Annotated in this window: 60 protein-coding genes (1 of these 60 only partly in view); 32 read left to right on the top strand and 28 right to left on the bottom strand. The window is 74.3% G+C overall.

Annotation, left to right across the window (positions count from 1 at the left end):
- Window positions 1-197 precede the first annotated feature (197 nt).
- Both ACZ58X_RS32935 and ACZ58X_RS32930 read left to right on the top strand, forming a co-directional pair.
- Window positions 198-740, top strand: a complete 543-nt coding sequence (locus ACZ58X_RS32935; protein WP_470337246.1) for a GNAT family N-acetyltransferase — start codon at window positions 198-200, stop codon at window positions 738-740.
- 195 nt (window positions 741-935) lie between these two features.
- Entirely contained in the window at window positions 936-1,664 is a 729-nt protein-coding gene (locus ACZ58X_RS32930; protein WP_470337245.1) for a hypothetical protein, read from the top strand.
- Window positions 1,665-1,718: 54 nt separating this feature from the next.
- Here the strand turns inward: ACZ58X_RS32930 and ACZ58X_RS32925 are convergent, their stop codons facing one another.
- Entirely contained in the window at window positions 1,719-1,910 is a 192-nt protein-coding gene (locus tag ACZ58X_RS32925) for a hypothetical protein (protein ID WP_470337244.1), read from the bottom strand.
- 430 nt (window positions 1,911-2,340) lie between these two features.
- Here ACZ58X_RS32925 and ACZ58X_RS32920 point away from each other — a divergent pair, with 430 nt between their 5' ends.
- Window positions 2,341-6,342, top strand: coding sequence for a Pls/PosA family non-ribosomal peptide synthetase (locus tag ACZ58X_RS32920; RefSeq protein ID WP_470337243.1), 4,002 nt, complete (start codon window positions 2,341-2,343; stop codon window positions 6,340-6,342).
- A 141-nt stretch (window positions 6,343-6,483) separates the two neighbouring features.
- Here ACZ58X_RS32920 and ACZ58X_RS32915 read toward each other — a convergent pair whose 3' ends face one another.
- On the bottom strand, window positions 6,484-7,221 hold the full coding sequence (locus ACZ58X_RS32915) for an SDR family oxidoreductase (protein WP_470337242.1): 738 nt from the start codon (window positions 7,219-7,221) through the stop codon (window positions 6,484-6,486).
- 163 nt (window positions 7,222-7,384) lie between these two features.
- Between ACZ58X_RS32915 and ACZ58X_RS32910 the strand changes: the two genes are divergently transcribed.
- From ACZ58X_RS32910 to ACZ58X_RS32900, 3 genes are all read left to right on the top strand, one after another.
- The gene (locus tag ACZ58X_RS32910; RefSeq protein ID WP_470337241.1) at window positions 7,385-7,957 is read left to right on the top strand and encodes a TetR/AcrR family transcriptional regulator; all 573 of its coding nucleotides are present in this window, start codon (window positions 7,385-7,387) and stop codon (window positions 7,955-7,957) included.
- A 300-nt stretch (window positions 7,958-8,257) separates the two neighbouring features.
- Window positions 8,258-8,887: a hypothetical protein gene (locus ACZ58X_RS32905; protein ID WP_470337240.1), complete on the top strand. Its 630-nt coding sequence runs from the start codon at window positions 8,258-8,260 to the stop codon at window positions 8,885-8,887.
- Window positions 8,884-9,246: a hypothetical protein gene (locus ACZ58X_RS32900; protein WP_470337239.1), complete on the top strand. Its 363-nt coding sequence runs from the start codon at window positions 8,884-8,886 to the stop codon at window positions 9,244-9,246. The genes ACZ58X_RS32905 and ACZ58X_RS32900 overlap by 4 nt, the downstream gene beginning before the upstream one ends.
- 35 nt (window positions 9,247-9,281) lie before the next feature.
- On the opposite strand, the gene ACZ58X_RS32895 is transcribed toward ACZ58X_RS32900, so the two are convergent.
- On the bottom strand, window positions 9,282-9,917 hold the full coding sequence (locus ACZ58X_RS32895; protein ID WP_470337238.1) for a flavin reductase family protein: 636 nt from the start codon (window positions 9,915-9,917) through the stop codon (window positions 9,282-9,284).
- Window positions 9,918-10,080: 163 nt separating this feature from the next.
- Window positions 10,081-10,713, bottom strand: a complete 633-nt coding sequence (locus ACZ58X_RS32890; RefSeq protein WP_470337237.1) for a carbonic anhydrase — start codon at window positions 10,711-10,713, stop codon at window positions 10,081-10,083.
- Window positions 10,714-10,813: 100 nt separating this feature from the next.
- Here ACZ58X_RS32890 and ACZ58X_RS32885 point away from each other — a divergent pair, with 100 nt between their 5' ends.
- The 3 genes from ACZ58X_RS32885 to ACZ58X_RS32875 all read left to right on the top strand — a co-directional run bounded on the left by ACZ58X_RS32885 (window position 10,814) and on the right by ACZ58X_RS32875 (window position 12,277).
- Window positions 10,814-11,359 carry a hypothetical protein gene (locus ACZ58X_RS32885; protein ID WP_470337236.1) on the top strand — a complete coding sequence of 182 codons (546 nt, stop codon included), beginning with the start codon at window positions 10,814-10,816 and terminating at the stop codon, window positions 11,357-11,359.
- A gap of 87 nt (window positions 11,360-11,446) precedes the next feature.
- Window positions 11,447-11,797, top strand: a complete 351-nt coding sequence (locus ACZ58X_RS32880) for a helix-turn-helix transcriptional regulator (RefSeq protein WP_470337248.1) — start codon at window positions 11,447-11,449, stop codon at window positions 11,795-11,797.
- Between the two features lie 63 nt (window positions 11,798-11,860).
- Window positions 11,861-12,277 (top strand): VOC family protein, encoded by a 417-nt coding sequence (locus ACZ58X_RS32875; RefSeq protein WP_470337235.1) that lies wholly within the window; start codon window positions 11,861-11,863, stop codon window positions 12,275-12,277.
- A 19-nt stretch (window positions 12,278-12,296) separates the two neighbouring features.
- Here ACZ58X_RS32875 and ACZ58X_RS32870 read toward each other — a convergent pair whose 3' ends face one another.
- The 6 genes from ACZ58X_RS32870 to ACZ58X_RS32845 form a co-directional block, all read right to left on the bottom strand.
- Window positions 12,297-12,494 (bottom strand): hypothetical protein, encoded by a 198-nt coding sequence (locus ACZ58X_RS32870; protein WP_470337234.1) that lies wholly within the window; start codon window positions 12,492-12,494, stop codon window positions 12,297-12,299.
- Window positions 12,491-13,111, bottom strand: coding sequence for a MerR family transcriptional regulator (locus ACZ58X_RS32865; RefSeq protein ID WP_470337233.1), 621 nt, complete (start codon window positions 13,109-13,111; stop codon window positions 12,491-12,493). The genes ACZ58X_RS32870 and ACZ58X_RS32865 overlap by 4 nt, the downstream gene beginning before the upstream one ends.
- A 53-nt stretch (window positions 13,112-13,164) precedes the next feature.
- Entirely contained in the window at window positions 13,165-14,382 is a 1,218-nt protein-coding gene (locus tag ACZ58X_RS32860) for an FAD-dependent monooxygenase (RefSeq protein WP_470337232.1), read from the bottom strand.
- 275 nt (window positions 14,383-14,657) lie between these two features.
- Complete coding sequence (locus ACZ58X_RS32855; RefSeq protein WP_470337231.1) at window positions 14,658-15,515, bottom strand: BPL-N domain-containing protein; 858 nt, start codon at window positions 15,513-15,515, stop codon at window positions 14,658-14,660.
- A gap of 176 nt (window positions 15,516-15,691) precedes the next feature.
- The gene (locus tag ACZ58X_RS32850; RefSeq protein ID WP_470337230.1) at window positions 15,692-16,918 is read right to left on the bottom strand and encodes an MFS transporter; all 1,227 of its coding nucleotides are present in this window, start codon (window positions 16,916-16,918) and stop codon (window positions 15,692-15,694) included.
- Window positions 16,919-17,069: 151 nt separating this feature from the next.
- Window positions 17,070-17,855, bottom strand: coding sequence for an NAD(P)-dependent oxidoreductase (locus tag ACZ58X_RS32845; RefSeq protein WP_470337229.1), 786 nt, complete (start codon window positions 17,853-17,855; stop codon window positions 17,070-17,072).
- Window positions 17,856-17,920: 65 nt separating this feature from the next.
- Here ACZ58X_RS32845 and ACZ58X_RS32840 point away from each other — a divergent pair, with 65 nt between their 5' ends.
- Window positions 17,921-18,832 (top strand): LysR family transcriptional regulator, encoded by a 912-nt coding sequence (locus tag ACZ58X_RS32840; protein WP_470337228.1) that lies wholly within the window; start codon window positions 17,921-17,923, stop codon window positions 18,830-18,832.
- A 119-nt stretch (window positions 18,833-18,951) separates the two neighbouring features.
- Window positions 18,952-19,512, top strand: a complete 561-nt coding sequence (locus tag ACZ58X_RS32835) for a DinB family protein (RefSeq protein WP_470337227.1) — start codon at window positions 18,952-18,954, stop codon at window positions 19,510-19,512.
- A 33-nt stretch (window positions 19,513-19,545) separates the two neighbouring features.
- Here the strand turns inward: ACZ58X_RS32835 and ACZ58X_RS32830 are convergent, their stop codons facing one another.
- Window positions 19,546-20,193 (bottom strand): hypothetical protein, encoded by a 648-nt coding sequence (locus ACZ58X_RS32830; RefSeq protein ID WP_470337226.1) that lies wholly within the window; start codon window positions 20,191-20,193, stop codon window positions 19,546-19,548.
- Window positions 20,194-20,292: 99 nt separating this feature from the next.
- Between ACZ58X_RS32830 and ACZ58X_RS32825 the strand changes: the two genes are divergently transcribed.
- Both ACZ58X_RS32825 and ACZ58X_RS32820 read left to right on the top strand, forming a co-directional pair.
- Complete coding sequence (locus ACZ58X_RS32825) at window positions 20,293-20,796, top strand: cupin domain-containing protein (protein WP_470337225.1); 504 nt, start codon at window positions 20,293-20,295, stop codon at window positions 20,794-20,796.
- 93 nt (window positions 20,797-20,889) lie between these two features.
- Window positions 20,890-20,967 carry a hypothetical protein gene (locus ACZ58X_RS32820; protein WP_464336931.1) on the top strand — a complete coding sequence of 26 codons (78 nt, stop codon included), beginning with the start codon at window positions 20,890-20,892 and terminating at the stop codon, window positions 20,965-20,967.
- A 131-nt stretch (window positions 20,968-21,098) separates the two neighbouring features.
- Here the strand turns inward: ACZ58X_RS32820 and ACZ58X_RS32815 are convergent, their stop codons facing one another.
- The 4 genes from ACZ58X_RS32815 to ACZ58X_RS32800 all read right to left on the bottom strand — a co-directional run bounded on the left by ACZ58X_RS32815 (window position 21,099) and on the right by ACZ58X_RS32800 (window position 24,174).
- Window positions 21,099-22,430 (bottom strand): RNA polymerase sigma factor, encoded by a 1,332-nt coding sequence (locus tag ACZ58X_RS32815; RefSeq protein ID WP_470337224.1) that lies wholly within the window; start codon window positions 22,428-22,430, stop codon window positions 21,099-21,101.
- Window positions 22,430-22,849 (bottom strand): YciI family protein, encoded by a 420-nt coding sequence (locus ACZ58X_RS32810; RefSeq protein WP_470337223.1) that lies wholly within the window; start codon window positions 22,847-22,849, stop codon window positions 22,430-22,432. Before ACZ58X_RS32810 ends, ACZ58X_RS32815 begins: the two co-directional genes overlap by 1 nt.
- Window positions 22,850-23,091: 242 nt before the next feature.
- Complete coding sequence (locus tag ACZ58X_RS32805; RefSeq protein ID WP_470337222.1) at window positions 23,092-23,298, bottom strand: DUF397 domain-containing protein; 207 nt, start codon at window positions 23,296-23,298, stop codon at window positions 23,092-23,094.
- Between the two features lie 24 nt (window positions 23,299-23,322).
- Window positions 23,323-24,174 carry a helix-turn-helix domain-containing protein gene (locus ACZ58X_RS32800; protein WP_470337221.1) on the bottom strand — a complete coding sequence of 284 codons (852 nt, stop codon included), beginning with the start codon at window positions 24,172-24,174 and terminating at the stop codon, window positions 23,323-23,325.
- A gap of 202 nt (window positions 24,175-24,376) precedes the next feature.
- Here ACZ58X_RS32800 and ACZ58X_RS32795 point away from each other — a divergent pair, with 202 nt between their 5' ends.
- On the top strand, window positions 24,377-24,817 hold the full coding sequence (locus ACZ58X_RS32795; RefSeq protein WP_470337220.1) for an ATP-binding protein: 441 nt from the start codon (window positions 24,377-24,379) through the stop codon (window positions 24,815-24,817).
- 24 nt (window positions 24,818-24,841) lie between these two features.
- Here the strand turns inward: ACZ58X_RS32795 and ACZ58X_RS32790 are convergent, their stop codons facing one another.
- Window positions 24,842-25,189 (bottom strand): transcriptional regulator, encoded by a 348-nt coding sequence (locus ACZ58X_RS32790; RefSeq protein ID WP_360232177.1) that lies wholly within the window; start codon window positions 25,187-25,189, stop codon window positions 24,842-24,844.
- Window positions 25,186-25,650 carry a hypothetical protein gene (locus tag ACZ58X_RS32785; protein WP_470337219.1) on the bottom strand — a complete coding sequence of 155 codons (465 nt, stop codon included), beginning with the start codon at window positions 25,648-25,650 and terminating at the stop codon, window positions 25,186-25,188. The genes ACZ58X_RS32790 and ACZ58X_RS32785 overlap by 4 nt, the downstream gene beginning before the upstream one ends.
- Before the next feature lie 117 nt (window positions 25,651-25,767).
- Here ACZ58X_RS32785 and ACZ58X_RS32780 point away from each other — a divergent pair, with 117 nt between their 5' ends.
- From ACZ58X_RS32780 to ACZ58X_RS32770, 3 genes are read left to right on the top strand one after another with little or no spacing between them, the layout of a single operon-like run.
- The gene (locus tag ACZ58X_RS32780; protein WP_470337218.1) at window positions 25,768-26,703 is read left to right on the top strand and encodes an ABC transporter ATP-binding protein; all 936 of its coding nucleotides are present in this window, start codon (window positions 25,768-25,770) and stop codon (window positions 26,701-26,703) included.
- Entirely contained in the window at window positions 26,700-27,548 is an 849-nt protein-coding gene (locus tag ACZ58X_RS32775; RefSeq protein WP_470337217.1) for an ABC transporter permease, read from the top strand. Before ACZ58X_RS32780 ends, ACZ58X_RS32775 begins: the two co-directional genes overlap by 4 nt.
- 56 nt (window positions 27,549-27,604) lie before the next feature.
- The gene (locus ACZ58X_RS32770; RefSeq protein WP_470337216.1) at window positions 27,605-27,916 is read left to right on the top strand and encodes a hypothetical protein; all 312 of its coding nucleotides are present in this window, start codon (window positions 27,605-27,607) and stop codon (window positions 27,914-27,916) included.
- A gap of 21 nt (window positions 27,917-27,937) precedes the next feature.
- On the opposite strand, the gene ACZ58X_RS32765 is transcribed toward ACZ58X_RS32770, so the two are convergent.
- On the bottom strand, window positions 27,938-28,765 hold the full coding sequence (locus ACZ58X_RS32765) for a hypothetical protein (protein ID WP_470337215.1): 828 nt from the start codon (window positions 28,763-28,765) through the stop codon (window positions 27,938-27,940).
- Between the two features lie 490 nt (window positions 28,766-29,255).
- On the opposite strand from ACZ58X_RS32765, the gene ACZ58X_RS32760 reads away from it, so the two are divergent.
- On the top strand, window positions 29,256-30,110 hold the full coding sequence (locus ACZ58X_RS32760; protein WP_470337214.1) for a DUF4253 domain-containing protein: 855 nt from the start codon (window positions 29,256-29,258) through the stop codon (window positions 30,108-30,110).
- A gap of 111 nt (window positions 30,111-30,221) precedes the next feature.
- Entirely contained in the window at window positions 30,222-30,722 is a 501-nt protein-coding gene (locus ACZ58X_RS32755; protein ID WP_470337213.1) for a hypothetical protein, read from the top strand.
- Between the two features lie 22 nt (window positions 30,723-30,744).
- On the opposite strand, the gene ACZ58X_RS32750 is transcribed toward ACZ58X_RS32755, so the two are convergent.
- The 3 genes from ACZ58X_RS32750 to ACZ58X_RS32740 form a co-directional block, all read right to left on the bottom strand.
- Entirely contained in the window at window positions 30,745-32,070 is a 1,326-nt protein-coding gene (locus ACZ58X_RS32750) for an MAB_1171c family putative transporter (RefSeq protein ID WP_470337212.1), read from the bottom strand.
- Window positions 32,067-32,648 carry a ParH-like protein gene (locus tag ACZ58X_RS32745; protein ID WP_470337211.1) on the bottom strand — a complete coding sequence of 194 codons (582 nt, stop codon included), beginning with the start codon at window positions 32,646-32,648 and terminating at the stop codon, window positions 32,067-32,069. Before ACZ58X_RS32745 ends, ACZ58X_RS32750 begins: the two co-directional genes overlap by 4 nt.
- Before the next feature lie 196 nt (window positions 32,649-32,844).
- Window positions 32,845-33,462: an XRE family transcriptional regulator gene (locus ACZ58X_RS32740; protein WP_470337210.1), complete on the bottom strand. Its 618-nt coding sequence runs from the start codon at window positions 33,460-33,462 to the stop codon at window positions 32,845-32,847.
- A 720-nt stretch (window positions 33,463-34,182) separates the two neighbouring features.
- Between ACZ58X_RS32740 and ACZ58X_RS32735 the strand changes: the two genes are divergently transcribed.
- From ACZ58X_RS32735 to ACZ58X_RS32725, 3 genes are all read left to right on the top strand, one after another.
- Entirely contained in the window at window positions 34,183-34,563 is a 381-nt protein-coding gene (locus ACZ58X_RS32735; protein ID WP_470337209.1) for a hypothetical protein, read from the top strand.
- A gap of 42 nt (window positions 34,564-34,605) precedes the next feature.
- On the top strand, window positions 34,606-35,598 hold the full coding sequence (locus ACZ58X_RS32730) for an aldo/keto reductase (protein ID WP_470337208.1): 993 nt from the start codon (window positions 34,606-34,608) through the stop codon (window positions 35,596-35,598).
- A gap of 219 nt (window positions 35,599-35,817) precedes the next feature.
- The gene (locus ACZ58X_RS32725) at window positions 35,818-36,681 is read left to right on the top strand and encodes an alpha/beta fold hydrolase (RefSeq protein WP_470337207.1); all 864 of its coding nucleotides are present in this window, start codon (window positions 35,818-35,820) and stop codon (window positions 36,679-36,681) included.
- A 176-nt stretch (window positions 36,682-36,857) separates the two neighbouring features.
- Here ACZ58X_RS32725 and ACZ58X_RS32720 read toward each other — a convergent pair whose 3' ends face one another.
- Window positions 36,858-37,709 (bottom strand): helix-turn-helix transcriptional regulator, encoded by an 852-nt coding sequence (locus tag ACZ58X_RS32720; protein WP_470337206.1) that lies wholly within the window; start codon window positions 37,707-37,709, stop codon window positions 36,858-36,860.
- A gap of 153 nt (window positions 37,710-37,862) precedes the next feature.
- Between ACZ58X_RS32720 and ACZ58X_RS32715 the strand changes: the two genes are divergently transcribed.
- The gene (locus tag ACZ58X_RS32715) at window positions 37,863-38,642 is read left to right on the top strand and encodes an NAD(P)H-dependent oxidoreductase (RefSeq protein ID WP_470337205.1); all 780 of its coding nucleotides are present in this window, start codon (window positions 37,863-37,865) and stop codon (window positions 38,640-38,642) included.
- Between the two features lie 417 nt (window positions 38,643-39,059).
- Here ACZ58X_RS32715 and ACZ58X_RS32710 read toward each other — a convergent pair whose 3' ends face one another.
- On the bottom strand, window positions 39,060-39,266 hold the full coding sequence (locus tag ACZ58X_RS32710; protein WP_470337204.1) for a DUF397 domain-containing protein: 207 nt from the start codon (window positions 39,264-39,266) through the stop codon (window positions 39,060-39,062).
- A complete protein-coding gene (locus ACZ58X_RS32705; RefSeq protein WP_470337203.1) occupies window positions 39,256-40,095 on the bottom strand; it encodes a helix-turn-helix domain-containing protein in 840 nt (279 codons plus the stop codon). Before ACZ58X_RS32705 ends, ACZ58X_RS32710 begins: the two co-directional genes overlap by 11 nt.
- Before the next feature lie 119 nt (window positions 40,096-40,214).
- Between ACZ58X_RS32705 and ACZ58X_RS32700 the strand changes: the two genes are divergently transcribed.
- From ACZ58X_RS32700 to ACZ58X_RS32680, 5 genes are all read left to right on the top strand, one after another.
- Window positions 40,215-40,412 (top strand): hypothetical protein, encoded by a 198-nt coding sequence (locus tag ACZ58X_RS32700; RefSeq protein ID WP_470337202.1) that lies wholly within the window; start codon window positions 40,215-40,217, stop codon window positions 40,410-40,412.
- Complete coding sequence (locus ACZ58X_RS32695) at window positions 40,412-40,651, top strand: hypothetical protein (protein ID WP_470337201.1); 240 nt, start codon at window positions 40,412-40,414, stop codon at window positions 40,649-40,651. Before ACZ58X_RS32700 ends, ACZ58X_RS32695 begins: the two co-directional genes overlap by 1 nt.
- Window positions 40,652-40,725: 74 nt before the next feature.
- Window positions 40,726-41,193, top strand: a complete 468-nt coding sequence (locus ACZ58X_RS32690) for an NUDIX domain-containing protein (protein WP_470337200.1) — start codon at window positions 40,726-40,728, stop codon at window positions 41,191-41,193.
- Between the two features lie 48 nt (window positions 41,194-41,241).
- Window positions 41,242-42,039: a DUF4253 domain-containing protein gene (locus ACZ58X_RS32685; RefSeq protein ID WP_470337199.1), complete on the top strand. Its 798-nt coding sequence runs from the start codon at window positions 41,242-41,244 to the stop codon at window positions 42,037-42,039.
- Window positions 42,040-42,365: 326 nt separating this feature from the next.
- Window positions 42,366-42,920, top strand: a complete 555-nt coding sequence (locus ACZ58X_RS32680; RefSeq protein ID WP_470337198.1) for an SMI1/KNR4 family protein — start codon at window positions 42,366-42,368, stop codon at window positions 42,918-42,920.
- A 124-nt stretch (window positions 42,921-43,044) separates the two neighbouring features.
- Here the strand turns inward: ACZ58X_RS32680 and ACZ58X_RS32675 are convergent, their stop codons facing one another.
- The gene (locus ACZ58X_RS32675; protein WP_470337197.1) at window positions 43,045-43,242 is read right to left on the bottom strand and encodes a hypothetical protein; all 198 of its coding nucleotides are present in this window, start codon (window positions 43,240-43,242) and stop codon (window positions 43,045-43,047) included.
- A 3-nt stretch (window positions 43,243-43,245) separates the two neighbouring features.
- Here ACZ58X_RS32675 and ACZ58X_RS32670 point away from each other — a divergent pair, with 3 nt between their 5' ends.
- The 3 genes from ACZ58X_RS32670 (at window position 43,246) to ACZ58X_RS32660 (ending at window position 45,332) form a co-directional block, all read left to right on the top strand.
- Entirely contained in the window at window positions 43,246-43,446 is a 201-nt protein-coding gene (locus ACZ58X_RS32670; RefSeq protein ID WP_470337196.1) for a hypothetical protein, read from the top strand.
- 239 nt (window positions 43,447-43,685) lie between these two features.
- Window positions 43,686-44,762: a DNA/RNA non-specific endonuclease gene (locus tag ACZ58X_RS32665; RefSeq protein ID WP_470337195.1), complete on the top strand. Its 1,077-nt coding sequence runs from the start codon at window positions 43,686-43,688 to the stop codon at window positions 44,760-44,762.
- Window positions 44,763-44,804: 42 nt separating this feature from the next.
- Window positions 44,805-45,332, top strand: coding sequence for an SMI1/KNR4 family protein (locus tag ACZ58X_RS32660; RefSeq protein WP_470337194.1), 528 nt, complete (start codon window positions 44,805-44,807; stop codon window positions 45,330-45,332).
- A gap of 894 nt (window positions 45,333-46,226) precedes the next feature.
- Here ACZ58X_RS32660 and ACZ58X_RS32655 read toward each other — a convergent pair.
- A complete protein-coding gene (locus tag ACZ58X_RS32655; protein ID WP_470337193.1) occupies window positions 46,227-46,817 on the bottom strand; it encodes a hypothetical protein in 591 nt (196 codons plus the stop codon).
- 301 nt (window positions 46,818-47,118) lie between these two features.
- Here ACZ58X_RS32655 and ACZ58X_RS32650 point away from each other — a divergent pair, with 301 nt between their 5' ends.
- Window positions 47,119-47,625, top strand: coding sequence for an SMI1/KNR4 family protein (locus tag ACZ58X_RS32650; RefSeq protein ID WP_470337192.1), 507 nt, complete (start codon window positions 47,119-47,121; stop codon window positions 47,623-47,625).
- A 23-nt stretch (window positions 47,626-47,648) separates the two neighbouring features.
- On the opposite strand, the gene ACZ58X_RS32645 is transcribed toward ACZ58X_RS32650, so the two are convergent.
- Together ACZ58X_RS32645 and ACZ58X_RS32640 are read right to left on the bottom strand one after the other, a co-directional pair.
- A complete protein-coding gene (locus ACZ58X_RS32645) occupies window positions 47,649-48,725 on the bottom strand; it encodes a helix-turn-helix transcriptional regulator (RefSeq protein WP_470337191.1) in 1,077 nt (358 codons plus the stop codon).
- A 156-nt stretch (window positions 48,726-48,881) separates the two neighbouring features.
- Window positions 48,882-49,255, bottom strand: the 3' end of a protein-coding gene (locus tag ACZ58X_RS32640) for an RICIN domain-containing protein (protein WP_470337190.1). 577 nt of this gene lie beyond the right edge of the window; the window shows 374 of its 951 coding nt (coding positions 578-951); its start codon lies off the right edge, out of view; its stop codon occupies window positions 48,882-48,884.

Raw genomic sequence — 49,255 nt, 5'->3', positions numbered from 1 at the left:
CCCCCCCCCCCCCCCCCCCCCCCCCCCCCCCCCCCCCCCCCCCCCCCCCCCCCCCCCCCCCCCCCCCCCCCCCCCCCCCCCCCCCCCCCCCCCACGACCGGCCCCCGTCCCCGACCGGCCCCCTGTCCCCAACCGGCCCCCGGCGCCCGGCCGGTGGCCCCGGCTCAGGCTCCGGCAGGCCCTTGTAGGGTGCGCGGATGGAAGCCCTGGACCTGGGAACCGCGGCCTGGCCGCCCGCGCCGATCCGCACCGAGCGCCTCGTGCTGCGCGGGAGCCGGGAGCGCGACCGCGCGGCGTTCGTCGACCTGCTCTCCTCGCCCGAGGCGCACACCTACCTCGGCGGGGCCCGGCCGCGCGAGGAGGTCGAGCGCGAGCTGCCCGGGGCGCCCGAGGACCGGCCCGGGACCTTCGTCGCCGAACTCGACGGGGCGATGATCGGCCTGGTCCTGCTCCGGAGGGCGACCGGACACCGCCGCCCGGCCGCCGCCGGCAGGCTCGACCTCGGCTACCTCTTCCTGCCCCGGGCCTGGGGATCCGGCTACGCCGCCGAGGCGTGCGCGGCGGCACTGGCCTGGCTCGCCGGCGCGCTGCCCGGCGAGCCGGTGGTGCTGACCACCCAGAGCGCCAACACCGCCTCGATGCGGCTCGCGGCGAAACTGGGCTTCACCGAGGTGGAGCGCTTCGAGGCCTGGGATGCCGAGCAGTGGCTCGGCATCCGCCCCCCGACGCCCACCGCCTGAGGTCCCAACGCCCTTTCAGTGCAGGCCTGTTGCACCCCTGCCCGCCCTGGCTGCGCTGGCCGGCCCGGCGGGGCGGGTGCCGCTTCGGGACGCGGCTGTTGCCGTTCGCGGACGCCCCCGGCCCGCCGGGGCGGCAGGATGTGGGCGAACGTTGCGGGGGCGGGCGACTGGCGGGCGACTGGCGGGGGTGGCGGGATGGAGCGTACGGCGCGGCGCGTGGGCGCGGTGGTGGCGACGGCGGTGCTGGCGCTGGGGGCAGCGGCCTGTACGGGGCAGGACGGCGGCACGCCGCAACCGACGGCGAAACCCACGCCGCAACCCACGGCAACGGCGTCGGCGACGCCCACTGCGGCGGTGCGCCGGGTGGTGCTGCCGGAGCCGGCCCCGGCGTCGGCGCAGTGGGTCCTGGACGAGTTGGCCAGGATGCACAAGGACACGCCGGACTGCCCCGTCCCGACGCCGGGGAACACGGTGGTGCTCGACCGGAGCGAGGGCTCCCAGGACTGGGCGGACGTGGTGTGGCTGGAGGACGACTCCCGCCTGTGCCTGGCCTCGACCACCCGGGTCGACGGCCTCCTGAACACCGATGTCGCCGGTGGCCCGCCCGGGGCCTTCACGGCCCGCAGGCGGCCGCAGACGATCGGCGACTACCGGCGGCTGTCCTTCTTCGTGGTCTTCCCCGTGGACGCGAAGCAGGTCGTGCTGCGGGGCGATGTCCGGCACCGGTTCGGGCCGCTGCACCAGCGGGTGATCGACCTCGGAGGGGGGAAGGCGGTCACCGTCGTCCAGTACGGCTTCGCCGCGCAGGTCCCCGGTGCCCCGGCGCCCGGGGAGCAGGGGACGGAGCCGCCGTACGCGGACGACCTGCCCCAGCTGTGCCCGACCGTCATCGAGCCGTGCCGCTTCGCGGACGTCGACGGCTGAGCGGGCCGTGGTCCCCTGTTCGGTCCAGCAGCAGGTGCTCGGTCCAGCAGGTGTTCAGTCCAGCAGGGCCGCCACCGCCGGCACCCGCCGGTCGCGGCAGCCCGGGCAGGCGCGTGCCGCGCCCGCCGGTCGGCCGCCGCCGAGGTAGCAGGAGAAGCGGGCGGCGTGCAGGTTGGACCCGTACACCGCGTACCAGAGGAGCCGGTCCCGGCCATCGGCGTCGGATCCGCCGGTTCCGGCGCACACCGAATTCACAGGAAACATCCGCACGGAACAGGGTGGCGGCAGCCTCCCACACAACGATGAGAATGACGTGCACAGGTCGAGAATCCGACCGAAACCCCCCGATTCGGTAGCCGACCCCTCACTACCTGTACCGTTCCGGTCGCCATGGTGTTCATCACTCTTCCCTCCGTCGTCACGCCCCTCCGGTTTCCGCCGATTAGCCTTCACCATCGAAAACGCTCGAAACACCCGAAATGACATTCGATTCGTATCGATGCCTGAGGAAACGGCATCGATGATGAGAATTTCCTTTGACCGCACCTTCGCTGCATCCAGCCGACTCCCAGTGGAGTCATGGTGAGTGGGCGCGTCCCACCAGGTGATGACCAGGTCACCGCACGTCGCAGGCACTGCGCGCCCCATCAGGAATACGGAGCCGAGGAACCACCCCATGGACGCACGGCATGACACGGCCGGCCCAGTCACGCTGCACCGCCCCCACCCGGGGCAGGCGGCGGGCTGGCCGGTGGCCCAGCCCGCCCACCCCCGAAGCCTCCTCGACGTCATCGCCGCCACGGCCGACGCGCACCCGCACGCGCCCGCCCTGGACACCGGCGACGCCGTCCTCGACTACAGAACCCTGATGCAGGAGGTCGACGCCCTCGCCGGCGTCCTGGCCGGCCACGGCATCGGCACCGGCGACCGGGTGGGCGTGCGCATCCCCTCCGGCACCGCCGACCTGTACGTCGCCATCCTCGCCGTGCTGCGCTGCGGCGCCGCCTACGTCCCGGTGGACGCCGACGACCCCGACGAGCGCGCCGAGATGATCTGGCAGGACGCCCGGGTCTGCGCCGTCGTCGGCGCCGAACGCCGCCTGTTCGCCGGCCCCACCGCCCGCCCCTCGGGCCGCCCCGCCTGGCCCACCCCCGCCGACGACGCCTGGATCATCTTCACCTCCGGCACCACCGGCCGCCCCAAGGGCGTGGCCGTCACCCACCGCAGCGCCGCCGCCTTCGTCGACGCCGAGGCCCGGATCTTCCTGCGCCCCCGGCCGCTGGGCCCCGGCGACCGCGTCCTCGCGGGCCTGTCGGTGGCCTTCGACGCCTCCTGCGAGGAGATGTGGCTGGCCTGGCGCCACGGCGCCTGCCTCGTCCCCGCCCCCCGCTCCCTGGTCAAGGCCGGCACCGACCTCGGCCCCTGGCTCGTCCAGCGCCGCATCACCGCGATCTCCACCGTCCCCACCCTGCTCGCCCTGTGGCCCCAGGAGTGCCTGGACCAGGTCCGCCTGATCATCGTCGGCGGCGAGGCCTGCCCGGCCGAACTGGTCGAGCGCCTGGCCGTCCCCGGCCGCGAGTTCTGGAACACCTACGGCCCCACCGAGACCACCGTCGTCGCCACCGCCGCCCGCATGCTCCCCGGCCAGCCGGTACGCATCGGCGCCCCCCTGGACGGCTGGGAGATCGCCGTCGTCGACCGGAACGGCCACCCCGTGCCCTGGTACGAGAGCGGCGAACTGCTGATCAGCGGCATCGGCACCGCCCGCTACCTCGACCCCGCCAAGGACGCCGAGAAGTACAGCCCCCACCCCGCGATCGCCTCCCCCCGCGTCTACCGCAGCGGCGACCTGGTCCGCAACGACCCCGAGGGCCTGGTCTTCCTCGGCCGCGCCGACGACCAGATCAAACTCGGCGGCCGCCGCATCGAACTCGGCGAGATCGACGCCGCCCTCCAGGCCCTGCCCGGCATCCGCGCGGCCGCCGCCGCCGTCCGCAAGACCCCCGCCGGCGCCGACCTGCTGGTCGGCTACCTGGTCGCCCGACCCGGCACCACCCCCGACCTGGCCACCGCCCGCCAGCACCTGCTCGAACGCCTGCCCGCACCCCTGGTGCCCGTCCTCGCGATGGTCGACTCCCTGCCCACCAAGACCTCCGGCAAGGTCGACCGGGGCGCCCTGCCCTGGCCACTGCCCACCACCGGCACCACCGGCGACACCGGCCCCGCCCCGATCCTGGACGGCACCGCCGGCTGGCTCGCCGGCCAGTGGGAGCGCCTGCTCGGCATGGCCCCCGGCAACGGCGACGACTTCTTCGCCCTCGGCGGCTCCAGCCTCACCGCCGCCCGCCTGGTCTCCGAACTGCGCACCCGCCACAGCGGCGTCTCCGTCGCCGACCTCTACGCCCACCCGGTACTCGGCGACCTCGCCGGCTACCTCGACTCCCTCGCCCCGGCCCCGCGGGCCGAGGCGGCCGCGGCCGGGCCGGAAGCCGCCGCGACCGCCCCGCCCCGCAAGCCGGTCCGCCCCACCCCGCGCAGCGCCGGCCTCTGGCAGACCCTGATGCTGCTCGCCATGTTCGGCCTCTCCGGCCTGCGCTGGGTCATCGTCCTGATCGCCGCCGACAACCTCATGGGCACCGACATCCCCTGGGCCCCGCACAGCTCCTGGTGGCCCGTGGCCGCCGGCGCGCTCCTCTTCTTCACCGCCCCCGGCCGCACCCTGCTCGCCGCCGCCGGAGCCCGCCTGATCACCGCCGGCATCCGCCCCGGCAGCCACCCCCGCGGCGGCCACGTCCACCTGCGACTGTGGGCCGCCGAGCGCTACACCGCCATGTTCGGCACCGGCAACCTCTCCGGCACCCCCTGGGCCGTGCGCTACGCCCGGATGCTCGGCTGCCGCGTCGGCCGCGACGTCCAGCTGCACACCGCGCCCCCGGTCACCGGCCTGGCCCGGATCGGCAACGGCGCCAGCCTCGAACCCGAGGTCGACATCGCCGGCTGGTGGCTCGACGGCGACACCCTCCAACTCGGTCACCTCGACATCGGCGAGGGCGCCGCCGTCGGCCACCGCGCCACCGTGATGCCCGGCGCCCGCATCGGCGCCGGCGCCCAGATCGCCCCCGGCTCCTGCGTCACCGCCACCGTCCCGCCCGGCGAGCACTGGCACGGCTCCCCGGCCCGCCCCTCCACCGAGGCCCCCACCCCCTGGCCGGCCGGCCCCGCCCCACGCTCACGCGCCTGGAACCCCGCCTACGGCGCCGCCTTCGCCGTCTTCGGCCTCGTCCCCGTCCTGGCAGCCCTGCCCGCGCTGTTCATCGTCTACCCGCTGGTCGACAACGACCGCACCCTGCTCGCCGCCCTGCTCCAGCTGCTGCCGCTGACCGTGCCGCTGGCCATCCTGACCGTCATCTGCCACGCCGCGCTGATAGCCCTCCTGATCCGCCTGCTCTCGCTCCCGCTGCGCCCGGGCTTCCACCCGGCCACCGGCGGGGTCGCGTTCTGCGCCTGGGGGGTCTCCCACCTCAGCGACGGCGCCCGGCGCACCCTGTTCCCCTTCTACGCCGGCCTCTTCACCCCGGTGTGGCTGCGCCTGCTCGGCGCGAGGATCGGGCGCCGGGTGGAGGCCTCCACCGTCCTCGCCCTGCCCACCCTGATGCGGGTCGACGACGGCGCCTTCCTCGCCGACGACACCCTCGTCGCCCCCTACGAGCTGCGCGAGGGCTGGCTGCACCTGGGCCGCGCCCACGTCGGCCGCCGCTCCTTCGTCGGCAACTCCGGCATCGTCGGCCCCGGCCGCTCGCTGCCGGACAACTCCCTGGTCGGCGTGCTCTCCGACACCCCCGCCCAGGCCCCCGAGGGCTCCTCCTGGCTGGGCCGGCCCGCCTTCGCCCTGCCCCGGGTGGCCGCCGCCGGCGGCGAGGACCGCACCTACAACCCGCCCAAGCGCCTGATGTGGGCCCGGGCCGGCGTCGAGGTCTGCCGCCTGCTGCCGGTCGTCGTCGCCGCGATCCTGGCCGACCTGGTCTTCGCCGCCCTCCAGGCGATCCGCGACGGCTACGGGCTGGGCACCGCCGCCGGCGCGGCCGGCCTGGTGCTGGTGGCCGCCGCCGCGGCCGCCCTGGCGGTCACCACCCTCGCCAAGTGGCTGCTGGTCGGACGCTTCCGGGTGTCCGAGCACCCGCTGTGGTCCTCCTTCGTGTGGCGCAACGAGCTCTACGACACCTTCGTCGAGGAACTCGCCATGCCCTTCGGTGGTGGCGCCATGACCGGCACCCCCTACCTCAACCTGTGGCTGCGCAGCCTCGGCGCGAGGATCGGGCGCGGGGCGTGGTGCGAGACCCACTGGCTGCCCGAGAGCGACCTGGTCACCGTCGGGGCGGGCGCCAGCGTCAACCGCGGCACCGTGCTGCAGACCCACCTGTTCCACGACCGGGTGATGCGGCTGGGCCCGGTCCACCTGGGCGCCGGCTCCACCACCGGGCCGCACTCGATCGTGCTGCTCAACTCCTCGCTCGGCGACGACACCACGGTCGGCCCGGCCTCCCTGGTGATGCGCGGGGAGAACGTCCCCGGCGCCACCCGCTGGCTGGGCAACCCGGTCGCCGCCTGGAACGCCGACGCCACCCCGCCGGCCGGGCGCCGCGCGGCCCGCGGCCGGCGCAGGGCCGCCGTGATGTAGCCCACACGGACGAGCCCGCGCACCGGCGGTGCGGTCACGGATCCCCCCGTGGCCGCACCGCCTGCGCTTTGCCCGGACTTGGGAGAAGAACGTCGTGGTCACGGCCATGGTGAAGAAGGCCGGCCGGCCCGGGGCGCCGCGTCAGTCCTGGGCGGTGGGGCGCACGACGATCTCGCTGACGTCGACGCCCTCCGGCTGCGCGACGGCGTAGCCGATGGCCGAGGCCACGGCGGAGGGCGGCATGGCGATCTCGTCGCGCCGGCGCACCAGCGCGGCCGCGACCTCGGGGCCGGCCCCCTTGCCGACGCCCTCGGTGTGGGTGAAGCCGGGGGAGACGAGGGTGACGCGCAGGTGGGGCCCCGCCTCCTGGCGCAGCCCCTCGGTGAGCACCTTCACCGCCGCCTTGGTGGCCGCGTAGACCCCCTGCGGGGGCTTGACGACGTGGGCCGCGGTGGAGCCGACGTTGACGAACTGGCCGCCGCCCTGGCGGCGGAAGACGGGCAGGGCCGCCCCGATGCCGTTGAGCAGGCCGGTGACGTGGGTGGCGACCATGGCGTCCCAGTCGTCCTGGCGCAGCTCGTCGAACGGGGATACGGCCATCGTGCCCGCGTTGGAGACCAGCACGTCGAGCCGGCCGTACCGGTCCAGGGCCGTGTCGGTCAGGCGCCGCAGGTCCTCGCGGCGCGTGACGTCGACGACGACGCCGGTGGCGGCGGCGCCCCGGGCGGTGACGGCCGCCACGACGGCCTCCAGCCGCTCCCGGCGCCGGGCCCCGAGCACGAGGCGGGCGCCCCGCTCGGCGAGGTGGTGCGCGGTCGCCTCCCCGATGCCGCTGCTGGCGCCCGTGATCGCGATGACCTTGCCCTGGATGCCCGTCATGAGCCTCTCCCTCTCCCCGGTGCGTGCGCGGTGGGCGCACTGGCCTACAGTGAAAACGGAGGCGCCCCCGCTTCCCTCAGGCTAAGTGGGGACGCCTCCGTTTATCAAGCAGGAAGACCACCGACGGACGAAGACCACCGAGGAACGAGGACGGCGAGCACCGATGACCGACGGAGCACCCCGGCCGCTGCGGGCCGACGCGCGGCGCAACCGGGAGAAGATCCTCACCACCGCCGCGCGCGTGTTCGGGGAACAGGGACCGGACGCCCACCTGGAACGCATCGCCAAGGAGGCGGGCGTGGGCAGCGCCACCCTGTACCGCAACTTCCCCACCCGGGAGGCCCTGATCGAGGCGGTCTACCGCAACGAGGTGGTCCAGCTGTGCGAGGCCGCCCCCGCCCTGCTCGCGCGGCAGCCGCCCGAGCGGGCCCTGCGCGCCTGGACCCGCCTGTTCCTGGACTACGTCACCGCCAAGTACGGCATGATCGACGCCCTGCGCGCCATCGCCGCCACCGGGGCCAACCCCTACGGCGGCAGCCGGGAGATGATCCGGAACGCCGTCGCCACGCTCATGGACGCCTGCGCGGCCGCCGGCGCGATCCGCACCGACATCCGGCCCACCGACCTCGCCGCCGCCCTGGAGGGCATCGCCCTCACCTCGGCGGGCGCCGAGCACCGGGAGCAGGCCGAGCGCCTGCTCGACCTCACCCTGGACGGCCTCCAGCCGCGACGCTGAACCCTCGGGGCACCGCGCCGCGGGCGAGCGCGGCGGTGACGAGGACCGGGGCGGTGACGAGGACCGGGGCCGCCGACGGCACGATCGAAGGAAGGCGGCCCCGGCCCCGGTCCGGTCCCGTACGGGCGGGGCATCGACCGCGGAAGCCCGTACGGCTGCGGTCGGCACCCATTGGACGACCTCAACAGCACTTGAGGTCAAGCGCCCCGGCCGCGCCCCGGCAGGAAACCGGACACCGCAGCGGGGTAGCCTCGCTCCCGGCGGGGGCCGACAGGCGCGACGGGACGAGGGGCGGACGGGATGACGCAGCAGCAGCGCGGCTACTGGCGGGAGGCGGACGGCACGGCCGTCGCCGTCAGCCAGGCGCACATCGTGTGGACCAGGGCGGCCTACCCGGCCCTGGTGGACGTGGCAGGCCGCTACCACGCGGTGATCACCTACGCCGAGCTGGCCGAGGCCGTCCAGCAGGCCTCCGGGGTGCGCACCAGCGTCAACCAGCGGCACTGGATCGGCAAGGTGCTGGCCCTGGTGGTGCGCGAGGCCCACCGGCGCGGCGACCCGCCGCTGACCGCCCTGGTCGTGCACGCCACCGACGGCATGGTCGGCGCCGGCTACCAGGACGTCCTGGCCGTCGCCGGGCAGCCGCCCATCCTGGACGAGATGGACCGCGAGCAGCACGCCGCCGCCGCCCGCCTCGCCTGCTACCGGCACTTCGGCGCCGACCTGCCCGCCGACGGCGGCATCCCCGCCCTGGCCCCGCGCCTGACCAGCTCGGTGACCCGCAAGAAGGCCGCCACCGCGAAGACCGCCACCGCCACCGCCGCCGCGGCCACCGCCACCGCCCCGCGCCCGCCGGCGATCTGCCCGAACTGCTTCCTGGAACTGCCCGCGACCCGGGTCTGCGACTCCTGCGGGGCGAGGGCCTCTTGATCCACTGGGCCCTGGACGCGCTGCTCGGCCTGGTGCTCGCACCGGTGGAATGGGGCGCGACCGTCCTGCTCTTCTTCGCCGTGCTGCTGAAGAACGGGAGCAGGCCCTCCACACCTGCCAGGAACGCGGCCTGGGCGCTGGTCGTGGCCGCGTTCCTGCTCCCGGTGGCGGGCGCCGTGCTGTGCGCGTGCGCGGGCCTGCCGGTGACCGCGGGCGCACAGGCGCTGGTGCCCGTCGTGCTGCTGCTCATGCTTTACGTCCGCGGGTTCGCGGGCGCGATCGGCCGCTTCTTCACCCGCCACAACCGCCCCCGCTCAACCGCCGCCGTCGAGCCGCCCCCGCTCGACCGCGGCCGCTGAACCGCCCCCGCTCGACCGCGGCCGTCGAGCGGCCGTCACACCGCGGCCGGCAGCCTCCCGGGCATCTGCCAGCCCTCCGCCAGCCGCGAGGGCGTCAGCCGCCGGCCCTCGCCGAAGAACTCGCAGAACTTCATGATCAGCGGGTCCCAGCCGACCGGGTCCACGTAGTGGTCGGTACCCGGCACGATCAGCCGCTCGTCCACGTGCGCGCGCACCACCGAGACCTCGAACGCGGTGCACCCCGGGTTGCCCGCCAGCGGCCGGGCCTCCTCCAGCCGGCACTCCAGCTGCACCGGGCACTCGGCGGCCCGCGGCGCCCGCACCAGCTCACCGGGCAGCTCGGTCAGCCCCGCAGCGGCGAACTTCCCCCGCTCGTGCCGGTAGCCCTGCGCGAGCCGGTGCTCGGAGATCCTCGGGTTGGCGGTCAGCAGCGCCAGCGCGTCGACGGCGTCGACCTGCGCCGCCGAGGGCAGGTTGAGCACGCACTCGCCCTCGCGCCGCAGGTTGATCGACGTCTGGGAGCTGTTGCCCAGGCCCAGCACGCACGTCTGGCCCAGCCACCAGGCCGAGGACATCGGCGCCAGGTTGGCGCCGCCGTCCTCGTTGCGCGAGCCGATCAGCACCACGGGGGTGCCGAAGTACAGGACCTTGAGATCGGTGACCTTGTGCACGGGAAGAGCCGTCCTCGCATCGGGTGAGTCGGTGGCCCGGACCGGACGATCCGCGACCGGCCACCGACTCTGCCCCCGCCCGCGCCCCGGCGCTGGCGGAGATCGGACACCGCGCTCCCGCCCCCGCCCCCGCCCCCGCCACCCGCCATCCGCGCGCCGCCGGTCAGCCCAGGCCGCGGACGGCGACCGTACGGGCCTGGCCGTCGGTCAGCCGGTACGACAGGCCCACCACCGCGGCCCGCCCCTCGGCGACCCGGGCGGCCAGCAGCTGCGAGCGCTCCAGCAGCAGGTCCACCGTCTGGCGGATGTGCTCGTCCACGATCTCGTCCGGGTCCTCGATGCCCGCCGCCTTCGCCGACAGCACACTCGGCGTCACCCGCTCCACCACGTCCCGCACGAAGCCACCGGGCAGCTTCCCCTGCTCCAGCGAGTCCAGCGCCGCCGCCACCGCACCGCAGGAGTCGTGCCCGAGCACCACCACCAGCGGACAGTCCAGCACCGCCGCCCCGTACTCGATGCTGCCCAGCGCCTCCGCACCGGTCACATGACCGGCGGTGCGCACCACGAACAGGTCACCCAGACCCCGGTCGAAGATGATCTCGGCGGCCAGGCGGGAGTCCGAACAGCCGAACAGCACCGCGAAGGGCTTCTGCGCCGGCGCCAGCGCGGCCCGCCGCCCGGCGTCCTGGTTGGGGTGTTCGGGGCTGCCGCCGACGAAACGGGCATTGCCCTCCAACAGCACCCGCAGCGCCTCGGCGGGGTCGGATATCGGGCCGGATATCGGAGAGGAGATCATGCCGCCACCCTAGATCGCCGCTGCCGGCAGCCGCAGCCGGGGGCCGGGCACCACGAAAAGCGGATGCCCGCGCCCCGGCCGCCGTGGGAGGGTCCCGCACATGAACACCGACACGCGCACCGACTGGTCCTTCGCCACCGCCCGGCAACCCGCCACCTTCGGGGCCTGCACCGTCGAGGGCGAACCGGACGAGCTGGAGCACGCCGCGGTCGGCGACGACCGGACGCTGTGCCAGGAGCAGCCACGGACCATCGCCCGCTACCGCCACCTGTTCGGCGTGCGCGTCGGCGCCCGGTTCTGCCCGCGCTGCCAGCACCTCGCCGCCGCCGCCCCGACCCGCCCCGGCGTCCAGGAACGCCTGCACGAACGGGTCCTGGACGCCGCCGCGGGGCCGCTGCGCGCGGACCTGCTGGCCGCGCTGCGCCGCGGCGCGCCCGTCCCCACATGGCTCAACGGCCCTGCGGACTTCCTGGCGTCGCACGCCGGCCTCGACGAACTGACCGAGGACGCCGCCCCCGCCGCCGCGGCCTTCGAGGCGGAGACCGTCTCGATGGCCGTGGCCGAGGACGGCCCCTGGCGCTACCTCGTCGTCCTGCCGCACGACGGCACCGCCCCGCTGCTCGCCCGCGGCCCGCGCACGCCCTGACCGTCCGAGCACCCCGGTACGGTGGCTGCTGTGCCCACCCGCGTACCCCTCGAAGACCTCGTCCGGCTGCGCCGGGCCCGCGACCGGATGGACCGCGAGTACGACCAGCCGCTGGACGTGCCCGCGCTGGCCCGCACCGCGCTGATGTCGCCCGGCCACTTCTCCCGCAGCTTCCGCACCGCCTACGGCGAGACCCCGTACAGCTACCTCATGACCCGCCGGATCGAACGGGCCAAGGCGCTGCTGCGGCGCGGCGACCTCAGCGTCACCGACGTGTGCATGGCCGTGGGCTGCACCTCGCTGGGCTCGTTCAGCAGCCGCTTCACCGAACTGGTCGGCGAGAGCCCCAGCGCCTACCGCTCCCGCGACCACGCCGACGGCGAGCCGATCCCCGCCTGCATCGCCAAGATCCGCACCCGCCCGGTGCGCCGCACCTGAGGCACCCACCCGAGGCGCCGCATCCGAGGCGAAGGGCGGCCCCGCTCCCGTAACTTGATGTCCATGAGCATCGAACTCGCGCAGTGCTTCATCGCCGTCGACGACCACGACAAGGCGCTCGCCTTCTACCGCGACGTCCTCGGCTTCGAAGTGCGCAACGACGTCGGCTTCGAGGGCATGCGCTGGGTCACCGTCGGCTCGCCCGAGCAGCCCGGGGTGGAGATCGTCCTGGAACCCCCGCTGGCCGACCCGCACGCCTCCGAGGACGACCGCCGGGCCGCCGCCGAACTCCTCGCCAAGGGGCTGCTGCGCGGCGCCATCTTCCGCACCGACGACTGCGACGCCACCTTCGAGCGCATCCGCGCCGCCGGCGCCGAGGTCCTCCAGGAACCGATGGACCAGCCCTACGGCGTGCGCGACTGCGCCTTCCGCGACCCGGCGGGCAACATGCTGCGCTTCAACCAGCCGCGCGCCGCGTAGCCGTCGGAGCGAGCAGCGCTCAGGACCCGCCCGTCGGGCGGCCCGGGCGGTGGAGGACCAGCCAGGCCTGGACCGCCTGGGCCAGCAGCACGGCCGGCGGCACCGACCAGGGCAGCAGGCCGGCCACGGACAGCGGGAACAGCACCAGGACGGCCACCGCCAGGACGGGCAGGGTGCTGGACAGGGCGATGCGCGGCCGCGCCCGACGGGGGATCACGAGGCGGCCCCGCGGGCCCGGTCCAGGAAGGCGCGCAGGTCGGCCCAGGCGTCGGCCGGGGCGGCCGGGTCGCCGGACAGGGCGGCCGGGTCCTCGCGCCAGGCGGTGCGCACGGCGGCGGACAGCCCGGTGTCGCCGCCGCTGAACAGCCGGGAGAGCTCGTCGAGGCCGGCGGCGATGCGGCGCACCCGGAGGTCGGCCGGGCCGAGGGCGGCCGCGTGGTCGGCGAGGGCGTGCAGCTGGTCCTCGTCGAGGTGGCGGCGCAGGGCCTCGTCGGCGGCGAGCTCGCCGTCCAGGCGGCCCAGGCGCTCGCGCAGCTCCCGCAGCGCGGCCAGGGAGGCCTCGGTGGCGGCCAGGTGCTCGCGCACCAGGCGCCGCGCGTCCACGCCGGCGTCCAGGCAGGCGGCGATGGTCTCCAGGCCCAGGCCCAGGCGGCGCAGGGCGAGGATCTGGTAGAGCCGCACGACGTCCCGCTCGGTGTAGGCGCGGTGGCCGGAGGCGGTGCGCCGGGAGGGGGAGAGCAGGCCGATCCGGTCCCAGTGCTGGAGGGTGCGTACGGTCGGTCCGCTCGCCTCGGCGAGCGGGCCGACCTTCCAGGTCTGTTCGGAGGAGGGCATGGCACGAGCATCCCTGCTGACGTCGCGTGAGGTGCAAGCCCCCGGGGCGCACCTCAGGCGGTGCGGGCGGGCAGCGGGTAGTCGGGCAGGGCGATGTCGCCGGCCTTGGCGAACTGGGCGGCCAGGACGGCGCGCAGCGGCCAGCGGCCCATCCAGCGCATCGAGGCGGCGCGCAGCCGGATCATCAGGGCGCTGTCGGGGGCGTAGCCGTTGACGCCGCCGGGCGGCAGCTCCTGGGCGCGGGTCACGTAGGGGCGCATCAGCTCCTCGTAGCGGGCGTAGGCGGCGGTGAAGTCGCCGGCGGCGGCGGCGAGTTCACCGGCCAGCAGGTAGGCGCCGACCAGGGCGAGGCTGGTGCCCAGACCGGTGAGCGGGCTGGGGCTGTAGCCGGCGTCGCCGAGCAGCGCGACGCGGCCGCGGCTGTAGCGCTCCAGGTGGATCTGGCCGAAGGAGTCGAAGGCGAAGTCGTCGGCGGTGGCCATCCCGGCGACCAGGCGCTCCACCCGCCAGCCGGCGCCGGCGAAGCGGTCGGCGAGCAGGCGGCGCCGGGCGGCGTCGTCGCCGCGCTCGAGGGCGAGCGGGCCGGAGCGGAAGGCCAGGGAGGCCTTGACCTCCCCGGGCAGCCGGCCCGGCCGGGCGGTGGCGACCAGCCCGCCGGGGGCGTTGTACATCAGGAACCAGCCGTCCAACTCGCGGGCCAGCGCCGGGTCGTGGACGGTGAACCAGCAGTGGTGGCCGCCGAGCGGGCGGTAGTGCTCCGGCTCCGGGCCGAAGGCCAGGCGGCGCACCGCCGAGTGCAGCCCGTCGGCGCCGATGACCAGGTGGAAGCGGCGGGTGGGGGAGTTCTCGAAGTCGACGGTGACGCCGTCGGCGTCCTCGGCCAGGGCGGTGACCGTGTCGCCGTACAGGTACTCGACGCCGGCGGTGGCCTGCCGGAGCAGGTCGGCGAGGTCGCCGCGCAGGATCTCCAGCTCGGAGACGATGCCCTCGCCCCCGAACAGCTCGACGGGCATCCGCGCGGTGTGCCGACCGCGGGTGTCGACCAGGGCGATGCCGCGCTGCTCCACGCACAGCGCGCGGGCGCGCTCCATCAGGCCCATCCGCTCGATGACGGTGCGTCCGGCGCCGCGCAGGTCGACGGCCTGCCCGCCGGGGCGCGGGGCGGGGGCCCGCTCGACGACGGTGGGGTTGAAGCCGTGGCGGCGCAGCCAGTGGGCGAGGGCGGGGCCGGCGATGCCGGCGCCGGAGACGAGGATGTCGGTGTTCTCCATGCCCGCAACCGTACGCCGTACGCATGGTGGCCAACAAGCCGTGTTCTGCGGTTATTTGGGGCTGATGCACTAGTGCACCAGGGGGTTTCGGGGTCGGTCCGGGGGCGGTCGGGGGGTGGTTCCCCGGCTCCTGGGGCGGGCTCGGCGCAGGCCGGCGCCCTCCGGTGGCGCCGGCCGGTGCACTAGTGCGCGCGGGGGGCGGGCCGCCGGGGTCGGGGTCGGCTCAGGGGCACGTCGGGGGTGGGGCCGGGGGCGCGGGGGTGCGGGCCGGGGCGTCAGGGCTTCGGCGCCGTGCCCACCAGGGTGTGCACCAGGTCCTCGCCCAGGGCCAGGCCGGTCGGCGACTCGTCGGAGAGGCCGTAGTCGCGGTACCACTCGGCCGGGGCCTCCGGGTGCGGGCCGCTGACCGCCACCCGGCCCGAGCCGTACGGGGCGACCACGGCCGCGGCCCGGTCGTTGGTGTAGCGGGCCAGCACCTGCGCGTCGGGGCCCTCCACGTCGAAGTACGGGCCGTCCTGGAAGTACATCCGCCGCGGCCGCCCGCGCCAGGAGACGTCGACCAGGTGGTCCTGCTCGTCGGTGACGGTGGCGCCCCGGGAGCCGATGTACTGCCCGGAGTCGCCCGGCAGGAGGCCGTAGCCGGGGTCGTGGCCGGCCAGGTAGCCGCCCATGCACAGCCCCAGGTAGTGCCCGCCGCCGCGCACGTAGGCGCGCACCAGCTCCGGGGAGAAGCCCGGGTCACGCTGCAGCAGGCGCCAGGCGGTGGAGACCTCCTGCCCGTTGGTGCCGCCCGGCTGCACGTACAGCGCCGCGCCGGACAGCGCGTCCGGGCCGAAGCGGACCTCCTCCTCGGGCCCGATGTAGCGCACCGCGAAGCCGTCGTGCTCCAGCAGGTCGTGCGCCGCCTCCGGACAGCCCTCGCAGGCCGCCGGGCCCCGGTAGACCAGCGCCACCGGACGGCCGTCCGGATCCGGCGCCACCCCGCCGGTCGCGTCCGCGCGCGGCGCCCGTGCGGCCCGGTCGGCGCTGTCCGGGCCGGCCCCGGACGGGGGGGCCCCGCACGCCGACGCCGCCAGCACCACCGCCGCCAGCACCACCGCCGCCGCGCCCCGTCCAGCCCTCAAGACCTGCACTCGTGCCGCCCTCCCCGGGCCGTCGCCGTCCGCCGCCACGACGCTACGGCCCGCGCCCCCCGGCCCGCACACCAGCCCCCCTGACCGGGTGAACGGGGGGCTCGGGGTTGACCGGCCCCGGGGGGATTCGGAGGAGGCGCGCGTTGACGCCCCCGGGCGCCCGGAAGGCGCGGGCGTCAGGCGGGCGCGGCCGCCGCCAGCAGCGGGGCCGCCGCCGGCCGGGCCGGCGGGAACCGCCGAAGCCGCACCAGCGCCAGCACCAGCAGCAGGGCCAGCGCCCCGGCCGCACACGCCAGCGCGAACGCCGCGAGGTGGCCGTGCGCGCCGACCAGCGGCCCCGCCCCCGTCACCGCCAGGCCCTGCCCCGCGATCAGCCCGCTGCCCAGCAGCGTCATCGCCTCCGCCATCCGACCCGCCGGCGCGACCCGCTCCACCAGGCCGAACACCGCGATCAGCGCCGGCGCCACCGCGAACCCGACCGCCCCCACCGCCACCGCCGCACCCGCCACCCCGCCCACCGGCAGCAGCCCCGGCAACAGCACCGCCTGCGCCGCCACCGCCGCGCGCAACCGCGCCGTGAGGTCGAAACGCCCCGCGAAGGAGGCCAGCAGGACCCCGGCCGCCGCACTGCTCACCCCCATCGCCGACCAGACCAGGCCGCCGACACCCGCGTCGCCCCGGGACAGGTACTGCACACCCGTGTTGGCGGCACCGAACACCACACCCTGCAGCACCGTCACGGCGATCAGCACCAGCAGCGGCCCGGACAGCACCCGCCCCGCCGCCACCGTGCGCGCCACCGCCGCCGGGGCCGTCGGGTGCAGCGCGAACACCGTGCCGAACGACGCCATCAGCACCGCCGCGCACACCAGGCCCGCCGCCGGGTGCACCGCCCAGGCCAGCACCCCGACCAGGGCGGGGCCGGCCACGAAACTCGTCTCGTCCACCACCGCGTCGAAGGCCAGCGCCGGGCCGACCAGCTCGTGGCCGTCCCGGCGCCCGCTCGCCAGCGCGATCCAGCGGGTCCGCGACAACGGCCCGATCTGCGGCACGGTGAAACCGGCCAGCGCCGCGCACCCGGCCTGCACCGCCGGCGGCAGAGCGGCGACCGAGGCCACCACCAGGGCGGCCGTCAGCAGGGCGTTGGCCAGCGACGCCGCCAGGATCACCGGCCGGTGGCCGCGCCGGTCCGCCAGCCGGCCCAGCAGCGGCCCGCCCACCGCCTGCCCGCCCCACAGCAGGCCCGCCACCACCCCGCCGCGGCCCACCCCGTCCAGCGCGATCACCATCAGCAGCGTCCCGGTCGGGCACAGCGCGGCGGGCAGCCGGGCGAGGAAGGACACCAGGGGCAGCCGGGGCCCGGCGAGTCGGACGACGCCGTGCACGGCGGTGCGAGCGGACAAGGGGCGCCCTCCATCGGTGGTCGGAGCGGACGCCCCCACTACACCGGACGGCGCGCGCGGTCGGCCATCGGCGGCGGCCACCAACCGGCCCGCGCCAGGGGCGGGCCGAGGCTGGACGTTCCTCCGAGCCGGGCCCGCCCACTCGGCGGGCTCAGCCCTCCCGCAGCGCCCGCACCACCGCCGACAGGTCCCGGTCCGCGATCGACGGATCCGCCAGCAGCGCCTGACGGGCCGCCGCCAGCAGCGGGCCGCCGCCCGCCAGGGCGAGGTCCTTGGCGGCCAGCCGCACCGGGAAGTCCGACTCCGCGCTGCGCGCCCGGGCCACCACCCCCGCGAGCGGCCCGGCCGCCAGCACCTCCAGCGCCTGCTCCTGCGGCACGCCCAACTCGCCCGCCACCGACAGCACTTCGTCCAGGACCGCGACCGAGGTGACGATCGCGCCCATCACCACCACCTTCAACGCCGCCCCCGTACCGGGGCCCCCGCAGCGCCGCACCCGGCCCAGCTGGGACAGCACGGGCTCGGCGCGCTCCAGGTCGGCGTCCTCGCCGCCCGCGTAGACGGTCAGCTCACCGCGGGCGGCCGGGCCGACGCTGCCCAGCACCGGGGCGTCCACCAGGGCCACGCCGTCCGGCAGTTGCCCGCGCAGCCCGGCCACGGCGCGCGGGCCGATCGAGGACATGTCGATCCACAGGGTGCCGGGGGCCAGTGCGGCGCTGATGCGCCCGGCGACCTCGGTGGCCGCCTGCGGGTCGGAGAGCATCGTGACGACGATGCCGGCCCCGGCCACCGCCTCGGCCGGGTCGGCGGCCTCGGTCAGGCCGTCGGCACGGCCGGGAGTGCGGTTCCACACGGTCAACGGGTAGCCGGCAGCGGCCAGGCGACGGGCCATCGGCAGCCCCATCCGGCCCAGGCCCAGAAAGGCGATCTTTTCCATGGCCCCCACGCTAGGCACCCACGAGCCAGGCGACAAACGAATGTCCCGCATGGTACTCATGCGCAATGGACATGGCTTGGCTGGACGTCTTCCGCACCGTCGCGCACCTGGGCTCCTTCACCGCCGCCGGCGAGCGCCTGGGCTTCACCCAGTCCGCGGTCTCCCGCCAGATCGCCACCCTGGAAGCCGAGTTGGGCGCCCCGCTGTTCGACCGCCTGGCCCGCGGGGTCCGGCTGACCGAACACGGCCGCGCCCTGCTCCCGCACGCCGAGGCCCTGCTGGAACGCCTCGACACCACCCGCCGCGACCTCGTCGCCCTCACCGAACTCGACGCCGGACGCCTGCGGGTGGGCGCCTTCGACAGCGCCAACGCCGAACTCGTCCCCGCCGCCCTCGCCGCCTTCCGCACCGCCCACCCGCAGGTCGAGCTCACCCTCACCGAAGGCCTCAGCGCCCACCTGCTGGAGCGCCTCGCCGACGCCACCATCGACCTCGCCGTGGTCGCCTCCTACGCCGAGAACCCCCAGGACGCCTACGACACCGACCAGTTCGACCTGCGCCCGCTGCTCGCCGACCCCGTCCTGGTCGCCCTCCCGCGCGGCCACCGGCTCGCCGGCCGGCGCCGCCTGCGGCTGGCCGAACTCGCCGACGAACCCTGGATCGCCGCCCGCCGCGACCCCGGATCCACCCTGCTCGCCGCCTGCCTGCGCAGCGGCTTCCAGCCCCGCATCGAGTACGCCGTCGGCGCCTGGGCCGCAAAACTCGGCCTGGTCGCCGCGGGGTTGGGCCCCACCCTCATCCCCGCCCTGGCCGCCCGCGCCGCCCGCCCCGACATCGCCCTGGTCCCCCTCCACCCCCAGGACACCCCCGTCCGCCACGTCTGCACCGCCACCCGCCGGGGCCGCCGGGTGCCACCCGCGGTGACGGGCTTCCTCGGCTTCCTGCGCGCAGCGGCGCGCGGCAGCCGGCGCGACTGACGGCCCGCCGCCTTCGCCACCGGCCGCCCCCGAACCGGCCGCCCCGAACCGGCCGTACGGAAGTCGGCCGTACGGAAACCGGGTTGAGCGGGACCGGGGCGGTGGGTGAGCATGCGGGGATGAGCGAGCGACCCGAACGATGGACCCAGGCCACCGTCTACCCCGACATGTGGGCCGACCCGGCCGACGATCCGCGCAACAGCGAAGGCCCCGCCCCGGACGGCGAGGCCGCCACCATCGAGGACTACCTGACCAACTACCGCCACACCCTGCGGATGAAGTGCGAGGGCCTGGACGCCGAGCAGCTCGCCCGGCGCTCGGTGCCGCCCTCGACGATGTCGCTGCTCGGCCTGGTACGCCACCTGGCCGCGGTGGAACGCGACTGGCACAACTGGATCCGCGAGGACGAGCCGCAGCCCAAGCTCTACGGCCCCCGCGACGCCGACTTCGACGGGGCGCTCCCCGACCCGGCCCTGGTCGAGGCCGCCTGGCGCGACCTGGAACGCGAACAGGCCGCCCTGGACGCCGCGTTGGCCGCCCACCCGGACCTCGGCGAACGCCTCGGCAAGCAGCGGCTCTCGGTCCGGGAGCTCCAGGTGCACCGCATCGAGGAGTACGCCCGCCACTGCGGCCACGCCGACCTGCTGCGCGAGTGCGTCGACGGCCGCGTGGGCCAGTGACGGACGGCGGTGGCCGGCGGGCTCGGGAGAGCCTCAGGAGAGCCCGGCTCGGTGGCGCTCGAACTCCTGCGGGGTGCGCACCCCTTCGTCCAGGACGGCGCGGTAGATCCCCCAACTGCGCACGCTGCGCCCGTACTCCGGACTCCCGGCGTAGGCGTGCTTGATCCGCAGGATCGCCAGGCGGGCCTGTTCGGTCAGCTTCGGGGGCAGGTCGCGCAGGTGGGCGAGGTCGGGCTGGCGGTCGGGGTCGTCGACGAACCACAGGTCGAGGGTCCAGTCGTACCCGGCGGGGGACCGGTGGTTCAGGCCCAGGTAGAGGCCGTCGGGGTAGGCGGCCGGGTCCTCGTTCCAGACCCCGGTGTCGTCGCGCAGGCGCACCTGCCGCACCCGCTCGTGCAGGGCCAGACGCGCCCCGGCGGCGGCCACCCGCTCGTGGAGGGCGGCGTCCAGGCGAGGGCACACCACGGTGACGTCCAGGTCCCGGCGCACCATCAGCCCCAGGGCCGAACTGCCCACCCGTACCGGGGTGCCGAGCGCGCCGAGCAGGGCCTCCAGGCCCAGGTCGGCGTGAACGGCGTCGGCCTCGGCCTGCAAGGCGCGCTGGCGGTCCAGGAGTTCGTCGTCGGTCGGCGCCGCGTTCGGCGCGTCGGTCGGCGCGTCGTTCGGCGTGGCGGTCGTCATCGGGCCAGTCTGCCACGGGCCCCGCGAGCGGAATTGACCCATCGAAACGGTGATCGATTGCCCCATGATCGTGGGTCTTTCCGCTCCTAGTCTGGTCACATGACGACGACGAAGAACACCGCCACCGCCCCCGTCCTGGCCCGCCACGGCGAGGCCGAGACCTGCGCCGACCCGAGCGCCACCATGACCCTGCTCGCCGAGACGGCCCCCGGCGAGGGCGGCTTCACCGTCTACCGCTCCGCCTTCGCCCAGGGTGCCGTCGGGGCCCCGGCGCACTTCCACACCCGGGCGACGGAACTGTTCTTCGTGATCAGCGGCTCGCTGCGGGTCCTGGTCGGCGAGGAGGTCACCGTCCTGAACGCGGGCGACTTCCTGGCCGTGCCCCCGCACACCCCGCACGCCTTCGCCGCCGCCCCGGGCTCCGAGGCCGACGTGCTGTTCGTGTTCGCCCCCGGCATGGACCGCTTCGACTACCTGCGCCTGCTGGGGACCGTCATGCGCGGCGAGACCGACCCGGGGGCGATCGCCGCCTCCGCCGAGCGCTTCGACAACCACTACGTGGACAGCCCCGCCTGGCGCGCCGCCCTGGCCGGCCAGGCCTGACCGTTCGGCCCGGCCGCTCGACGGGCCGGGGCGGGCCGGGTGTGGAACGGTGGAAGGCCAGGGATCAGGGTCCCGGCTGCGAGAGGAGTCGCCATGTCGTCGAAGCGCCGCCGCAAGAAGAAGGCCCGGGCCAGGCGCGGGGCCAACCACGGCCGCCGGCCCCAGTGCTGAACGGCCGAACAGCTGAGCGGCCGAACGGCTGAGCAGCTGAGCGGATGAGCCGTACGGCCCCGCGTCCGACAGCCGGACGCGGGGCCGTACGGTCACCCCGCGCAGTCACCCCGCGCAGTCACCCTGCGCAGTCACCCTGCGGAGTCGAGCGCGGCCGCCTTGCGCAGCAGCACCGCCCGCTCGCGGGCGTTGCGGCACAGCCGGGCCGCGAGTTCCAGCTCCGCCCGGGCCTCGGTGGTGCGCCCGAGGCGGGTCAGCAGTTCGCCGCGCACGCCCGGCAGCAGGTGGGAGCCGGCCAGGCGCCCGGAGACGGCCAGGTCGTCGACCAGGGCCAGCGCCGGCCCCGGCCCCTCGGCCATGGCGACGGCCACCGCCCGGTTGAGGTCGACCACCGGGGACGGCGCCACCCGCCCGAGCGCCTCGTAGAGCAGCACGATCCGTTCCCAGTCGGTGTCGGCCACCGACGGCGCCGCCGCGTGGCAGGCGGCGATCGCCGCCTGGAGGCCGTACGGGCCCAGGCCCCGGCCCAGGGCGGCGGCCCGGCCCAGGGCCGCCAGGCCGCGGCGGATCGCCGAGTGGTCCCAGCGGCGCCGGTCCTGGTCCTCCAGGAGCACCGCCTCCCCGTCCGGGCCGGTGCGGGCCGGGAAGCGCGAGGCGGTGAGTTCGAACAGGGCGAGCTGCCCGTGCACCTCGGGCTCGTCGGGCAGCAGGGCGGCCAGCGTCCGGGCCAGCCGCACCGCCTCGTAGGCGAGGTCGGTGCGCAGCAGGTCGTTGCCGGCGGTGGCCGTCGAGCCCTCGGTGAAGACCACGTACAGGACGCTCAGGACGGCGCCCAGCCGCGCCCGCCGCTCCCGTGGCGGGGGCAGCTCGAAGGGGACGTGCGCGGCGGCGATGGTCTTCTTGGCGCGGGTGATCCGGGCCTGCACGGTGGGTACCGGCACCAGGAACGCCCGGGCGATCTCCTCGCTGGACAGGCCGCCGACCACCCGCAGGGTGAGTGCCACCCGGGCCTCGGGGGAGAGCACCGGGTGGCAGGCGGTGAACATCAGGGCGAGGACGTCGTCGTCGACCCGGTCCGGGTCGAACGGCAGCTCCGGTGCCGGTTCGGGCCCGGTCGCGGAGCCGGCGCTGAACTGGCCCTCGGCCAGGCCGCCGGCCAGCGCGGCGTAGCGCTCGTCCAGCGCCGAGGCGCGGCGGAAGGCGTCGATGGCCCGGCGCCGGGCGCAGGCCAGCAGCCAGCCCACCGGGTTGGCCGGGGCGCCGTCGCGCGCCCAGGAGACCAGGGCCTCGGCCAGCGCCTCCTGGGCGACGTCCTCGGCGAGTGCGAAGTCCCCGGTGTAGCGGGCGAGTGCGCCCACGATCCGGGCGGACTCGATCCGCCACACCGCCTCGACGGCCCGCCGGGCGGCCTCGGCGGCCTCGGCGCCCGGCGGGCCGTCGAGGCCGTCGGTGGCCGCGGGCATCAGAGCTGGCCGGTGCGCTCGCGCCAGGCCCGCTCCTTGACGATCCACTCGTTGTCCTGCGGGAACTCCTCGATGCCCGGCACCCGGCGCACCTCGCACTTGGAACCCGGGAGGGCGGGCAGCCGCTTGGCCCACTCCACCGCCTCCTCCTTGGAGGCCACGTCGATCAGGTAGAAGCCGCCGAACAGTTCCTTGGTCTCCCCGTACGGGCCGTCGGTGACCACCGGCGCCTCCCCGCCGAAGTCGACCACCACGCCCTGCGACGGGTCGTCCAGCCCCTCGGCGGCCACCAGCACGCCCGCCCGGATCAGCTCCTCGTTGAAGCGCCCCACGGTCTCCAGCATCTCCTCGAAGGGCGTCTCCATCATCTTCGCCATGGACTCGTCCGTGCCCCGCATGATCAGCATGTACTTCGCCATCACAAACCTCCTTCGACGGGGGGCCGCCTCCCGACCCCTTCCAACCCAAGGTCGAACGGCGCGCCCGCGGATCGACACGCTCGACGAGGACGGACGATATTCCTTCCCGCCGACAGCCCCCGGCCGCCCCGCCGCCCGGGGAGCGCACAGCAACGGCGGCCCGGCCGGGATCGCCCGGGCCGCCGAAAAGCACCCGCACGGCATCCGCCGGTTCTGCACAGGAAGTCGGCCCGGCCGACTTCCTACGCCGGGAAGTCGCCCGCGCGGACGGCGGTGATGAAGGCGGTCCAGGCGTCGGCGGTGAAGAGGAGGGCGGGCCCCTGCGGGTCCTTGGAGTCGCGGACGGGAAGCACGCCCGGGAGCCCGTCCGCGACTTCGACGCATGCCCCGGTCTCTCCACTGAACGAGCTCTTCCGCCAGTTCGCGTCGCTGAGATCGGGAACAGACACTTTCAGTACCTCCGGTCGACACCACTACAGCTCTCGTATGACCCGGGTGAGTAGGTCGAGGCTTTCCGATGCACTCAACGCACTCGAACGCAGCGAGTCGAACGTGAGCGTATAGGCAGATGTCTCCTCGGGCTTCTCCATGTAGAGCATGCCTGCTTGGTGCTCCACGCACGCAACGTCGGAGAAGGCCGTCGTCGAGAAGTTGAAGAGTACGAACGATCCCATGATCCCGGCATGGGCTCCCGCGCTGAACGGCAGCACCTGCAGTTCGATGCTCGGACGGGCGCTCGACTCCCGCAAGTGGTCCAACTGCTGCCGCAGGACTTCCACTCCGCCCACATGTCCTCGAAGGGCGGCTTCTCCCAGGATCACGCTGAGCCGTGGCGGCTCAGCGTGATCCAGAACCCGCTGCCGTTGCAGGCGGATTGCCACGAGCTCGTCGATTCGCGCCGGAGGGATGTCGAACGGTGAGGCCTGGTAGACGGCCCGCGCATAGTCCGCCGTCTGCAACAGGCCTGCGACCATCATCGGTTGGAAGGAGCGGATGTGGCTGGCGCTCTCCTCGTAGTCGATGTAGTCAACGTACGACGGTGGGGAGATGTCGAACTGTTGGGCCCAACTGCGCTCGGAACCAAGCCGGTTGAGCGCGACCACTTCCTCCACGTATGTCGGATCGTCCACGCCGTAGAACGTGAGCAGGTCCCGCAACTCGCTGCTGGAGATCGGCAACCAGGCGTTCTCCATCCGGCTGATCTTTGACCGGTGGCAGTCGATGCGCGCCGCGGCCTCATCCGGGGTCCTGCCCGCCGCCTCACGATGGCGGATGAGCAAGCTCGCTACGCGGCGTCGGCGAACTGATGGGCGAGGTTGGCCCATGTGATCAACTCCCCATGAATGCATCGGAACTGATCCCAGATTACTCACGATCCAAGATCGGAAAATGTTCTTCGGGGAAAGATTGCGAATGATCTTCCGTTGGGCGCATGCTACCCACGGTCGATGGTGTGAACACTCTCTGCTATCGACCGCCGGGCATCCCCATGCCTTGATCCCCAACCCCACCGGAGGTGGCTCCGCCATGCCTGAAACCGACGCGTCCGTCAGCCCGTCCGCCCGCCGCGGCTGCTGGTTCCCGCGATCGCGCCGCTCGCCGGCGCTCGCGCGGCGGATGCTGCGCGAGCTGCTCGCCACGGTGGCGGACGGCGACCGCTACCGCGAGGTCGGCGAGCTGCTCACCTCGGAGCTGGTGGGCAACGCCGTCCTCCACTCGGGCCTGCCGGGGCGGCTGATCTGGGTGTCCTTCGACCTGAACGCCGTCCGGCTGCGCATCGAGGTGCACGACGCGGGCGAGCGGCCGCCCGTGCCCCGGCGGCCCGACCCCGCCGCCGGGGGCGGGCGCGGGCTGCTCCTGGTGGCGGCCCTGGCCGACGGGTGGGGGTGCTTCCCGCGCTCGGCCGGGGTGGGGAAGGTGGTGTGGTGCGAATGCGCGCCCGCCGCCTCGCACGGAAGGAAGCCGTGAGCCGGATACGCGGCCCCGCCCGGGCTACCCCTCGGCCGCCGCCTGCTCCAGGGCCGCGCCGAGGGCGGTGGCGGAGGCGGCGATGCGCTGCAACTCGGCGAGGTGGGCGGCCAGGGCGCGGCGGCCCTCGGGGGTCAGGCGCAGCCAGGTGCGGGGCCGCTTGCCGACGTAGCCGCGGCGCAGCCTGACGTAGGAGGCGGCCTCCAGGGTGGCGGCGACCTTGCTCAGGGCCGACTCCGAGATCCCGCAGCCCTCCCGTACGGCGCGGAACTCCGCCTCGGCGCAGCCGGACAGGAAGGCGACCACGGCGAGCCGGGTGGGCTGGTGGATCAGCTCGTCGAAGGCCGGTTCCGGCGGCGGCTCGGCGCTCACTCGGCGCCCGCCCCGGCCGCCCGCCGGCCGCGCAGCAGCAGGAAGTGGGCCAGGCCGCCGGCCAGGCCGAGGGTGAGCAGGAACCCGGCCAGGCCGAAGGGCAGGGCCAGCGCCCCGGCCGCGAGCAGCGGCAGCAGCTGGAGCGCGACCGCGCGCAGCCCGGCGGCCCCGCGCGGCAGGGCCGCGACGATGCCCGGCCGGTGCTCGACCCGGTGGCTGACCACCACGTGGCCCACCAGCAGCAGCGCCGTCACCAGCCGCAGCAGCGCCGTCGCGATCCACAGCCGCTCCGGCAGCAGGACGGACAGGCCGATCCCGGCGAACCCCGCGCCGAACAGGCCCGCGGCCGTGGCCGGGTACCAGGCGGGCAACGGGTTGGGCCGCCGGGCCGCCGCCCGGGCCCGGTGCGCGGTGCGCAAGGACGCGAGGGCGTCCTCGGGGGCGATGCCGTGAACGCTCACCTGATACTCCAACTCCCCGGTCCCGGAAGGCTTCTGACAGCACCGGAGATCCTGGCATTTACTTTCCCGCCGGGCAAGTACTAGCGTGTCGGGCATGTGCAAGGGGGAGGCAAGGACATGACCGTGCCGACGAGGCCGCAGGAGAGCGCCGCCGAGCGGTCCGGAGACGAACGGCCCTGGGGAGAACCGGCGATCCTGACGTCCGGACTGCGGATGCGCTACGGCAGCCGGGATGTCCTGGACGGCCTGGACCTCAGGGTGGAACGCTCCGAACTCTTCACCCTGCTCGGCCCCAACGGCGCCGGCAAGAGCACCACCATCGAGATCCTGGAGGGCTACCGCCGCCGCTCCGCCGGCGAGGTCACCGTCCTCGGACAGGACCCGGCCCGCGACGACCCCGCCTGGCGCGCCCGGATCGGGATCGTCCTGCAGTCCAGCCGCGACCACGGCCGCTGGCGCGTCGGCGAACTGCTCGGCCACCTGGCCCGCTACTACCCCGACCCCTACGAGCCCGCCGAACTGCTGGCCCGGGTCGGCCTCACCGGCCAGGCCGACCGCACCGCGGCCACCCTCTCCGGCGGACAGCGCCGCCGCCTCGACGTCGCCCTCGGCCTGGTCGGCCGCCCCGACCTGCTCTTCCTCGACGAACCCACCGCCGGCTTCGACCCCGAGGCCCGCCGCGACTTCCACGCCCTGCTGCGCGAACTGCGCGACGAACGCGCCACCACCATCCTGCTCACCACCCACGACCTCACCGAGGCCCAGCAACTGGCCGACCGCATCGGCATCCTGCAGGCCGGCCGCCTCACCGCCTGCGGCACCCTGGCCGAACTCGCCGAAGCCGCCCGGGCCGAGTCCGAGGTGCGCTGGAGCGAACCCGACGGCACCCCGCGCAGCCTGCGCACCGCCGACCCCTCGCAGGCGGTCTGGGGCCTGCACCAGCGCCTCGGCGGCCCGATCCCCGACCTGGAGGTGCGCCGCCCCAGCCTGGAGGACACCTACCTCGGCATGGTCGCCGCCACCCCCTCGACCGACCCGGCGGAGGCCGCGTGAACCCCGTGAACCCCTACGCCCTCGGCCTGCGCCGCGGCGCCGTCGAACTGCGCCAACTCCTGCGCAGCCGCAAGGACTTCTACTCCTACCTGACCACCCCGCTGGTCTTCCTCGCCGTCTCCTACTGGCGCTCGGGCTCCGACGGCACCGGCGACGCCCTGACCCAGCTCAGCCTGGCCGGCGGCATCGCCTCCACCGTCTTCATGTTCGGCCTGATGACCGTCCCCCAGTTCCTCTCCGGCGACCGGGAGGACGGCACCCTGCTGCGCCTGCGCGGCGTCCCCGGAGCGATGCCCGCCTACCTGGTCGCCAAGGCGCTCTTCGTCCTGGTGACCATGGGCGCCTCCATCCTCCTGCTGCTGGTCGGCGGCGCCCTGCTGCTGCACGCCGACCTGCCCGCCACCCCCGGACAGTGGCTCACCCTGGCCCTCACCCTGCTGCTGGGCACCGCCGCCGTCGTCCCGATGGGCGCCGCGATCGGCGCCCTGCTGCCCCCGGCCCGCGAGGCCCTCGCGCTGTACATGATGCCCATGCTCGGGCTGATGTTCGTCTCCGGCGCCTTCGCCCCGCTGCGCAACCTGCCCACCGCCCTCCAGGCCGTCGGCTCGGTCTTCCCACTGCGCTGGATCGCCCAGGGAGTGCGCTCCGCCCTGCTGCCCGACAGCGCCAAGGCCCTTGAGGTGTCCGGCGGTTGGCAGCACCTGCAGATCACCGGCGTGCTGCTGTGCTGGGCCCTCGCGGGCTTCCTGCTGGCCCCCGGCCTGCTGCGCCGGATGGCCCGCAAGGAGTCCGGCTCCGTCCTGTCCGAACGCGAGCGCAAGCGCCTGGCCAAGAGCGCCTACTGAGCCATGAGCGCCTACTGACCCCCTGGCCCCGACGCAAGGAAGAAAGAGGTACCACCATGCTCGTCCCCCTCCCCGGCTCCCCGCAGCCGGCCGGCCTCGACCCGCTCAAGGCCGCCCTGCGCGCCGCCCTGGACACCGCCGACCAGGTCGAACAGCCGGGCCTGCGCCGGGCCCTGCGGATCGTCGAGGACTTCGTCCCGGCCGCCGCCCCCACCCCGGTGGACTGGGCCCGCAACGTCCTGGCGCACGCCGGGATCGACCCCCGGACGGCTGAGGTCAAGGCCGTACGGGAACTGCGCCGCGCCCACCCCGGCCTCAGCCTCAGGGACGCGGTCGCGCTGGTGCGGCTGGTCGTCGGACAGTCCTGAGGGTCCCCGAGGGGCACACCACTACGGCTGCGGCGCGAGGTAGCCGCCCACGAAGGCGTCCAGGTCCGCCAGGGCCGCGGCCAGGTCGGCGCGGGTGAGCTGCTTGGCGGCGGCCCCGGTGGCCAGGAGGTGGCCCAGCGCGGCCCGGCAGGTGGCGACGGGCGCGGCGGACGCCGGAAGGGCGCAGCTGACCTCCTGGGCGGGCCCGCCGGGTGACTGGAAGGTGACCAGGGCGACCGTACGGTTCGGCCCGCCGGCGGCCGGCAGATTGGGCTCGCGGGCGTTCGCCGGGACGCCGACGGCCGCCAGCAGCAGGCCCGGGGCCCGGGTGGGGAGCGGGTGCACCCGGGTCGCGGGCGAGCGCTGCGGGGCGTTGCAGGTGGCGGGGGCGGCCCCCGCCGCGGGGAGCAGCCCGCAGGCCAGGTCGATCCCGGTCTGTGCGCCGCCGCTGACGAACACGGCCTGCACGACCGCGTCGAAGCGGGTGCTCGCCGGGTCGGCGGCCGGTGCGCCGGGGTGGACGTAGGCCTGCTGGCCGCCGTCCCCGGCGAAGAACACCGCGTCGCAGGTCCAGTCCGCGGGCGCGACCAGGAAGTGCACCTCACCGGGGAAGCGGGCGCCATACACCGCCGCCGTCGCCGGCACGTCCACCCCGTCCGGCACCGGCACCGAGGCCGGTACGGCCCCCGGCGGCGGCCCCGGCGCACCGGCCCGCACCGGACAGGACCGCACCGGCGCGCTCCCGGCGGCGGAGGCCACCCCCACCCCGGGCACGAACGCCGCTCCCGCAGCCAGCAGCACCACCGACCCCAGCACCCCCGGCCGACGCCCACCGGATGCGCCACCCATGCCCCACCTCCAGCCACACAGCGGAGACCCCGGGACACGACGGACCGACCGCCGCACTCCTCCCATCAGCCTAGGGCCCGTCTTCAAGCCCCCGCCTGCGGGCCGACGCTCCCCCAGCCTTCGGCCGGGAGGTACCCCCAGGGCACAAGCGCACCTCGCCGCGTTGTCGTCGGTCGCCAATGGCCCCCAGCCTTCGGCCGGGAGGTGCCCCCACCGCAGTGGCTCCCTCCTCCGCCTTGCGATGCACGCACCCCAACGCCGCCCCGCCCGCCCTCCGGGCGGACGACGGGGGTTCGAAGACGGGCCCTGGAACCGCGGCCCGGCCCCCCGCGCGCCCGGAACGCGGCCAGGGCCCGGGGGCGCTGCGCGACGAGGCCCTCGCGGGTGCCGTCGCACAGCCGGGGGACGAGCTCGACGACACCGACCCCGGTGCCGTCGAGGCGGACGACGGGCCGGGGCCGTTGTCGCTGCGTACCTCTACCGTGGGCGCATGATCGATTCCCAGCTGCTCCGTGACCTGCGCCGACGCTTCCCCGACCGCAGCGCCGAAGGCCGTACGGCGCCACTGCTGCCGGGGCGTCAGGTGGTGCCGTCGCTGTGGGTGAGCGACGGGCCGGCGCCGGAGGGCGCGTGGGAGCGGCTGCGCCGGGAGCACGCGGAGTCGGGGCCGTGGCCGCTGCTGCTGGCGCCCGGCGACGACGCCCCGCACCTGGAGGCGGGGGACCTGGGGCTTGAACCGGGGGAGCCGGGCGGGCCGGGGGAGCCGGGAGAGCCGGGCGGGCCGGGGGAGTTCCGGACGGACCGGTACGACGTGGCGGCCCTGCTGCGCCAGTGGTGGCAGAAGTCGGTGCTGTGGTGCCCCACCGGCGACCCGCAGGACCGGGCCGACCTGCTGGAGGCGCTGGCCCCCTACGGCGACACCTGGCCCGGCCCCGCGCCCGCCCCCGCGCCGCGGCGCGACCCGCAGGAGTGCGCCGACCGCCTGGCCCGCCAACTGCTGCGCGCCCGGCCCTCGCTGCGGATCGGCCTGGTCCGCGCGGACGACGGCGCCCGGGCACTGGCCGCCTGCGGCTGGAACGGCACCAACGGCCACGGCGACACCGGCGAGATCGCCGCCGTGCTGCACGGCTGGCAGGAGCGTTTCGGCGCCCGCCTCGTCGAAGTGGGCGCCGACTCGCTGGAGTTGAGCGTCGCGGCGCCGCCGACGAGCCGGGCGCAGGCGCTGCTGGTGGCGGCCGAGCACGCCGCGTTCTGCCCGGACAACGTCTTCGGGGCCGAGGAGGGGCTGGCCGGCTACGCCGAGGGCCTGGTCGACGCCGCCCACTGGGGCTTCTGGTGGGACTGACGCACGGACCGGTTGCCGCGGCCGAGAAGGTGCGCCGAGCAAGAGGCGGTCTCCATCCGGAGGTTTACGTCAGATTGACGATAACTGGTTCGTCGGGCTACCGTGCCGGGCGTGCGAGTGTTCCTGACGCGCGACAGCGTGCACCCGGGAGACGACCCACCACACCACTGGGACTTCACCGTCGACCCAACGACCACCCTGGGCGACCTTGTTGACGAGGCAGTCGACTACCCGTACCGGATGGACGGCTCCAGCTGGTCGGTAGCCCTCCAGGGCGCCCTCGCGGACGAGGCCCCGATCGCCACCGTGTCCGTGCACTGGGCGAAGCCACGTTTCACGAACGAGTCGGACCGGCAGCTGCGCCTGGACTCGGTGGCCACCGCGCCGGGCGAGCTCAGTCCGTACTTCCGGTACCACCCGGGAACCGTCCCGGTGGAGGAGAGGGAGGAGAGGGAGGAATTCGAACCCGTCCCGGTGGAGGGGACCGATCCCGGCCCGCTCTCGAAGGTCCCGCTCTCGAAGGTCCCGCTCTCGAAGGTCCCGCTCTTGACGGGCCCGCTCTTCCCTCTGGGCCTGCTGTTCGAAGCGGTCCGGTGGTGCTGGGAGCGGTGACGGAAGCTGCCCGTAGGGCCCGTCACCGCGTGGCCGTCGCGGTCCGGGCGCGTTCGGCGCGGGCCCGTTCGGCGCGGGCGCGGGTGCGGACCTCGGCGACGGCCGGGCAGGTGGCGTAGACCCGGGCCAGGTGGGTGAGGTGGTCGGCCTCCCCGTCCAGGGTGTCCAGGGACTCCAGGGAGCCCAGGGTGTCGGCCGCGGGCGCCGCGGGTGCGGCGGGGCCGGGCAGGGTGCCGGTCGCGGCCAGTTCCAGGGCGGCGGCCAGTGCCGCCGCCTCGGCGGTGGCGGCGGCGTGGTCGGCGGGCGGTGGGAAGCGGCGGGTGGCGTGGTCGAGCCACTGCGCGGCGCGCGGGTCCAGGTGCTGGCGCAGGATCAGGCGGGCGTCGTGGATCTCGATGATCCGCCGGTAGAGCGCGAACCGGGGGTCGCGCGGGGGCAGCGCCAGCCGACGGGCCGGGTCGAGGGCGATCTCCGGCAGCGCGGTGTGCAGGTCGCGCCAGAGCGGGGTGAGCGCCCGGTAGCGGCGGTGGGCGCGCAGCCAGCCGCGCACCGCCCCGGTCGCCGCGGGCCACAGGGTGCTGCCCAGGCCGGCCGCGATCAGCGCCGCGCACAGCCCGCCCAGCACCGCGCACAGGAGGTCCTCGGGGCCGTCCTGGCTGCCGGTGACGGCCGCGCGCAGCACGTCGTCCACGCTCCACGCGTTCCACAGCAGCCCGGCCACCAGCCCGCCGGCCAGCAGCCGCAGCCCGGTGCCCAGCCGCCCGGGCCCGGCCGCGCGGGCGCGCCGGGCCAGCTCGCGCAGCAGCGCGGTGAGGCACACCGCGGTGTGCAGCATGCCCACGGCGGTGTACCCGGCCAGCGCCAGCCGGGCCGACAGCTCGGGACCGACGGTCAGGTCCTGGCCCGCCAGGCCCGGCGCGGCGGCGGTGATCAGCGCCAGCCGCAGCCCCAGCACCCCGGCCAGCAGGGCCAGTCCGCCCCGCACCTCCCGCCGTACAGGCTCTGTGGCGGTGGCGGTGGCGGTGGCGGCATCGGCGGCGGCGTCGATGCCGGCCGCGCTCGCGGCATCGGCTGCCCGCAGTGCCGGTACGAGCAGCCGCATCGCCGCGGCCGCGCCGTCGCGCAGCCCGTCGCCCAGCACGATCACCAGCACCGCCAGTACCGGAACCCCCGTGTCCTGCACCGCCCGTACGGTCGGCGGGGCGAGTACCAGCAGGGCGGTGCCGAGCAGGGCCGTGCCGTAGCAGGTGAAGCGGGCGGCGGCGCGGGAGTCGATCCGGCTGCGGGAGAAGTGGGCGGAGCTGAGGACGAAGAACAATCCGACGGGGTAGAGGGCGAGTTCGCTCACGGTCGGCGTCCCTGAGGTGTGTCGTCCTCCGGTCCGGTGTCCTCCGGTCCGGTGTCCGTCGGCCCGGTGTCCGTCGGTCCGTCAGTCCCCGGCCCGCCGTGCCGCCTGGCGGCCAGCAGGACGCCCAGCGCGTCCAGCGACCCGCCGGCCGGCGCCGGCCCGGCCCCTGATCGGTCGGCGGCGTCGGCCCGGTCCGCCCGGCTCAGGATCAGCGAGGCCAGCAGCTCAGCCTCCCGCTCCTGCGGCTCGTCGTAGCTGGTGCGCCCCAGCACCCGCTGCACCAGCGCGGGGGAGAGGTTGGGCAGCAGCGCGGCGGCCGGGGCCAGCGGCGCGGAGCCGGCGTGGTCGAGCAGCAGGTGCGCGATCTCGTGCACCAGGATGTGCCGCTGGTGCAGCACGCCGGTGTCCGCCGCGTACAGGATGTAGTCCGCCTCCAGGGTGGAGACCAGCAGCCCGCAGGGGGCGTGCGGGCGGGCCGGCACCGGCAGCAGCTCGATCGGCCGTCCGCGCCGCACCGCCAGCCGCTCCAGCAGCACCACCGGGTCGAACGGGCGCGGCAGCTCCAGCTGTTCGGCCATCCGGCGACAGCGCCGCAGCGTGGACCGGTAGCCCCGGCCGCCCCACAAGTCACCCCACAACCCGAGCTCCCCTCACCGCTCCACCCCTACGGTTCCTCCGCCGGCGCCTCCGCACGGGCGTCCGACGCTCCTGCGCCCGCCCCGCGCTCCGGCGTCCCCGCGCTCCGGCGGCCCTGCGGGGTGGCGCGGCCCGCGCTCAGGGCGAGGGGCGTTTGCGCGCCGCGTCCCGGCGGGCGATCACGTCGACCAACTCGCTGACGGTGTCCAGGCCCTCCGGCGACAGGCCCACCGCCCGCAGCGCCAGGCTGCGCACCCCCGCGTCGCGCAGCGCGCCGAGCAGGGCCAGCTCCTTGGCGATCTCGGCGCCCTGCTGCTCGTCGAAGAAGTACGCGGGCGGGACCTGGAAGAACTGGGCCAGCGCCTCCAGGTGGCGCTTGGTCGGGTTGTCCCGGCGCCCGGTGCGCAGCTGCCACAGGTAGGTGGTGGAGAAGGACTCCCCGGTCGCCTCACGGCAGGCCCGGGCCACTTCCTCGTTGGTGTACTGCTCGCGGTCGGGGCGGCGCACGGTGTGGAAGAGGGCCTCGATCCGGACCGACAGCCCGCCGGCCTCCGTGCTCGCGGGGCCGTCCGTCTCCGGGCCGGTGCCCGCGTCCGGGTCCGTGCCGGTGTCCGCGTCGGCGCCCGTTCCCGTACCCGTCGCCGTACTTGTCCCCGTGCCCGCTCCCGTGTCCGCGTTCTCGGTGCCGTCCCCGGCGGGCTCCGGTGGAGCGCCCTCCGGTCCCGCCTGAACGCCGTCCCCCGTCGACTCCGTCATGCCCCACCTTCCTCACGCCCGGGCCCTCCGCGCCGCGACCTCGGCGGACGGACAGGGCCGGCCAGGTCACGATAGCCGAACGGCATCAGCTGGCATGGATCAGAAGATACCCGCAGTCAACGCCAGTTGACCCGCGTAGGGTCGGCTGACATCCTGGACGGGCAGGCCCGCAGGCACCGCCGACCCGAGCTGACGCACCCTCACACCAGCCCGTACCTGCGGCACTTGACGTCCCCACCGGACCGCCGCCCGGCAGGGGACAGCCCCACCGGCCCGCCCCCGACGGCACGACGCGAGAAGGGGGCGCCCGTGGACACCGCGCCGCGCGGGCAGACCGTCGCGGGCACACCGCACCGCCGGCGCCGCCACGGTCGCAGGTGCCGCCCGGCCCGTCCTCCTGCTGCGCCTGGTCCCCGTCCGGACCGTCCGGGCCGCCCGCACGGCCCGGACGGTCCGCACGGCCACCGCCCCGGCGGCCGCCACCGCAGTGGCTGCTGCCCCCGTAACCGCCGCCTCCCGCGCGGACCGCGTCCACGGCCCCGTCCGCACCGCCCACGGCCACCCGCCCCTCGCCCACACCGCCCGGACCGCCCACTCCGCCCCGCCGACACGCCCGGCAGCCGTCCGGTCACCCTCCGTCTGATCCTCCGCACGCCCCGCATCCGTTGACCCCGACGGAGGCGCGTCGCCGACGGCGCGCCGCGAGGGCGGGAGGCGAACGTGCTCAGGTTCCACGGCGCTTGGCGCATCACCGTGGTCGGCTGCAACGCCGACTTCGCCCAACGGGCGGTCGTCCGCGGCCCGTACGGCACCCGGGTACTGCCCGGACGCCCCGGCGCCGTCCTGGAGGTGGACGGGGAGCACTGGACCCTCACCCTCGAACACCGCCCGCGCGGCCGCGACTGGCAACCCAACCTGCGCACCACCACCGGACCGCTCACCGAACGCGACGGCGTGCGCAGCCGACTTCTCACCAGCAACGACCGGCACTGGCCGGGCAAACCGCGGGACTACGTCAACGTCGTGCTGCGCCTGGACCAGCCGACGGGTCCGGCCCCGGCCCCGGCCCCGCTGCCGACGGCCTTGCGGGCGGTCCCCTAAAGTCCCAGGTGAGCACCGTCGCGCCACCCGAGGAGAGCCAGCATGCCGACCGAACCCGCCCCCACCCCCAGGACCCCGGCCCGCGCCCGGCTGGGCCTGGGCACCGCGGCGGTCGGCCGACCCGGCTACATCACCCTCGGGCGCGCGGCCGACCTGCCCGCCGAACGCACCGTCGAGGCCCTGCGCGAGCGCACCCACACCCTCCTCGACGCCGCCTGCGCCGCCGGGGTGCGCTACTTCGACACCGCCCGCTCCTACGGCCGCGCCGAGGAGTTCCTCGCCCAGTGGCTCACCGAACACCCGGAGGCCGCCGCCGAGGTGACGGTCGGCAGCAAGTGGGGCTACACCTACACGGCCGACTGGCGCACCACCGGCGTCACCGCGCACGAGGTCAAGGAGCACTCCACGGCGGTGTACGACCGGCAGATCCGCGAGACCCGCGCCCTGCTCGGCCCCCGCCTGGACGTCTACCTGGTCCACTCGGTCACCACCGACAGCCCCGCCCTCACCGACCCCGCCCTGCACCGGCGCCTGGCCGCCCTCGCCGCCGAGGGCGTCCGGGTCGGCCTGTCCACCAGCGGCCCCGCCCAGGCCGAGGCCATCCGCCGGGCCCTGGCCGTCACCGTCGACGGCCGGCCGCTGTTCAGCGCCGTCCAGGCCACCTGGAACCTGCTGGAGACCTCCGCCGCCCCCGCCCTCGCCGAAGCCCACCGGGCCGGCTGGCTGGTCGTGGTCAAGGAGGGCATGGCCAACGGCCGCCTGGCCGGGCGCAACGCCACCGGGGACGACACCGCCGCCCTGCGCGCCCTCGCCACCCGCACCGCCACCACCCCCGACGCCCTCGCCCTGGCGGCCGCCGCCGCCCAGCCCTGGGCCGACGTCGTCCTCTCCGGCGCCGCCACCCCCGCCCAACTCACCTCCAACCTCGCCGCCGCCCACCTCACCCCCACCCCGGACGACCTCGCCACCCTCGCCGCCATGCCCGAACCCGCCGAGGCCTACTGGCGCACCCGCTCCGCCCTGCCCTGGACCTGACGGCGGGTCGGTCCCGGCCCGGCCCGGTCGGTCCCGGCCCGGCCCGGTCGGTCCCGGCCCGGCCCGGTCCCGTCCGGGGGTAGTGCGGATGATCTTCACCGAGTAGGGTGAATTCCCCGGCAGCGGGCGGCCGTTCGCACGCCACCCCGGTGACTGTGCGCCGCCCCGCCGCCCCGCCGCCGACACCGCCGCAGCCCCGGAAAGGCAGTCGTAGCCCAGATGCAGCCGACGTTCGTCCTGGTCCACGGAGCGTTCGCCAACTCCTTCTCCTTCGCCCCGCTCCAGGCCGAACTCGGCCTCCTCGGGCACCGCTCGGTCGCCGTCGACCTCCCGGGACACGGCCTCGCCGCGACCTACCCGCGCGCCTACCAGGCGCCGCAGGACCTCGCCGAACTCGCCGCGACGCCCGGGGTCATCAAGGGCGTCACGCTCGCCGACAACGCCGCGCACCTGATCGGGATCCTGGAGCGGGCCAAGCGCAACGGGCCCGTCCTCCTCCTCTCGCACAGCCGCGGCGGCCTGACGGCCACCGTCGCCGCCAACCAGCGGCCCGACCTGATCGACCACCTCGTGTACGTCTCCTCCTGGTGCCCCGTCGACCTCGACGTCAGCGCCTACTACGCCGAGCCCGAGATGGCCGCGGTCGACCCCGCCGCACTGGCCTCCGCGCTGGTCGGCAACCCCGCCGAACTCGGGCTGCTGCGCTCGAACTTCCGCACCGCCGACCCCGCCGCCCTCGCGGCCTTCAAGGCGGCCCTGTTCGCCGACGGGACGGACGAGGAGTTCCTGGTCCTCCTCAACACCCTCCAGCCCGACGAGAACCTCGACGCCGGCACCCCCGACGACCGGGCCCGTCCCGACACCTGGGGGCGGATCCCGAGGACGTACGTCCGGCTGACCGAGGACGCCAGCATCCCGCTCGCCATGCAGGACCGGATGATCCGCGAGGCCGACGCCCTGACGCCCGGGAACCCCTACACCGTCCGCACGCTCACCGGCAGCCACCTCAAGTGGCTGGCCGCCCCGGAACCGGCCGCCCGGGTCCTGGCCGAGATCGCCGCGCAACTGCCCGCCGCATCCTGACCGGCGCCGGCCGACGGCCCCGGCCGGGCGGTGCGGCGGTGCGGCGGAACGGGAAGTCGGCACGGCCGACTTCCCACGCGCCCGCTGCGGCGGTGCGGACGTCGTAGCCCCGCGAGCAGAACTCCTCGCCGTCCACGGACATCGGACCGTTCAGCGGGTACGGCGGCGGCATCGGGTCACCCGCGGAGCCGGGCGGCGTCCACGGCGGGGTGTGCGTCACCGCGGCCGGTGTCCAGGCGCGCGAGCAGGTGCAGCCCGTCCTCGGCGGGGCTGCCGGGGGCAGCGGACAGCACCAGCAGCTCGAGGCCTGATTCGTCCGGTAGCGCGAAGTTCTCGTGGTGCAGTTCCAGCGGTCCCACCAGCGGGTGCCGGTAGGCCTTGCGTCCGTGGGTGCGGGCGCGCACGTCCGCGCGGGCCCACAGGCGGCGGAATCGCTCGCTGCCCATCGCCAGCTCGCCGACGAGCGCGGCCAGGCGGGAGTCCTCGGGGTACTTGCCGGCGGCCAGGCGCAGGTGCCCGACCACGTCGAGGGTGCAGTTCTCCCAGTCCGCGTAGAGGCCGTGCTCGGCCTCCTCGAGGAAGAGGTGCCGGGCGGTGTTCAGGCCCGGAATCGGTCGGCCGTAGAGGAGTCCGGCGAGACGGTTCCCGGCGAGCACGTCGAGGCGGTGGTTCGTGATCAGCGCGGGTGCGTCGGTGACCAGGTCGAGGACGCGCAGCAGTTCCGGCCGCACCCGCCCGCCCGGCGCCTTCGCCCGCCGGCGGTGCTGCCGGGCGAGCCGGTGCAGGTGCCCGCGTTCGGTCTCGTCGAGGCCGAGGACGCGGGCGAGCGCGTCGAGGATCTGCTCGGAGGGCTGGGTCGAACGGCCCTGCTCCAGGCGCACGTAGTAGTCGACGCTGACTCCGGACAGGTGCGCGACCTCCTCGCGGCGCAGCCCTTCGACCCGGCGGCGGCTGTCGGTGGGGATGCCGACGGCGGCCGGGACAACCCGGGAACGCCGGGTCCGCAGGAAGCCCGCAAGATCGTCCATGCCCCCCAGTATGGCCCCGGCGGAGCCCGTGGCGGAGCCCGCGAAGGTGGCCCTGCCGTTACCAGGAAGTCCCGTCCGACGGAAGCGGCGCCCCTGAACGCCGGACGCCGCAGCGCCCAGGATCGAAGGCAACCGATCCGAAGGAGTTCCCCCGTGAAGACGCTGATCGTCCATGCCCACCCGGAGCCGACGTCGCTCAACAGCTCGCTGAAAGACCTCGCGGTCACCACCCTGGAGGCCGCCGGGCACCAGGTACGGGTGAGCGACCTGTACGCGATGAACTGGAAGGCGGTCGTGGACGCCGCGGACTACGGCCCCGACGCCTCGAGTCCGTTGAAGGTCGCCCTGGACTCCGGCCGGGCCTTCGACGCCGGGACGCTCACCCCCGACGTCCGCGCCGAGCAGGAGAAGCTGCTGTGGGCCGACACGATCATCTTCCAGTTCCCGCTGTGGTGGTACACGATGCCCGCGATCCTCAAGGGCTGGGTGGACCGGGTGTTCACGTACCACTTCGCGTACGGCGTCGGCGAACACAGCGACACCAAGTACGGCGAGCGCTTCGGCGAGGGCACCCTCGCGGGCCGACGGGCGCTGCTGTCGGTGACCACCGGCGGCCCGCAGTCGCACTACGCCGCCCGCGGGATCAACGGCCCGATCGACGACCTGCTGTTCCCGATCCAGCACGGCATCCTCTACTACCCGGGCATCGAGGTACTGCCGCCGTTCGTGCTGCACGGCGCCGACCGGATGACCGGCGCGGACTACCAGGACGTCGCCAAGGCCTGGGAACAGCGCCTGCTCACCCTGGAGTCGACCGAGCCGATCGCGTTCCGGCGCCAGAACCTCGGCGACTACGAGATCCCCTCGCTGCACCTGAAAGCGGGCCTCGAGCCCGCCGGCCGCACCGGCTTCGGGCTGCACGTGCGCGGCTGACCGCCGGCAACCGGCGCGCGTGGCGGGAGCGTCGGGGGCGCCGCTGCCCCGGGGCCGGGGCCGGGGCCGGGGCAGCGGCACGGGTGGTGCGCTGTACCTGGCCAGGAATCCGTGGTGGCGGATCCCTCCTGGGGGAGTGGGAAGTCGGCGGGTCCGACTTCCTATGCGTCCAGCGGGGCGGTGCGGATGTCACGCCCCCGGGACCGGAGTTCCTCGATGTCCTCGGCGAAGCAGGAGACGGAGGGGCCGAAATGGTTCGGCCCCTCCTGGGGGCTCTGAAACGGGTCTCCACGTCCTCGATGCCGGAGAGCTTGGCCAATCCCTGGAGCCTTGGTGGCCAGGGGAGTTGAACCTGGGGGAGGGGTGGAGACGGCCCCGCCGCCCCGGGGGCCGGGGCGGCGGGGCTGATTGCTGGGGTCAGCGGGCGTCGAACTCGCCGGTGCGGACGGCGGTCACGAAGGACTGCCAGGCGTCAGCGGGGAAGACGAGGGCGGGGCCGGAGGGGTCCTTGGAGTCGCGGACGGGCATGATGCCGGTGAACCCGTCGGCAACCTCGATGCAGCCGTTCTGCCCCCCGCTGTACGTGCTCTTGCGCCAACTAGCGCGGGTCAGGTCAACATCCATCCTCATAGCCCTTCCGTACCGCACGGATCTTCTCCATCGATGCGGCCTGATTCAGTGCCTCGATCTGGAGCCGATCGTAGCCCCTGGACAGCGGAAGGACAGTGTCGATATTGCGATCCAGGTAGCCCCGAGCCTCGGTCTCGCCATATCCGAGCAGCTTGCGGTCCGGCATGGTCAGCAGCGTCACGTGCGAGCTGAACGGGCGCTCTTCGGCGAGAGAGAAGGGGGCTACCTGGAGAAGAACGTTGGGGTTCCCTGCCATCCGTTCAAGGTGCAGCAGTTGCTCGACCATCACCCTCGCTCCTCCTATGGGCCGCCGCAGACAGCTCTCGTCGAGAACCGCATGGAGGATCGGAGCCGGTGCGCGGTTCAGGAGTTGCTGGCGCGTCATGAGGAAGTTGAGTCTTTCCTCGGCTTGTTCGGGAGTGGCGTTGCCACGTCGAACGTTGCCTGCTTCCCAGGCGCTGGCGTAAGCCGGTGTTTGCAGCAGACCCGACACAATGTCAATCGAGAAGAGCCGGATCTCAGCCGCGCGGTTCTCGTAGTTGGCGTACTCGGGGAAGCCCGGAACCAGCGCCGTGTGCTTGTGCTGCCACCACATCAGCATCAAGGTCCCGCCCGTTCCGAGGACTTCATCGGCCTTGGTAGCAAACTTTTCACTCGGGGGCCGACGCGCAAGTTCAACGAACGAGACGTACGACGCGCTGACCCCACACTTGCGCGCGAGCTGACCCTGCTTGAGGCCCGCAGCCCTTCGTGAGTTGCGGAGTTGGATCCCGAAAGGGGCCCACGGGGACGACGCCGGGTCGATCTCCTTGATGTTCACCATGGCTGCTCCAAAGTTACGAGCCCACTGGGTCAAGTTGTTTGACGCTTCCGATGCTAGGTGGTGCTGGGCCACCATGTGCAACAGAACGTGAAACTCCCATCGCAGAGAGTTCCCTTGCCATGACCCAAGACCAAGCCCCCCGCCTCCACGGCTACGGTGTCCGGTGGGACACCGAGGCCCGGTGCTACCGGGTGCGTAACGAGTGCACCGGGGCGTGGCTGTGCAAGCCCGACGGTGAGCGCAGCGGCTTCTCCTCCTTCACCGAGGCCTTCTCGGCCTGGCGCCTGTTCGAGGTCCACAAGCGGCCGGGGGAGTAGTGACCCTCTCCCGCGTCACCGCCGAGCAGCGCCGGCAGGCCGCCGCCGTCCTCGATGACCTCACCACCGTCCTCGCCCTGGGCCGGGTCAAGTTGCCGACCCTGGAAGTGGACTGGGACACCGGCCGCTCCACCTGCGAGTACCTGCTCCACCTCACCGCCCGCCCCCTCGATCTCCTCCGGATCGTCGACCTGCTGCGCAAGGGCCTGCGCTACGAGCGCCTCACGTATGACGACTGAACTCCTCGCCCGCCTGCTCTGGTGGGCCTGCTTCGCCCTCCTGTTGTTCTGCGCTCTCAGGAAGTGAACTCCCCGTGCACGACCCCCGCCTGCTCGCCAAGCCCCCCATCTGCCGCCTCGGCTGCCTCGTGCTCGTCCGCAACCAGCGCGGCGACGTCCTTCTGGTGGATCCGGACTACCTGGACGGCATGATCCTGCCCGGCGGCCCTGGCAAGGTGAACGAGCCCCCGCACCGCGCCGCCGCCCGCCACCTCCACGCGCAGACCGGCATCATCCTGCGCCTGACCCACGCCGTGGCGTTGGACTACACCCCCTCCGACCGCTACCTGGAGCGCTTCAACGTCGTCTTCGACGGCGGCACCCTGCGCGACGACCACCCCGTCACCGTCCCCCCGCAGAAGCGCAGCCGCCTGCTCGGCGCCCGCTTCGTCCCCGTCCACGAACTCCCCAACCACATGGCCCCCTCCCAGGCCGCCCGCACCACCGAAGCCCTCACCGGCCGCGCCCTGCCCCTCCTCCTCCACGGCCAGCGCCCCGACTGACCATCACCGGCCGGCCCCCTGTCAGTGCCCGGCCCTACGGTTCACCGCATGACCTGGCCTTTCGATGTCGCCTTGCCCGCCTCGCTGCCGCCCGGCCGTCCCGTCGTCGGGGACGAGGGGGCGGGCACGCAGCCGCTACTGTGGATCAGTGACGGGCCCGCGCCCGCCGGCCTGTGCGCCGAGCTGCACCGCGCCCACCCGCGGAGCGGACTGTGGCCGCTGCTGCTGAGCCCGCTGAGTGCCGGCGACCCGGACTTCCGCCCCTGGCTGTCCGGCGAGCTCTTCCCGGACCAGGTCAGCGACTTCGAGTGGTACGACCCGGCGGCCCTGCTGCGCACCTGGTGGGAAGCGGGCGGCGAGGACGATGGCGGCCACGACGACGGGGAACTCGCCGAGGTCCTCGCCCCCTACGGCCCGACCTGGCCCGGGCTCGCCCCGGCCGTCACCGTCCCCGCCGGAGCGGCCGACGCCGAGGCCCGCGGCCTGGCCGAGATCCTGGCGTCCTTCAAGGACGTACGGCTGGGCCTGGTGCCGGCCCGAAGCGGCGCCGAGGCCCTGGCCCGGTGCGGCTGGAGCGGCCCCCTCAACCACGAGAACGACACCGCCAAGATCGCCGCCGTCCTCGCCGACTGGGAGCGCCGCTTCGGCGCTCAGCTCGTCGAAGTCGGCTTCGACACACTCCACTTGAGCGTCCCCGCCCCACCCGCCACCGTCGCCGAGGCGCTCCCCCTCGCCGCCGAGCACACCGCCTTCTGCCCCGACCAGGTCCACCAGGGCGCCGGCACCCTCACCGCCTACGCCGAACAACTCGTCGACTCCCACCAGTGGATCTTCTGGTGGGACTGACCGTCCTCGGCTGACCATCCCCTCGCGCTCGAGACCCCTCACTCGCCCCCTCGGCCCGGCTGCCTCACGCGGCCGGGCCGAGGGTGTGGTGGGCTCGAACAAGCGGATCGACGAACTCAAGGACCACATAGCCGCCCTGAACGCAGTGCGGGTACCTGCCACCCACGGGAAGGATGCAGCCGTCCAACACCTACGTCGACGGAGTGCCTCTTGGCGACGTGGCCGAGCAGTACACCTACGTGGACAACTCCCGATTCAATGGTCGAAATCAGGCGATCAACCCAGGCAACTGACTCCGTCAGACCGCTGGAAGGAGAATGAGCAATATGAGGATCGGTCGTCTGTCGGACATCCTTGGTGATCCCATGCGAAGGCCTGCCGCCACCCCGTGGGGGCGGTCCGTCGCCGAGGTCGGTTTCGCCTTCCCCTTGGATTACCAGGAGTTCGTGGATCGCTACGGGTGTGTGCGGATCAATGGCGAGTTGTCCGTTTCGGTGCCGACCTTGTGGTCCTACGACGGCGGGCCGATCGTCGGCTTCCCAGGCTTCGTTCGCTGGACCACGTACGGGATCGCTGCGGAACTGGCGGCTGATGAGGACTGCCCGTACCTGGTTCACCCCGAACCGGGTGGCCTTCTGGCCTGGGGCTCGAATCTCAACGCGGACCAGTTCTTCTGGCTGACGGAGGGCGACGACCCGGACGCCTGGCCGGTGGTCGCGTTCTACCGGAGCCTGGAGGAGTGGGACCGTTTCGACGGCGGTTTCGCGGCGTTTCTCCTCGCCGTTCTCGAAGGCACGTACGTGTACGCGGACGAGGTGGCGCCGTCCGGCACGGATGAGCCGCTGTGGCGTTGTCAGGGCGACTGGAACTGGGTGGAGTAGATCCTGGCTTCGAGAACCACCCCGTTGAGGCTGACAGACGGCCGGCCAGCGGATCCAACCGGCCTGCCCCGCCGCTCGCGGTCGGCCGCCTCCAAAGTCCACTCGGGCCCACCGGCCCGGCCCGTCACGCCGGGGGCAGGCCGAGGGTGGGGAGGTGGCCGGCCATGAGGAGGGTGACGAGTTCGCGGCGGGTGCGGGTGCCGGTCTTGTCGAGGATGGCGCCCACGTGCTGCTGGACGGTGGGGGCGGTCAGGTGCTGCTGGACGGTGGGGACGGTCAGGTGCAGGAGGGCGGCGATGTCCTTGGTGCTGGTGCCGCGCACCGCGTGGAGGGCGACCAGCTGCTCGCCGTCGGCGGCACCGGCACCCCGCTGTCCGGCACGACCTACGAGTACGACCTCGACGACCGCCTCACCCGCAAGACCGTCAGCGGCGGCGCCAGCGACCCGGTCAAGGACAACCGCTACGGCTACGACCTGGCCGACCGCCTCACCTCCTGGACGGCCGACGGCACCACCACGGCTTAGGAGGCGGCGTCGGGGAGCCCGTCGTCGGGGGCAGGTCCAACACGGTCATCGAGCGGCCGGCCGGCCCCAATAGGAGCGGTATCGACCTCGAGCGCGGCACTGCTCGTATTTCCGGCCAGCAGAAGGCGGCGCCGACCCCGGGCAAGCCCACGGCTTCCCAGTCGTACGCCGACCAGGTCAACACCTATACGGGTAGGACCCCGATCAACAACCGCTACACCGCGTCCTACACGAACCCGGTGAACATCGTCGGCTTCTTCGGCCCGTCGAACGGCGCCTACGACCTCAGCGAGTACTACCAGGAGCAGTGGGAGGCCCGGCACAGCTCCCGGCCCACCCCGTCCTCCACCCAGAGTCCGACCGGCCGGTCCTCCGAGGAGGACCCGAGGCCGAGCGGCGTGAGCAGCCCCCGGTCGTCGGGCACCAACGGCAACACCTGCCGCCGGCCCACCTCGAACGCACGCCCCGCCGTCTTCCACCCCGAGCCCCCCAAGCCCCTGTGGGACAAGACCAAGCCCGCCGTCGAGCGCCCCGCCCCCACGCTCGACTGGTCCCCGCCGGACCCCCACCAGTCCCTCAACGTCATCGCGGCCTCCTACAGCTCCGCCAGCCTCTCCGCGATGCTGACGGTCCAGCAGAACGTCGCCCCGACCACGGTCGCATCCGCTCCCGGACCCCAGCCGGCCATCATCCTGAGCAACCCGCCGGCCCAGAGGAGCAACCCGGACAACTGCCTGAATCACCGCCCAGCGGGCTCCGACACCGACAAGAAGGACGGAACCGGAGCGGGGTGGATCATGTACGGAAGCCTGGAGGACGTCGCAGGCAGTCCTGGGGTCAAGCGTCCCACGGGTGCCGTAGCCTGCCTGGTGGGCAAGCCGTACAGCGATCGAGGCACAGGGGCGGACGGCAATATCACCGGCTGGGCCGAAGCCAAGCAGGCTGCAACCAAGGCGGGTTGGAATCTTTCGCAGAGCAGGGGGCTGCTGGCGCGTTGTCACTTCATTGCTCGGGAATTCGGTGGCCGAGGTCTGGCTAGTAACCTTGCGCCGTGCTTCCAAGTCGGAGTCAATACAACTACAAGCGGCATGAGGGATTTTGAACAGAACATCGTGGGTAATGCCCTGAAGCGTGGGATGGTCGTCAATTACTTCGTCGAGCCGATCTATCGCACGTCATCAAGCAGAATCCCAATGGGATTCTTCATGGTGGCCGTTGGAGAGGCTGCTGATGGTAGGCAGATACCGCTTGGGGCGCGGCCCGTGAGTAATCAAAAGACTGCGCCTAATGGTCAGATGGTTCAACTCGGAGACTAGGGAGGCAAAAAGTTGGTCGGCGATATTGGTCGTCTTGAGGGCATGATGGGCGAACCCGGGCGTGAGCGCGTCGAGGTGCCTTGGGAGGGGGCCGTCGAGCGGCTCGGCGTTCAGCTGCCACTGGACTACCGGCAGTTCGTGGAGCGGTACGGTGTGGTCCAGTACTTCGGTGATCTGCTGGTCGCATCGCCTTCTTTCGAGCCTGGCATTTCGAATGGGGAGAGGTTCGAGGGCTTCTACCAGTTCAACAAGGACGTCGGGGAGATGTTGGAGGAGTGGTATAGCTGGGACCCGGAGAACGGTCGCCCGTACGAGCCGTTTCCGGTGAAGGGATGTCTGCTAGCGTGGGCGAACAACACTTCTACCGACTTCTTCTGTTGGGACACTTCGGTCGGGGAGCCTGATCAGTGGCCGGTCGTGGTGTGGCGTTACAGGACCAGTGAGATGTTCCGCTTCGACGGAGGTATGGCCGACTTCCTTGCTGCCGTCCTGGCCGGCGAACTCCCCGACGCCGATGACCTGGTTGATCGGTCTCTGGAGCCCGCTATGTGGCGGTCGTTGGAGCCCTGAAAGACCGTACCTAGGCGCTGTGCTGGGTGGTGGCAAAGTAAGCCATGACGTCGCACGTGCTGTCGGCGTTGCTGGAGGTGCTTCCCATGTGCGCGGGAAGGCGCGCCGGAGCCCCGCCGGACGCGCAGGCGCTTTCGGTGGCCGAGCGCGAACTCGGCGTACCGCGTCATTGATCGATGTGACCAGGACCTTTCGGGGCGGGCTGCTGCGTTCATCTGAGCCCGGCAGCGAGAACCTGCGGGCCGATCGAGTCCTCCGATGGGGCGGGGATGACGGCGGTGACGACAACCTGTGGTTGATGGACGACCCGAGGCCGGATGAATGGCCGGTGCTGACCCAATCTTACGGAGGACCGCTCGTGCTGTGCGGGGGCCGGCAGGGTCGAGCACCTGGGCCAGGCGTGTGCGGGGGTGCTCACGGGCGAGTTGGTGGCGTTGAGCATCAGGGCGCGGCCCACGTTCATGCGCTGGCTGGAGTCCTGCCGTCTGAGGAGGAAGGCATCGGTCCCTGGACCGGCGAATCCTTCGATTCCGGGGAGTTTGACGGACGTCGGGCCTGAGGCCTCCGTCCGTCGGCGCCCGAGCCATGACTGTGGAACCGTCAGCGTCCCCGCGCCACCCGGTGACTGGACAGCGGAGGCCTGACGGGCTCGATTCGCTTACCGGCGGGCCGAGGAGCTGACACACAGAGCCTCGAACCCGAGCGCGTCGCCACACCGGTGGCGGCGCGCTCGGACGCTTCGTGCGTTTACGGCATGACCAGCTTCCTGGCTGCGGTACTGACGGGGGAGTTCCCCGACGCTGATGAGCTGATCGACCGGTCGATCGGCCCCGACGTGCGGCGCTCGCTCTTGCCGTGGTCCGCCGTCGGCCCTGACGTCCGGTCCTGGGGCGGTCAGCCGTGCGGGGTGGTGGGGCCCAGGGTGATGACCGGGCCGAACGGGCGGCAGCCGGCGTAGGTGATGCCCTGTCCGGGCGGGCAGGGGGTGTCGGTCCGGACCGGGGCCGGGGCCTCGGGCACCGGCCTGGGCGGGACGGTGTGCTCGGGGGCGGGCGGCTGCTCGGCCGCGGGCTGCTTCTTCGCCGGGGCAGCCGGGGTGTGGGCGGCCGGGGCCTGGGTGGTGCGGGGGCGGGCCGGGGCCGGCTTGGTGGCGGCGGGCTCGGGCGTGGCCTCGGCCCCGTCCTCGGCCTGCTCGGCTGCGGGGACGACCGTGGGCGTCCCGGTCTCCACCGGCGCCGGGGGAGTCGTCGGCGCCTCGACCGGGGCCGAGGGGGAGGCCGACAGCGTGGCGGACGGCGGGGCCGCGGGGGAGGGGCTCGACGTGGCCGCCGCGTCCTGCGCCGCCGGGGCGGTGGTGCCGTGCGAGCCGGTGAGCAGCAGGGCCCCGCCGAGCCCGGCCGCGCCGAGGACGCAGGCCCCCGCCGCGACGGCGAGGGCCTGCCGGCGCCGCTTCGTCGTCCTGCCGTCGCCGTCTTCCTGCGGCATCCGTCCCACCCCGTTCGCATGATCACGTGTTCGAGCTGGGCGGATGCTACACGAACCGTCAGGGCCGTGCATGCCGCTGCCCTGTCGCGCCGGCGGCAGGCCGAGGACGCTACGGCTACGTCGCGTCCGGCATCGGCCCGTCCGTGGCCGGGTGGCGGTCGCGGTGGGCCCGGACGGTCGGGGCGGCGGGGCGGCTCCGTACGATCCGACGAGGCGTTGCGGCGTTCCGTGGCGCCCGGCCGAGAGGTGGAGCAGGAGTTCGATGGCAGGCACGTTCGACATCGATGGAATGCCGGGTCTCATGCCCCCGCCCGAAGGGGGCGGTGAGTCCGGTGACTGGGCGGCGGTCGAGTCGGCGTGGGGCTTCCGTTTCCCGCGTGACTACACCGAGTTCGTCACCCGGTACGGGCAGGGGGAGATCGATCGCTCCCTCACCGTCTTCGCCCCCGACGAGCTGATGCCCGCGGATGCCCCGCGGCCGGGCATGCGCGGCATGACGGAGGAGGCGCGGTGGCTGTTCGAGGAGGACGGTGAGCCGACCGAGGTGGTGCGTTCCGCCGAGCAGATCGTCGCCTGGGGGGTCTCCTGCACCGCTGACGCCCTCTGTTGGCTGACGGCCGGTGACGATCCCGACGCGTGGCCGGTCCTCGTCCTGGGCCGGAACGGCGGTGCACCGCTGCTCTTCGGTACGGGCATGGTCGAGTTCCTCCACGGGGTGGTCTCCGGCGGGATCAGCCCGAGCCCCGTCGGCGCCGTCGTCACGTGGGGTGAGCAACCGCCCCGCTTCGTCCATTGGCGGGCCGAGTAGCAGCGGATCTGCTCCCGGCTCCGTCACGGCGGGGGCAGGCCGAGGGTGGGGAGGTGGCCGGACATGAGGAGGGTGACGAGTTCGCGGCGGGTGCGGGTGCCGGTCTTGTCGAGGATGGCGCCCACGTGCTGCTGGACGGTGGGGACGGTCAGGTGCAGGAGGGCGGCGATGTCCTTGGTGCTGGCGCCGCGCACCGCGTGGAGGGCGACCTGCTGTTCGCGGGGGGAGAGGCCGTGGGCGAGGACGGCCAGGGGCAGGTGCTGGACGGGGGAGACGGGGGTGGCGATGACGGCGACGCCGTCGGCGGGGCCGTCGAGGGCGGTGGCGTGCAGGGCGAGCCACTGGCCGTCGGGGGTGCAGACGCGGACCTCGGCGGGGCGGTTGGTGCGGGCGGCCTGGCGGGCGACGGTGAGGAAGCCGCTGGGCACGCCCGCGGTGAGGCCGGCGGGTTCGGCCATCCGGGAGAGGAGGTCGCGGGCGGCCGTGTCGGCGGAGCGCAGCCGGCCGTGGGCGTCGAGGACGGCGACGGCCGGGGTGGGGGCGGGCGGGGCGGCGGGGGCGGCGCGCAGTGAGGCGCGGTGGGCGGCGCGCAGGGCGGCGCCGACGGGGGTGGCGATGCGGGCGGCCAGGCGCAGTTCGGGCAGGTCGTAGGGGTCGCGGCCGTGCTCGCGCATGAACGCGGCGCTGCCCCAGCGGCCGCCGCCGAGGTCGAAGTTGATCCGCAGTTCGTCGCTGTAGCCGCAGGGTGCCAGCAACTCCCGGTAGCGGATGCTGAGTTCGGGGTGGCCGCCGGTGGCGCGGCCGATGCTCTGCACCCGCTGCCCGGCGGCGCGGATGGCCTCGAAGGTGGTGCTGTCCTCGCCCTGGAGCTCCAGGCGGACGGCCTGTTCGAAGCCGGCGGGGTCGAGGCCGGCGGCGACGGTGGAGGTGGGGAACCCGGTGACCGGGTCGGTGCCGTGCCAGCAGCCGCCGTCGAAGCCGAGGGGGCCCCGGAGCAGGGCGTGCAGTTCCCGGAACAGTTCGGCCGTGGGCAGCCGGGAGGCCGCCAGTTCGCCGATGGTGCCCAGCACTTCCCGCTCGATGTCACGTCGTTTGGCCACGGACCGAAGGCTAGGGAAGCGGGCCCCCGTTGCCGGTGGACGTACGAACGAATGGCCGGGAGCAGGCCGAGGGTGACCGAAAAATTCGGGGGCGGGCGCCACACCGCTCGGCACCCGCCCCCGCCCCCGATCACCCGTGGTGCGCCGCCGTGGCGGTCAGCTCCACGGGTTGGCCGGTTGGTCGTCGATCGCGGTCCAGAACCTGGTCTGCGTCGGCAGGGTGCCGTTGGCCCACAGCCCCCAGCCCGACGCGTCGTGGAACTCCGCCATCCGGAAGCCCGCCCCGAACGAGGCCGCGCACAGCTGGTCGGCGGCGGCCCGGCTGCTCAGCTGGGCGCCGGGCACCGGCGCGGTGGCCTTCACCTCGCCGCCGGCCCAGCTGTGGAAGCCGCTGGTGGGCACGCCCGCCGGGGCGGGGCGGCCGTCCTTGCGCAGGCACAGCACCGGCAGCCGGGTGCCGGCCGGGGTGTCGCCCTGGTACGGGTCGCTCGCCGTGTCGTAGCCGACGTGCACCACGTTGTCGGCGCGCT

Source organism: Kitasatospora sp. NPDC040550, assembly GCF_055594965.1.
Note: the sequence above shows the minus strand (reverse complement) of the source record. Positions and strands in the feature narration are given on the sequence as shown.

Excerpts from the sequence above, each read along its gene's own strand:
- ACZ58X_RS32935 (WP_470337246.1), top strand. The coding sequence starts at position 198 with ATGGAAGCCCTGGACCTGGGAACCGCGGCCTGGCCGCCCGCGCCGATC.
- ACZ58X_RS32930 (WP_470337245.1), top strand. The coding sequence starts at position 936 with ATGGAGCGTACGGCGCGGCGCGTGGGCGCGGTGGTGGCGACGGCGGTG.
- ACZ58X_RS32920 (WP_470337243.1), top strand. The coding sequence starts at position 2,341 with ATGGACGCACGGCATGACACGGCCGGCCCAGTCACGCTGCACCGCCCC.
- ACZ58X_RS32915 (WP_470337242.1), bottom strand. The coding sequence starts at position 7,221 with ATGACGGGCATCCAGGGCAAGGTCATCGCGATCACGGGCGCCAGCAGC.
- ACZ58X_RS32910 (WP_470337241.1), top strand. The coding sequence starts at position 7,385 with ATGACCGACGGAGCACCCCGGCCGCTGCGGGCCGACGCGCGGCGCAAC.
- ACZ58X_RS32905 (WP_470337240.1), top strand. The coding sequence starts at position 8,258 with ATGACGCAGCAGCAGCGCGGCTACTGGCGGGAGGCGGACGGCACGGCC.
- ACZ58X_RS32890 (WP_470337237.1), bottom strand. The coding sequence starts at position 10,713 with ATGATCTCCTCTCCGATATCCGGCCCGATATCCGACCCCGCCGAGGCG.
- ACZ58X_RS32885 (WP_470337236.1), top strand. The coding sequence starts at position 10,814 with ATGAACACCGACACGCGCACCGACTGGTCCTTCGCCACCGCCCGGCAA.
- ACZ58X_RS32880 (WP_470337248.1), top strand. The coding sequence starts at position 11,447 with ATGGACCGCGAGTACGACCAGCCGCTGGACGTGCCCGCGCTGGCCCGC.
- ACZ58X_RS32875 (WP_470337235.1), top strand. The coding sequence starts at position 11,861 with ATGAGCATCGAACTCGCGCAGTGCTTCATCGCCGTCGACGACCACGAC.
- ACZ58X_RS32865 (WP_470337233.1), bottom strand. The coding sequence starts at position 13,111 with ATGCCCTCCTCCGAACAGACCTGGAAGGTCGGCCCGCTCGCCGAGGCG.
- ACZ58X_RS32860 (WP_470337232.1), bottom strand. The coding sequence starts at position 14,382 with ATGGAGAACACCGACATCCTCGTCTCCGGCGCCGGCATCGCCGGCCCC.
- ACZ58X_RS32845 (WP_470337229.1), bottom strand. The coding sequence starts at position 17,855 with ATGGAAAAGATCGCCTTTCTGGGCCTGGGCCGGATGGGGCTGCCGATG.
- ACZ58X_RS32840 (WP_470337228.1), top strand. The coding sequence starts at position 17,921 with ATGGACATGGCTTGGCTGGACGTCTTCCGCACCGTCGCGCACCTGGGC.
- ACZ58X_RS32835 (WP_470337227.1), top strand. The coding sequence starts at position 18,952 with ATGAGCGAGCGACCCGAACGATGGACCCAGGCCACCGTCTACCCCGAC.
- ACZ58X_RS32830 (WP_470337226.1), bottom strand. The coding sequence starts at position 20,193 with ATGACGACCGCCACGCCGAACGACGCGCCGACCGACGCGCCGAACGCG.
- ACZ58X_RS32825 (WP_470337225.1), top strand. The coding sequence starts at position 20,293 with ATGACGACGACGAAGAACACCGCCACCGCCCCCGTCCTGGCCCGCCAC.
- ACZ58X_RS32820 (WP_464336931.1), top strand. The coding sequence starts at position 20,890 with ATGTCGTCGAAGCGCCGCCGCAAGAAGAAGGCCCGGGCCAGGCGCGGG.
- ACZ58X_RS32815 (WP_470337224.1), bottom strand. The coding sequence starts at position 22,430 with ATGCCCGCGGCCACCGACGGCCTCGACGGCCCGCCGGGCGCCGAGGCC.
- ACZ58X_RS32810 (WP_470337223.1), bottom strand. The coding sequence starts at position 22,849 with ATGGCGAAGTACATGCTGATCATGCGGGGCACGGACGAGTCCATGGCG.
- ACZ58X_RS32800 (WP_470337221.1), bottom strand. The coding sequence starts at position 24,174 with ATGGGCCAACCTCGCCCATCAGTTCGCCGACGCCGCGTAGCGAGCTTG.
- ACZ58X_RS32795 (WP_470337220.1), top strand. The coding sequence starts at position 24,377 with ATGCCTGAAACCGACGCGTCCGTCAGCCCGTCCGCCCGCCGCGGCTGC.
- ACZ58X_RS32780 (WP_470337218.1), top strand. The coding sequence starts at position 25,768 with ATGACCGTGCCGACGAGGCCGCAGGAGAGCGCCGCCGAGCGGTCCGGA.
- ACZ58X_RS32770 (WP_470337216.1), top strand. The coding sequence starts at position 27,605 with ATGCTCGTCCCCCTCCCCGGCTCCCCGCAGCCGGCCGGCCTCGACCCG.
- ACZ58X_RS32765 (WP_470337215.1), bottom strand. The coding sequence starts at position 28,765 with ATGGGTGGCGCATCCGGTGGGCGTCGGCCGGGGGTGCTGGGGTCGGTG.
- ACZ58X_RS32760 (WP_470337214.1), top strand. The coding sequence starts at position 29,256 with ATGATCGATTCCCAGCTGCTCCGTGACCTGCGCCGACGCTTCCCCGAC.
- ACZ58X_RS32745 (WP_470337211.1), bottom strand. The coding sequence starts at position 32,648 with ATGGCCGAACAGCTGGAGCTGCCGCGCCCGTTCGACCCGGTGGTGCTG.
- ACZ58X_RS32740 (WP_470337210.1), bottom strand. The coding sequence starts at position 33,462 with ATGACGGAGTCGACGGGGGACGGCGTTCAGGCGGGACCGGAGGGCGCT.
- ACZ58X_RS32730 (WP_470337208.1), top strand. The coding sequence starts at position 34,606 with ATGCCGACCGAACCCGCCCCCACCCCCAGGACCCCGGCCCGCGCCCGG.
- ACZ58X_RS32725 (WP_470337207.1), top strand. The coding sequence starts at position 35,818 with ATGCAGCCGACGTTCGTCCTGGTCCACGGAGCGTTCGCCAACTCCTTC.
- ACZ58X_RS32720 (WP_470337206.1), bottom strand. The coding sequence starts at position 37,709 with ATGGACGATCTTGCGGGCTTCCTGCGGACCCGGCGTTCCCGGGTTGTC.
- ACZ58X_RS32710 (WP_470337204.1), bottom strand. The coding sequence starts at position 39,266 with ATGGATGTTGACCTGACCCGCGCTAGTTGGCGCAAGAGCACGTACAGC.
- ACZ58X_RS32705 (WP_470337203.1), bottom strand. The coding sequence starts at position 40,095 with ATGGTGAACATCAAGGAGATCGACCCGGCGTCGTCCCCGTGGGCCCCT.
- ACZ58X_RS32700 (WP_470337202.1), top strand. The coding sequence starts at position 40,215 with ATGACCCAAGACCAAGCCCCCCGCCTCCACGGCTACGGTGTCCGGTGG.
- ACZ58X_RS32685 (WP_470337199.1), top strand. The coding sequence starts at position 41,242 with ATGACCTGGCCTTTCGATGTCGCCTTGCCCGCCTCGCTGCCGCCCGGC.
- ACZ58X_RS32680 (WP_470337198.1), top strand. The coding sequence starts at position 42,366 with ATGAGGATCGGTCGTCTGTCGGACATCCTTGGTGATCCCATGCGAAGG.
- ACZ58X_RS32660 (WP_470337194.1), top strand. The coding sequence starts at position 44,805 with ATGATGGGCGAACCCGGGCGTGAGCGCGTCGAGGTGCCTTGGGAGGGG.
- ACZ58X_RS32655 (WP_470337193.1), bottom strand. The coding sequence starts at position 46,817 with ATGCCGCAGGAAGACGGCGACGGCAGGACGACGAAGCGGCGCCGGCAG.
- ACZ58X_RS32650 (WP_470337192.1), top strand. The coding sequence starts at position 47,119 with ATGCCCCCGCCCGAAGGGGGCGGTGAGTCCGGTGACTGGGCGGCGGTC.